This is a genomic window from Nocardiopsis sp. N85 (assembly GCF_028882275.1).
GTDB lineage: Bacteria > Actinomycetota > Actinomycetes > Streptosporangiales > Streptosporangiaceae > Nocardiopsis > Nocardiopsis lambiniae.
Genome location: NZ_JARBUT010000009.1, coordinates 57672 through 115342, shown reverse-complemented (window position 1 = coordinate 115342; position 57671 = coordinate 57672). Strand labels below are relative to the sequence as shown.

Genomic DNA, 57671 nt, shown 5'->3' with positions numbered 1-57671 from the left:
CCTTGGGGTGACGGCCCGCCAACCAGGCGGGCAGGAAACCCGCGATGAACGCGTCACCGGCGCCCACCGAGCCCGGAGACGGGTCCACCGGGGCGGCCGGGGCGGTCACCACGTCCTCACGGGTCTTGGAGGCCCACAGGCCGCCCTCCTCGCCCAGTTTGAGCACGACGTTCGGGTACCAGGCGGTGAGCACCTTGGCCGCCGCGTCCGCGTCCTCTCGGCCCGTCAGCACCTTGGCCTGGGCCATGTTCGCGAACAGCAGCCGAGAGCCCTGGGTCCAGTCCAGGAAGTTCTCCGCGCCCGCCCGTTCCAGGGGGGCGTGCGAACCGCCGTCGACCGAGATGGACATCCCGCTCTCCCGGGCCATCCGCAGTGCCACCCGGGCCGCCCGCCGCGAGTCCGCGTTGATGAGCGTGTACCCGGACACGTGCAGGTGCCCGTCCGGGCCGAACACGTCGCGGGGCAGGTCCTCCGGTTGCAACCGGGCGTTGGCACCCGGGTCGCTCAACATCGTCCGATCACCCCGGTGGGTGATCATCACCACGCAGGTCCCGGTCGGGCACTCCGGGTCCATCACCATCCGCGAGTCGAGCCCGTACCCCATCAGCTCCATCTCACGGGTGCGCCCCGTGATGTCGGAACCCCGGCGGCCCACGAACGTGGTGTCGGTGCCCTCCACGGCCAGCCAGGAGGCGATGTTGGCGCCGGAACCACCGCCGTACATCACCACCGAGGCCGGGGTATCGCTGCCGCGGGCCAACGGGTGGAACGCGCGCGCGACGGCATCGGTCATCAGGTCACCGATCACGACCACTCGTGTCATATCGCCAGCCACCACCGAGGGTTATGAGAATTCGTGCCCGCACGACGTTAACAGGTGAATCGTCAGCGGCGTGTAACGAAGTGACGGCACCCCGGACACGTGCCGGACCGGGCTTCCGTCGGGGACGGGAGTCCCCTCGTGACAAGGGTATCCGGACCCGGGGCGCTCCCCTGCGGATCTGACCCGCGATCCTCCGGCCCCGGGTGTCCCGGGGAGGTGTTTTCGCGCCGACCGCATCGACTTTCCCCGGATTCGACCGTTTGTCGTCTAGTCTCGCACTCGTGCAGTCCTACCCGAACCACTGGGAAGCCGACGTCGTTCTCACCGACGGAGGCACCGCGCACCTGCGCCCCATCACCCCTGAAGACGCCGACCTACTGCGCGAGTTCCACGCCAGGCTCTCCCCGGAGACCATCTACTACCGGTTCTTCGCGCCCTATCCGCGACTCTCCGCCCGTGACGTCAAACGCTTCACCACGGTCGACTACGAAGACCGGGTCGCCCTGGTCGCCACCATCTCCGACGCCCTCGTCGCGGTGGTGCGCTACGACAAGGTGGCCCCGGAGGAGGCCGAGGTCGCCTTCGTCGTGGAGGACGCCCACCAGGGCCGTGGCCTGGCCTCCGTCCTGTTGGAGCACATCGGTGCGGCCGCCCGTGAGCGCGGCGTCCGCCGGTTCATCGCCGACGTGCTCCCCGAGAACCGGCGGATGATCAACGTCTTCCGCGAGGCCGGGTACACCGCCCAGCAGACCTTCGACGAGGGCGTCATCCGGCTCACCCTCGACATCCAGCCCACCGACGACTCCACCGAGGTCATGCGGGCCCGCGAACAGCGCGCCGAATCGCGCTCCATCGCGCGCCTGCTCTTCCCCGGATCGGTCGCCGTCATCGGGGCCAGCCGCACGGCCCACACCATCGGCCAGACCGCCCTGCGCAACCTGCTCGACAGCGAGTTCCAAGGTCCCGTCTACCCGGTGCACCCCGAGGCCAGGGCCGTCGTGGGCGTGCGGGCCTACCCCTCCGTCCTGGACATCCCCGACCAGGTCGACCTCGCCGTGGTCGCCGTCCGCGCCGACATGGTCGTCGATGTCGTCGAACAGTGCGCGGAGAAGGGCGTGCACGGTCTGATCGTGGTCAGCTCCGGGTTCGGGGAGATCGGTCCCGAGGGCCGTGCCCGACAGGACGAACTCGTGCGCACCGCCCGCGCCGCCGGGATGCGCGTCGTGGGACCCAACTGCCTGGGCATCGCCAACACCGACCCCGCGGTGTCCCTCAACGCCACGCTCTCGCCCGACCTGCCGCGCAGCGGACCCATCGGGTTCTTCTCCCAGTCCGGAGCCCTGGGACGGGCCATCCTCCAACGCGTCGCCGAGCGGGGCATGGGGTTGTCCACGTTCGTCTCGGCGGGCAACCGGGCCGACGTCTCCGGCAACGACCTCATGCAGTACTGGCAGGAGGACCCCTCCACCGAGGTCGTCCTCCAGTACCTGGAGTCCCTCGGCAACCCGCGCAAGTTCACCCGACTGGCCCGCCGACTGGCCAAGCAGAAGCCCGTCGTGGCCGTGCGCAGCGGCGGATCCGCGCAGACCACCCCCACCGGCCACGCCGCCGGCGGCCTGGCCCTGCCCGACTACGCCGTCACCTCCCTGTTCCAGCAGGCCGGTGTGGTCCGGGTCGACGACATCACCCAGATGTTCGACGCCGCCCAGGTCTTCGCCTACCAGCCTCTGCCCAAGGGGCCCCGGGTCGGCGTCATCGGCAACTCCGATTCCCTGGAACTCCTGGTCAAAGACGCCGCCGTGCGTCAGGGCCTCAAGCCGCACGACCCCGTCAACCTGGGGCCGCAGGCCACCGCAGAGGACTTCGACCGTGCTCTGGAGACGGCTCTGGCCGCCGATGACGTGCACTCCATCGTCGTCGTGTTCGTCCCCGCCCTGCATCCCATCTCCGACGACGTCGCCCGGGTGCTGCGGGCCCGCTCCCTGGACGCGGACAAACCCATCGTCGCCACCTACCTCGCCCGCCAGGGCGTCCCCGAGGAACTGCGCCACGTCGGCGAACGCGGCGAGACCCTGCGCGGTTCGGTGCCCTCCTACCCCGCCCCCGAGGACGCCGTGCGGGCGCTGGCCTACGCGACCCGCTACACCCAGTGGCGCGACCGCAAACCCGGCCGGCACCCCGAACTCCCCGACATCGACGGGGCCCGGGCCCGCGCCACCATCACCCGCGCGCTCAAGAACGGATCCGGTGACGAGGTCGCCTGGTTCGGCGGCGAACGACGCTACGACGAGGACACCGCGATCTCCGCTCGGGACACCCGCGAACTCCTCGCCTGCTACGGCATCACCGTCTACCCCGACATCCCCGTCGCCTCCGTGGAGGAGGCGGTCGTGGCGGCCGGGGAACTCGGCTACCCCGCCGTGGTCAAGGCCGACTCGCCCGACCTGCGGGTGCGCTCCGGCGGCACCTTCGTCCGCGCCGACCTGCGAACCCCCGACGACGTGCGCAGCGCCTTCCTGTCGCTCCAGGACCGGTTCGGCGGCGACGCCGACCTGGTCGTGCAGCGCATGGTCGCTCCCGGGGTGCCCACCGTGGTGCGGGCCGGCGACAACCAGTCCTTCGGATCGGTGGTCTCCTTCGGCCTGGCCGACGTCACCGCCGAGCTCCTCGACGACCGTTCCTTCCGGTTGGCCCCGCTCACCGACATGGACGCCGCCGACCTCATCCACGCCGTGCGGGCCGCGCCCCTGCTGTTCGGGCTGCCCGCCGGGGCCACCTCGCTGGCCGAACAACCCAACGTGGAGGCCCTGGAGGAGCTCCTCATCCGGATCTCCCGGTTGGTGGAGGCCTTCCCCGAGATCGGTTACGTCGACCTGGACCCGGTACTGGTCAACGCCACCGGCGCACACGTGCTGGGCGCCCGCATGTGGTTGCGCGAGGCTCCCGACGTCCGTCCCGACGCCGGCCCCCGCCGTTTGCGGGGAGTCACCTTCTGATGGCGGAGGTGGCGTCCTGATCAGGCACTGGGCATCCCGTTTCGCCCAACGGTCGCGAAGTGTCACGGAGAGGAGGCAGGATAGGTACATGAGGAAAACACGCGCCGTGTCCACGGACTGGCGACTGGAGATCGAGCGCAGCGGTTACTACCCCGCGCTGGTGATCGACGCCGTCGCCACCGCCCTGGGCGACGAGAACGCCGACGCGTTCGTCGTGCACCACGAGGCGACCTTCGACCCGGCGATGGAGATGCGCCGGCACATCACCGTGATGCTGCTGACCGCCACCCGTCTCGTCGTCTGCCACACCGATGAGCACCCACCCACCGAACCGGGTGGCACCTCGCACGCGTCCACCACCACCGACAGCATTCAGCTCGGGAACATCCAGTCGGTCGCCCTCACCCGGGTCGTGCCCAATCCGGCCCAGTACACGCCCGGGAGCATGCCCAGCGAGCTGGTCCTCAGCGTCAACCTCTCGGTCAACTGGGGCGCGGTCGCGCACATCGACCTCGAACCGGCCTCCTGCGCCGACGAGACCTGCGAACTCGACCACGGCTACACCGGCGCCATCACCGCCGAGCCGCTCACCCTGCGGGTCAGCGAGGCCGCCGACGGGGCCGAGGCCGTCACCACCATGCTCCACTTCGCCAACACGCTGTCCGCGGCCACCCGCTGACACCGGAGTCCACAGGGCCGGGGACCGTCGCGGTCCCCGGCCCGTCGTGTCACGAGTTCGACCTCGGCCCGTGACAGGGACTTAACGAATACGGGACCCTCGGCCGTGGTGCCTTAACAATCCGTCCGTCTAGGGTGGGATCGAATTCGTGCATTCCGCCACAAGAGAGGCGCGTCGGGTCACAAACCAGACGCTTTCGCGCACGCCGTACCCCATCGGCGGGCGCGTTCTCACACGCTCCCCGCACCCGCGGAGATGGACCCGGAGAAAGGTCGGTCTGCGATGACGCAGCACTCGTCCCCGACGACCAAGGACGACACGCCACTGGTTCGCCTCGACGTGGACCGGGCGGTCGCCACGGTCACCCTCGATTCCCCCCGCAATCGCAACGCGCTGTCCGCGCGGCTGCGCTCGGAACTGTCCAAGGCACTGTCCGACGCCATGACCGACGACGAGGTGCGCGCCGTCGTCCTCACCGGTACCGGACCCGTGTTCTGTGCCGGGGCCGATCTGAAGGAGGTCGGTGCCGCGCTGGCCGGCGAACCCGTCGAACCGGCCCCCGAACTCCCCGAGATCTTCGAGCGGATCATGGGCGCCCCCAAGCCCGTCATCGCCGTCCTCAACGGCGCCGCCCGCGCCGGCGGTATCGGCCTGGTGGCCGCCGCCGACATCGCCCTGGCCCCCAAGAGCGCCACGTTCGCCTTCACCGAGGTGCGCATCGGGGTGGTGCCCGCGATCATCTCCGTGCCGGTGTCCGCGCGGATGCACTCGCGCCAGCTCAGCCGCTACTTCCTCACCGGGGAACTCTTCGACGCCTCCGCCGCCGCCAAGGCCGGTCTCATCACCCAGGCCGTCCCCGACCGCGACATGGCCCACGCCCTCGACGCGGTGCTCCAGGGCATCCGCGGTTCCGCCCCCAAGGCGCTGTCGCGCACCAAGGAACTGCTCGGCGAACTCGGCGCCGGGGCGCTCGCCGCCCCCGACCGCCGGGCCGAGGCGTTCGCCCGCATGGGCGAACTGTCCGCCGAGTTCTTCGCCGGGGACGACGCGGCCGAGGGCCGCGCGTCCTTCTTCGAGAAGCGCCCTCCGCGCTGGGCCAGGTGACGGACGCTCGTCCACGGACCTCGGACGCCCGGGTCACCGGGCGTCCGAACGTGCGGGGAGTCCGGTGCGTTCGCTCCTGTGAAGAGGTCACAATGGTCGGGTGAGCTACTCCGGAGATACCGGGGTCGGCGGTCCAGCCGACCTACGACGACTACCGCACCTGACCATCACCAAGATCACCGTCGGTTCCATGGAGAACAACGCCTACCTGCTGCGTTGTCGCTCCACCGGTGAGGCCGTCCTCATCGACGCGGCGGCCGAGCCCGACCGGATCCTCGAACTCATCGGCTCCGACGGGCTCGCCCGGGTGATCACCACCCACCGCCACCAGGACCACTGGCAGGCCCTCGCCGACGTCGTCGGCGAGACCGGCGCCCGCACCGTGGCCCACCCGGAGGACGGTGCCGAACTCCCCGTCTCCGTCGACGAACCCGTCGTGCACGGTTCGCGCGTTCCCGTCGGTGACCGCCACCTCACCGTGATCCACCTGCGTGGGCACACACCCGGGTCGATCGCGCTGCGCTATGACGATCCCCAGGGGCACGCCCACCTGTTCACCGGTGACAGCCTCTTTCCCGGCGGGGTCGGCCGCACCTGGTCCGACGAGGACTTCCGGACCCTGCTCGGCGACGTCGAGGAACGTGTCTTCGGCGCGCTGCCCGACGACACCTGGGTCTATCCGGGCCACGGGCGCGACACCACCCTGGGCGCCGAACGCCCCTTCCTGGGCACCTGGCGCGAACGGGGCTGGTGAGCCGTCAGGCCCCCAGACACACGAAACCGAGTCGCCCGAGGTGTTCGGCCACCGCCTCGGGCACCGCGACACCCGCCGTGAGCGCGCGGTGGAAGTCGGCCACCGCCCGCCCGGTCCCGGAATCGCGTACCGGGGCCGGGCTGGCCACCACCGCGCGGGTGCCCGCGGCCAGCAGCGCACTCGCGAAACCCCCCGCACGACAGGCCGTGATCACCACGACCGTCGGGGCCGGCCGCACCGACGCCAGATCGCAGGCGAGCAGCGGACCGTCGGCCAGGGTGACGGAGGAGAGCGACAGGGAACGTTCCGAGATCCGTCCGTGCCCCGACAGGTGTACCAGGTCGCTGCCGGCGGACCCGGCCACCACGTCCCGGACCCGGGCCCGTTCCCCGATCAACGACCGGGCGCCCGGGTGCACGGAGACCAGCTCCGCCGTCTCCCGCAGGGCCCCCGACGGATCCGGACCGGAGGCCAGCAGCACCCGCTCCCACCGGGGGAGCGGCCTTTCGGCGCGGTCGATCCACGCTCGGGCCGAGGGGACCAGGGAGAGCGGGCGACCGATCAGGTCCGGCAGCGCGCCCCAGAGGGGATCGCCCAACCGGGGATCGGCGGCGATGACCAACGGGAGGTCGCCCACCAGCGACAGGACCGGTGCCAGTGGCCGCAGGGAGGTCCGGTCCGGGGCGCCCAGGGCCCGCGCGACCGCGGTGACCGGCCCCAGGGGCCGGGTGTGCACCCCGCCCTTCACCACCACGAGCGCCACCACATCGCCGGCGACCCCCACCAGACGCACGAACGCCCGGTCCTCCGACAGCTCCGAGAGTCGGGCGCCGACCGGACCGTGCGCGGGAGGCCTCGGCACACCACGGGCGTAACGGGTCAGCTCCCAACGTCGGGCGTGCACCAGGCAATGCCGTTCCCGCCCCCGGGCCAGCGCCTCCCGGTACCGCTCCACCTGCGGTGACGCAGGGGGGACCGGCACGGTGGGCGGGTCGACCCGCTCGGCCCACTCCACGGCGGCGGGCAGATCCCCCCGGGACAGCGCCGCTTCGAGCCCGGCCCGGGAGACGTGCCGATCGTCGACGGCCGTCCACGGCGACTCCGTCAACCGGTCCAACGCCCGGTGGGCGGCCGTCACCCGGGGAGTCGGCAACGACGCGCTCAAGGGCCGGCGCAGCTCCAACGCCGTTCGCGCCCGGGAGAGCGGGGACGGGCAGGACCGCTCGGCGGCGCGCTCCACCCGGTCGGCCAACCGGTACCACAGCGAACCGGGGCCGTGGGAGCACCGGACCCGTCGGGCCAGCTCCGTCGCCCGGTACCGGTCGCCGCGCAACAGGCGCAGCTTCGCCTCCACCAACAGGGTGACCGGTTGCGAGGAACGTCCGTGCGACCAGGGGCCGTCCGCCAGGGTCCGGGCGGCCTCCTCCCACCGGCCCTCCGCGAGCAGGGCCTCCGCCAGATCCGCGCACAGGGCCTCCCGGCGATCCGCGGGGAGCCGGTGGGCCAGGTCCACGAACGTGGTGATCGCCGTGGCGGTGTCGCCGCGCCGCAGGGCCAGACAGCCCAGGTTCTGTCGGGTGACCAGTTCCAGCAGCCCCAGCCCGCGCTCGCGTGCCAGGGAACGGGCCTCCGACAGGTGGTCCTCGGCGGCGCCGAACCCGCCGCACAGGATTCGCGCCAATCCCAGGTTGGCGAGGAATCCGGGCAGTACCGGTTCCACCTCCTCGACCATCGGGTGACGGCGCAGCCGGGGGTGGGTGTCGTCGAGGATCTCCACGGTCCGGTCGAACAGGCCCTGTTCGGCCAGACCGACCCCGAGGACGACCCGTCGGAGGAGAACACGACCGGAGCGCTCCCAGCGCCCGGTCCGGTCCGGCCGCCGATCGGCGCCGGGTTCGGAGGCAGGGGGGTGATCCGGGGAACGGTGGGACACGTCCGACCGCCTTTCGCCAGGGGGGAGGAACGCTTCAAGGAATAGCAGCGGGGGTGCGCGTGTGAGGAGGGTGTGCCGCGAAATACCCTGGTCAGAGCCGATCATCGACCGCGCAAAAGGGGGCAAGGGAGGGTGAGGGCGACGATTCATCGCGGGTTACCCCCGGTGTGCAATGCCCATTCGGAACCGCCTGTTCTGTGACTCCTGGGACCGTGCCGACACGAGTCCCCCGGACCCGCCGCGCGGGTCCGGAGGACTCGTCGGATCATTCCGGGTCGCGATCACGAGGCCGCCTCTCGCCGGGCGTCTTGCGAGAGATCGCCTGGAGGCCGCTCGTGTCACTCGGCGCAAGCGCCGAACCACTCGAAAACATCCACCGAACACGGCCTAGAGGATGAACCACTCCGTGGTGATCGGCGGGGCGTCGTCCCTGCGGAGGGTGAGGCACAGGGGGCCGCGGCGCAGGTCCGGGATGACGAAGTCGCCGGTCTCCTCGATCGACACCACGTCCTCCCGGTGGCCGTCGGGCCGTCGGGCCTCCAGGAGGGCGTAGGCGAAGTCCCCGTGGACCGTTCCGGACACCGTGCGCACCCGTTCGCGAGCGTGCAGCCGCAGCTCGATGCGCACGTCCTCGAAGCCGAAGGACAACTCCGCGACCACCGGGTCCTCGGTCGAGCGCATCACCTCGGTCCGCGGGCCGCCCTCCCGGACCGGTTCGGCCAGCTCCGTCCCGTCCGCGCTCCGGTCGAAGGCGGCCAGGGCCGCATCCCTTCCTTCGAAGGCCCACGTCCCGCTCACACGTCCTCCAGGCTGTCGCGGAGCCGGCGGACCATGCGCCGCCGGTGGTTCGAGGCGACCCGAGGGTCCTCGGCGCGCGGTACCGACTCCGGTTCCAGGTAGCGCAGCGCGGCCCGGCGCTCGTCCGGGTCCCGCAGCCCGTCCACCGCGCGGCGCAGGGTCGCGTCGCGTTCCTTGCGCAGGTACTCGGTCTCCGGATCGGGGGCGGCCCCGCCGATGTGGGCGAACGCCTCCGGGTCGGTCGGGTACTGGCGGGCGTCCCGCTCCCGCTGGCGCAGGCATTTGTCCCGGGTGACCCGGGACAGCCAGGCCTTGAGGTGCCGGGGTTCGCGCAGACGGGGCAGATGCTGGTTCAGGGTGAGCCACACCGTCTGGACGACGTCCTCGCGGTCGGGGGTGGACAGACGGTAGGAACGGGCGATGGCGTTGACCATCGGCAGGTGGCGGTCGACGATGTCCCGCCAGGCCGGATACTCGCCGAGGAGGGCCCGCCGCACGAGCTCGGCGTCGTCGGCCCCGCGTCCGGTTGTGGCCAATGATCCGGGGGTTTCATGCCGGGGGCCGGTTGAAAGTACGGTTTCAGAGTCCTCGTGCGACTGGTCTGGCAAACCCGCCCCCACTATGATCGGACTCCCTCGCGCGTTCGGAGCCCACGTTACTCCGGACGGGTCGGGGTCACCGGGGAATCCCGGGAAGATCGCTGGTCCTCAGGGTGCCCTTGGGGCACAATGGGGCAAAGGCATTCAGGCGGGTATGCAACCTTCTCGTGGTACGAGGGCGTCGGGGAAGCGCACTCGTTCGTATCAGGAGGTTCGGTGTCCGCACGTGGCGTCTTGTACGTCCACTCCGCGCCCGCGGCGCTGTGCCCACACGTCGAGTGGGCGGTCGCGGGTGTCGTAGGAGTACCCGTGAAACTCGATTGGGTCGCCCAACCGGCGGCACCCGGCCACCACCGTGCCGAGCTCAACTGGCAGGGGAAACCGGGTACGGCGGGCGCGGTGGCCTCGGCGCTGAACACGTGGCAGCGCCTGCGGTTCGAGGTGACCGAGGAGGGGTCGCCCGGCTGTGACGGCGTGCGCTACAGCTACACGCCGTCCCTCGGCATGTTCACCGGACTCACCGGCTCTGCCGGAGAGATCCTGGTGCCCGAGGGACGCCTGCGTCTGGCGGTGGAGGAGGCGGCGGCCGGCGGCACCGACCTGGCCACCGCCATCGAACGGCTCACCGGCAGGGCCTGGGACGAGGAGCTGGAGCCGTTCCGGTACGCCGGCGACGGGGCCCCGGTCCGCTGGCTGCACGCGGTCGGTTAGGGCCCGTACCGCGGCCGCGCGCCGAGCCGGCCCGGGGCCGTTCGCCCTCGGCGGCGCGGACGCCCGTTCCCGTGGGCCCTCCTGAGGAAGCGGAGGGCTCAGAGCGGTTCGCCGCCCTCGGGCCAGATGATCGAGGCCAGCAGTACCGCCGCCCATATCCCGAGGGGGACCAGCGGCCAGTACGGCACGAGTGCGCCGTTCGCCAGGCTGACCGCGGCCCACACCCCGGTGAGGAGCACGGCGATGCCCAGCCACCAGCGCCATTCGTCGGCGTGGTCCCAGCGGGATTCGGACACCGGGGCGGCCCGGGGCGGTGTCGGGGAGGGCGCGGGCAGGTCGGCGGTCAGATCGTCGAGTTCGCCGACGAGCACCGCGCGCAGCGCCGACCCCACGCGACGTTCGTACTCGTCGAGGTCGATGCGGCCCTCCACGTAAGCCGAGGTGAGCCGCTCCACGGTGTGCTCGCGCTCGATGTCGGAGGCGCGTGCGCGGTGCCGGTTCTCCACTTCCCACCCCCCGGGGCGCGGTGCGGTGTCCACACGATACGCGCGCCCACGGGGCGGGGAAAGGGTCAACCGGCGGCCAGCCATCGGGCGACCGTGCGGCAGGTCGACGGATCGGCCCCGCCGACCAGACCGGTGTGCTCGTAGCCGCCCCGGTAATCGAACGGGGTCCCGTCCAGTCGGGTGAGCAGCCCTCCGGCCTCCTCCAGGACCAGGCCGGGGGCGGCCACGTCCCAGTCGCGCACCGGAACGTCCTTGACGAACAGGTGCGCGGCCCCCTCGGCGATGAGGCACAGCTTGAGGGAGATGCTGCCGCTCTCCAGGTAGGCGTCGTACCCGAAACGCCCACGGACCCGTGCCGCGATCCCGTGCGGTTCGGGGGTGTTGTCGGTGAGCACCCCGTATCCGGGCGGGGCGGCCGGCAGGGGCGGCAGCGGACGGCCGTCGCGCCGGGCCCCCCTGCCGCGCACGGCGGTGTAGAGGGCCCCCGTCTCGGGGGCGAACACCGCGGCGATCTCGGGCCGGTCGCCGATGACGAGCGCGGCCTGCGTGACGTAGCCGGGGAAACCGTGGACGTAGCTGGCGGTCCCGTCGATGGGGTCGATCAGCCAGTACCGGGACGGTCGCTCCCGCTTGAGCGACTCGGGGTCCTCCTCGCTGATCACGGGGATGTCCGCGTCGATGGCGGTGAGGCGCTCGGACAGCGCCCGGTGGGCTCGGGCGTCGGCCTCGGCCTTGAACTGGCTCCCCTCCCAGACGCCCCGCCGGGCCTCGGCGTCGTCGCGCCACACCCGCAACAGGCCGCCGACCTCGGTGACGGCGTCGGCCACCGCGTCGGTGAGCGGGTGGTCGCTCATCGGCCCGCCACCGGGGCGTGCGGGGTGTGCGGCAGGGTGAGCCCGACGGGTGCGGGCGTGATCCCGTGGGAGGTGAACCGCTCCTCGTCGATGAACTCGTCGGTCCACCGCCGCACCATCGCGACGCCCTCGCGCCACCGGTCGGTGAGCCGGGGCCCGGAGGAGAGGGCCTGGCGCAGCAGCCCGGTGATCTCGTCGACCCCGGCGGCGGCGGTGAGCGCGGCGGTGGAGGAGAAGCGCGGGTTGATCTCGAACACGCGCGGCACACCGGCCTCGTCCAGGCACAGCTGGACGTTGAAGGGGCCGTCGGCGCGCAGGGCGCCCTGGATCGCCCGACAGGTCTCGATCACCGCCTCATGGCGGCGGGTGATCGCGTACTTGGTGACGCCCTGCTTGAGGACGACCTCCTTGGGTACCACGGCCTGCACCTCACCGTCGCGCCAGGCCACCACGGACACGGTGTACTCCGGGCCGGTGACCCGTTCCTGGACGATGAGCTCGTCGGCGGCGTAGCCGCTCTCGGCGACGGTCCGGGCCAGGTCGGAGACCGAGTCGATGACGCTCACCCCCCGGCTGCCCCGTCCGCTCCGGGGCTTGACGACCAGGCCCCGGTCCGCGGCGGCGACGGCCTCGACGGACCATTCGGAGGCGAGCCAGGTCCGCGGGACCCCGATACCGGCGGCGTCGAGTTCGCCCATCAACCGGTACTTGTCCAGACAGGTGGCGACGAAGCCGGGCAGGGGCAGCAGCACCTCCACACCGTCCTCGGCGAGGCCGCCGACGTGGAGCAGTTCCTCGTCGACGAGGGGGATGACGGCGACGGCCTCCTCCTCCACGCACAGCGCCCGCATCCGGGGCAGGAACGCCTCGCTGTCGCCGGGTGGGACCAGGTACCCGCGGTCGGCCAGGTACAGGCCGGGCGCGGCGGGATCGACGTCCGTGGCCACCACGCGGAACCCTTGGGCGCGCAGGTGAAGGATGGTCCCGGGGGTGGGGGCCGACCCCGCGGTCGTCACTACGATGGTCGGTTTCCTCAAGGACTGCTCTGGCACCGGTCGAGCCCTTCCAGCCGTGTCGGTCGGATCGTGGGGGATGCAGCGGGGCGATGAACCGAGAGTAGTCCTCGTGGGCGCGCCGGAACCGGGAATGGCCGAATCCGGCTCTCGGGTGAACCGGATGCCCCTCCCGCGCGTGTACTCATCGGCCCCCGGGAGGAAGAAGGGCCGGGGGCGGGTGCGCTCAGGGGAGAGGACACCCGACCCCGACGGTCCGGGAACGGCCGTTTCCGCTCGTACACCGGAGTGACGACGGTGCGTCCGGTCGAGCGCGAGAACGGCGTGGACCCGGGGAACACCGGGCTCGCGGAGGCGTTCGGCGACGGCGCGGGGACGCCGACGGCGTACACCGCGAAGAGGCACCGGCGCGGCCCGTGCGGGGCGGCGCCGATGCGGCGGCGATCCCCCGAATCATCACACAGAGTGACGATCTGTGTGGGCGGGGCATCGTCCGCGCCGGAGTCGGAACCGGGACCGGAGGCCGGTTCGGTGACGCAGACGGGGACGTCGGCAACCGCCCGGTGCCGGAGGCCGCCGGCGGTGGACGCGCCGGGGCCGAAGCCGGTCGCGGCGCGTCCCTCCGGGTCCCCTCGGGGGACCCGCTCCAGGACGGATGCGGCCAGACGTCCCCCGTGCCCGGGGCGACCGCACGGCCGGGGCCGCCCGCAGACAACAGACCGACCGGGCGGTATGGTCAGTGGCCATCGGCACAGACGACCCGGACACCGCGTCCGGAGCACCGACAGGGAGCCACCATGACCACTCGCTGGGGCATGACCGTTCCGCTCGAAGGAGTCCCGCTCCTCGACCAGAGGGCGATCATCGAGCGCATGTCCGACCAGGGGTACACCGACCTGTGGTCGGCCGAGGCGAGCGCCACCGACGCCTTCACCCCGCTGGCCCTGGCCTCGGTCTGGGCACCGGACCTGCGGCTGGGCACCGCCATCGTGCCCGCCTACACGCGCGGCCCGGCGACCCTGGCGATGAGCGCGGCGACGATGGCCGCCGCCGCGCCGGGCCGGTTCTCCCTCGGCATCGGGACCTCCTCCAACGTCATCGTCGAACGGTGGAACTCCATCCCCTTCGAAGAGCCCTACAAGAAGGTCCGCGACACCGTGCGCTTCCTGCGCGAGGCCTTCACCGGCGCCCGGGTCAAGACCGACTACGACACCTTCTCCGTCAAGGGCTTCACACTCGGCGCCGTTCCGCCACAGGCCCCGCCGGTGTTCGTCGCGGCCCTGCGCCCGGGCATGCTGCGCCTGGCCGGACGTGAGGGCGACGGCGCCATCATCAACTGGCTCTCCGCGGGGGACGTGCGCACGGTCGTGCCCCACGTCCGCGAGTACGGCGAGGACAAGGAGATCGTCGCCCGTATCTTCGTCATCCCCGAGACCGACGCCGACACCGCCCGGGGGATCGGCCGCTGGGCGATCTCGGCCTACCTCAACGTCCCGGTGTACCGGGCGTTCCACGAGTGGCTGGGCCGCGAGGAACTGAACCCGATGTGGAAGGCCTGGGACGAGGGCGACCGGAAGGGGGCGCTGGCCGCCATCCCCGACTCGGTGGTGGACGAGTTGATCGTCCACGGTCCCGCCGAACAGTGCCGGGAGCGGATCCGCGCCTACGTCGACAACGGGGTGACCACCCCCGTCCTGGCCCCGATCGGCCCGCCGGGCGCCGACCCGGCGCGGGTCGTGCGGGCCCTGGCCCCGCAGGACTGACCCGGCCGGCGGCCTCAGTCCTCCTCGATCACCCCCGGCAGCCGGCGGGCGCGCAGTACCAGTTCGAGCTCGAAGCGTTCGCGGGGGTCGCGCAGCCGCGCCCCGAACAGCTCCTCCAACCGTCGCATCCGGTAGCGCACGGTCTGGGGGTGGACGCGCAGCCGTTCGGCCGCCTCGTTGGCGTTGAACCCCGACTCCAACCAGGCCAGGAGCGTCTCGGCCATCCGTTCCCGCTGGGGCGGGCGCAGTTCGGCCAGCGGCGCCAGCCGGGCCCGGGACATCGCGGAGACCAGCGCGGTGTCGCGGCGCAGCAACAGCGCGAGCAGATGGTCGTCCCAGCGCACCAGCCCTTCGCCGCGGACCACCCCGGCCCGCACGAGCCCGGCCAGCTCGCGGGCGCGCTCCAGGGACTCCGGAGCGCGCCCGAGGGGCACACTCGGACCGAGCACCGCGCAGGACCCCCGCAACGACCGTTCCAACGCCCGCAACCGGCCCGGCCCCTCGGGGTCGGGCACCAGCGCGCAGGGTTCGGGCCGGTCCGGGTCGACGAGGACGTCCGGGGGCAGGGCCGGGGGCCGGGTCGCCGTGTCGGCGCCCTTCGCGGGACCGGGGCAGGGCAGCGCCACCGCGACCCGCTCCGGCGGGCGCCACCGGGCGTCGCGGGCCAGCACCGCCACCGCGGCCGGATCCCGCCCCGCCCCTGCCAACAGGGCCTCCAACAGACGGGAGCGACGGCGCCGGAAGACGTCCGTCCCCGCGGAACCCGCCCGGGAGTGCCCCTCGGCGGCGGCCGCGCCGATCTCCTCCTGGAAGAGGAGGACGGCCTCGCCCAAGGGACCCAGGCACTCCCGGGCCAGGGAGGCGTCGTCCGACAGGCACCGCCAGGCGACGGCCGCGGTCACGCGCATCCCGGTGTGCAGCCGGTCCAGCCCGTACCCCCGCGCGGCCTCACGGGCACCGAACGCCCGGAACCGCGCGAGCAGCGCCTCGTCGGGAACGGACTCCCCGGCCTCCACACGGTCCAGGAACCCGCGTACACCGGCGTCGAGCATCCCCCGCGCGGCATCGGTCTCGGCGGGATCCGCGGAGCCGTCGCCCTTCCCGATCCTGCGGTGGATCCCCTCCAGCACCTCCTCCACCAGAGGCGGAACCAGGTGGCGCAGGCGGGCGCCCACCTCCGGGGGGATCTCCGAGAACGGATCCGTACGGTCGGTCTCCCGCAGCGGGTGCGTCATGCTCTCCTCCGGCGCGGACGCACGGCGGAGCCGTCCGTGGCACGCCCGCGCGTGCTCCGTGCGCCAGATCGGGGGTGCGCCCCGCCGGGGTGACGGGGGACACGTCCATATCATCAGAACCGTGTTCCGGGGACGATCCCGACCCCCGGACATCGGACCCGGCGGCGGGGCCCCGCCACCGGTCCCCGGTGTCGGCTCCGCGTCGCCGATAGGGGGGACGACCCGGGGCCGGCCGGGATGACCTTCCCGGCCTCACCGGAAACCGGAGGCCGGGGGCCGACATCGGCGGATCAGCCGAACAGGAGATAACCCAGGACCATCCCGGCCGCCACCACGAGAAAGGCCGCCGCCGACCACGACCGCTGGGCCCAGACGCCGGGACCGTCGGGGGCGGCGGCGCCACCCGACGGCGCCGACACCGCCTCGTCCCCGTCCCGGGCGACGCGCTTCTCCAGTCGGCGGGCGCAGCGGTCCATCAGACCGTCGGCGACCTCGCCGATCACGGACCGGTTCCAGCGGGTCAGCCCGCCGGTGAGCGTCAGTTCGGTCTCCACGGAGACGACGGTGTCGTCCCCACGCGCCCGCAGTACGGCCGTGACCACGGCTTCGGCGGTCCCCTCGCCGCGTCGCGCCCGGCCCGAGGCCTCGACGACGATCCGGCGCGCCTCCTCGTCCTTCTCCACGAGACGGACGGTCCCGGAGCAGGCGACCACGGCCGGACCGACCTTGATCCGCGCCTCGGCCAGGTGGCGCTCGCCGTCGGTCCCGATCAGCCGTACCCCGGGAACGCACGGCACGAGGGACTCCACATCGGTGAACACCTCCCACGACCGTTCGACGGGCGCGTGGACGACGCATGCGCTGCTGATCCTCATGGGGGCGGTCTCCGTTCGGGCCCTGGGGGAGAGGCGGACCCGGCGGGCCGTGGCCCGGGTCCGTTCGACGCCTCGACGTCAGTGTTCCGGTCGGGGGCGCTTCGCGCCAACGCGAAGGCGCGCAGAGACGCCGTCGCCGCGTCCCGTGGGCGCGCACGTCCTCCGTCGTAGGCGGTGCCGGCCCCTCCGAGGGCGACACCGGCCGGGCTGGGCGGGTTCTCGGGCGTGACCGGACTCAGCCGGGGGACGCGGCGATCCGTACGCGGTCGCCGGCCCCGTCGGACAGGAACGACGCCAATCGCTCCCCCTCCTCGGCGAGGGCCGCCCGGTCGCGCACGGAGAGGCGCACCAGCGGGGTGACGACGACGGTGTCCCCCTCGGTCGTCCAGGTCGCGGCCACGCGGCCGTCGACCAGTACCGCGCGGTCGCCGGCGACCGAGAGCCCCCGGTGGGCGTCGTCGATGATCCGATCGCGGTGCCGATAGCCCAGGATCGCGTTGTCGAACGCCGGCAGGAACCGCACCGGGGCGGGCGTCCCGGGGTCGGGGCGCGGCGCGTCGGGAAGGTCCAGCAGTTCCCGGCCGTGTTCGTCGCGGAAGGAGACCAGTTCCCCGCGCACCGCGGCCACCGCGGCCGGCAGCCCGGCGAGGCCGCACCAGGCGCGCAGATCGGTCGAGGTCGCAGGACCGTACGCGGCGAGATAGCGCCGTACCAGGGCCCGCCCGACCGGGTCGGAACCCTCCGGGGCGAGGGGGGCGACCGCACGGCCCAGCCAGGAGGAGAGCAGGACGTTGCGCACCCCGCCCTTGGCGCCCCACAACCCTCGCGGCGGGACCTGCGCGACGGGGAGCAGGGCGGGTATCAGCATCTCGCCCAACGCGCGCCTCTGCTGTGCCGGCCGGTCGCCGGCGACGGCCCGCACGAGTTCGCTCATGCTCCGGGGCTCACCGTCGGCCATCACCTCCCGTCCCTCGGCGGCGAGGCGATCGATGTCCACCCCCCGAAGCTCGCCCCGATAGGTGGCCAGGACCCGTTGGCGCAGCATGGCGTCGAAGCGCGACCGCCAGGCGAGGACGTCCTCGGCCGCCAGCAGGTGCACGGTGCGGCGCATGAGGTGGGTCCGCACGACCTGACGACCGGTCAGCAGATCCGACAGGGACGACGGCTCGAACGCCCGCAGCCGGGACCAGAGCCCGACGAACGGTTCCTGAGGCTCCTGCGCCTGGAGACCGCCGAGGTGGGCCACCAGGTCGAGGACCGGCGTGTCGGCCGGGGAGAGCAGCGCCTGCCGGGCGAGCGCGGCGCGGTTGAGCGCCCGGTCGTTCAGAACGGTCATGCCGATACCACCGTGTGCTCATCGGTCGTGCGTGCTCGCCTCTTCACGGACGGGTCCTCTCCTTCGTGACGGGTGTGTCCGACACCGCCGGACGGCGGCGCACGGCTCCGGGAACACGATGGCAGGAGAAGAGGACGGGTAGTGGCCTCCACCGCACGCGGAACGGGGACCTCGTCGCGGCCGGGTCACCCGTGGGGGTCCGTGAGGACCACTCCGCTCCGGCGGCACCCGACCCCGCTTCCTCCCCCGGTGCGCCTCCGGAGCCGAAGGACGAACGGCGGTCCCGTGCGGGCGTCGGCGTCCGCCCGACGAAGGCGTCACGCGTTCTCCACCCGGGCCCGGGCGCGTCGGACGAGCAGGGCGCCGACCGCACCGCTCGTCAGGCAGCCTCCGAGCAGGCACCACCAGGCGCTCAGCGGGCCGGGGTCGTAACCGGGCAGCGCCAGGGCCGACCACACCGGAGGGAGCACGACCAGGAGGAGGTTCCAGGGGGAGGGCAGGGACCAGGCGAGCACGGGGCACAGGACCAGGAACGCGCCGATGACCTTGACCGCGACCAGGGCCTCCACCTTGTTGCCCGTGAACGCGATCATCAACGCCACCAGGAGCGGCGCCTGGAGCGCGGCCACCAGAACGGCGGCCGCCGGAACGGGCGCCCCGCCGCCGAGCCCCGGGCCGCTCAGCGGCAGTGCCACGAGCAGTCCCACCAGGGACGCCAGCCCCGCCAGCCCCATGCGGTAGGCCAGGTACGCGGACACGGACACCGGGGAGACGCGCAGGACGAGCAGGGTGCCGTCGTCGCGTTCCTCGACGGCCCGCAGCCCCTGCACCACGCCGAACATCATGGGTACGTGCAACAGCACGAGCGCAGCCAGGACCGCCGGGGCGTGGGCGCGCAGGTCGAACCCGAAGGAGTCGAGCAGGAACCCCGCGACCGGCGCGAACAGCACCCGTAGGGTCAGGGCCAGCAGCACCGGCCCGCAGAGCAGGAGCAGCAGGAGGGGGTCGCGGCCGGTTCCGAAGAGGTCCGCGCGGGCCAGCCGGGCGATCGCGGGCACCCGCCCCCGACCGGCCGCCCGTACCGGGACGCCACCTCTCCGACGCCGCGCGCGCGGTCCTCCCGGTCGCTCTTCGGGGTCGGAGTCGGGGAGGGCGAGGAAGAGGCCGAGCACCGCCCACGCCAGTGCGTACATGACCCCGACCACCAGGTCCGGGGAGGCGGACGTCGGTTCCGCGGCCAGGCCGCGGTGGATGAGTTCGGCGCCCGCCGTGGTGGGGACCGCGTACATGAGCGGGTGCGCGAGGACCCCGGTGGTGTGCGCCAGGGGGACGACGACCAGCGGAGCGACCACCAGCGGCATCGCTAGGAGGAACCGGGGAGGGTCCGGGCGGCGCGCTCCCAGGGCCAGGCAGGCCGTGATCAGCAGGACCGACGTGAGCGCTACCCCTCCGAGCGCGACGGGCACGGACCACACCAGGTCGGCGGGCCGGTCGCGCAACGCCGCCGCCACCATGGGCAGGGCGACGCACGAGGCGAGGACGGTCAGCGTCCCCACCCGGGCGGTCACCCCCTCCACGGGGCGCAGCGGGGTCACCGCCAGTGCCCACCGTGTCCCCTCGACACGTTCGAAGAGGAGCAGGAAGGCGCCGAAGAGGGCACCGAACCCCGCGGTGTCCAGGAACAACAGCGGAGCGGCCACCGTGGCGGCGGCCCCGCCGGGCACGGCGAGCAGGACCAGGGTCCAGAGGACGCCCAGGGCGACCGCGACGGGGACGATCCCGTACCGGGCCTGGAGTCGGAGTTCCAGCGCGGTGGCGGCGGTCAGGCGTCTCACAGCCGCTCCCGGGTGACCTCGGTGAAGACGTCGGCCAGGGAGGCCTCCCTGGTGTGCAGCGTCTCCACCGCGCCCCTCCCGATCAGGTCCAGGAGTTCGGTGTCCTCGGCCAGGGACTCCACGGGGACCTCCCGGACGCCCCCTCCCCGGAGTTCGGCGACCAGCCCGGGGCGTCCGTACCGGATCTTGAAGTCGCGCGGGGCGTCGACGGCGGCGATCCGCCCCCGGACGACGAAGGCGACCCTGTCGCACAGCAGGTCGGCGGTGGTCATGTCGTGCGTGGTGAGGAAGACCGCGCACCCCCGCTCCGCGGCCCCGCGGACGACGTCGCGCACCAGGGCCGCGCGCACCGGGTCCTGTCCGGAGGTGGGCTCGTCCAGGAAGAGGACGTCGGGCCGGTTGACCAGTGCGCGGGCCAGGTTGAGGCGCATGCGCATCCCCTTGGACAGGTCCGACAGGCGGCGGTCGGCGGCCTCGGCCAGGTCCACCTCGGCCAGGAGCGCGTCCACGTCCTCGATCGGCCCCCGGTACAGGGACGCGAACGCGGCGAGGTTCTCGCGGGCGGTGAGCCGACCGAACCCGGCGGGGAGTTCGAAACCCACCCCGATCCTCTCGAAGTAGTCCCGGCCCCACGAGGCCGGCGGGCGCCCCAGGACGCGCACCTCGCCCCGATAGCGGCGCAGCAGCCGCGTCAGCACCTTCTGCGCGGTCGACTTGCCCGCCCCGCTGGGGCCCAGCAGGCCGAACACCTCGCCCCGGCCGACGGTGAAGTCCATCCGGTCGACGGCCGGGGCCTCGGCGCCCGGGTAGCGGACCGCGAGTCCTTCGACGGTGATGGCGGGTGTGGTCATGGGCGGACCTCGGGAGACAGGGGTTCCGGGGCGGGCAGGCCGCGCAGGGCGTGGAACACCCGGTCGATCAGGTCGGGCAGGTCGGCCTCCCCGCCCGTTTCGGACCAGGCGATGACGGCCGTGGACAGGGCCGCCGCGCACGCGGCCGCGACGGCCCGGGTCTCCACCCCGGGCTCCTCGCCCTCGGGTGTCAGCCCGCGCTCGAAGGCGGTGCGGGCCGAGGCGAGGTTCTCACCGATGCGGGCGCGCAGGCCGGGGATCGACAACAGGAGTTCCGTCCTGCGCAGCAGGGTCTCCCTCGCGTGTTCGTAGACCTGTCCGAGGCCGGTCATCGTGGCCCGGTGGATCCGCTCCACGGGCTCCTCGGTCACGGGCCTGGACCGGATCAGCTCCTCCAGCATGGGGTCGTAGTCGTCGTCGAGCACGACGGCCTCCTTGGACGGGAAGCAGCGGAAGAACGTCATGTGGGAGACCCCCGCCTCGCGGGCGATCTGCGCGACGGTGGTGGCCTCGTACCCCTGCTCGGCGAACAGCCGCAGCGCGACCTCCTGCACGGCGGCCCTGTTGCGTTCTCGGGTGCGCGCCTTGTCGTTCACACGGTCACCGTCCGGTCGGTCTCGGGAAGTGTTACTCACTAACATATGGTGTCCGGGGGCGGACCGCCACCCTCGGGGCCGGGTCGGGAGGGGCATGTCCCGGCGGGTGCGCCTCCGTGTTCGACGAAGGCCTCCGGGGCCGCGTCGCGAGCGCGAACCCGGCGGGGGTGCGGCGCCAAGGGTGCGTCAGGGGCCTTGAAAACAAATAAATAATCTGTTCTTATGTTTTCAAAGCCCCGAGTGACGGAGCGAGACCCCCATGGACCTGCTCGACGACTTCCCGGCCCGGGCCCGGCCTCGCCGCCTCGACCCGCTGAGCCGGTACCTCCGCCCGCTCTTCTTCCCGCCCATCGCGTACTTCCGCTGGACTCGCGGCCAAGATCGCCTGGACCACCGCCAACTCCGGCGCGGACGGTCTGGCCACCCTCCTGCCGCCGGGATCGGGCATGGTGGTCATGACCGTCGCCGTCGTCCTGGTGGCCCGCCGCCGCGGCCCGCCCCTGTCCCTCACGGGAGGCCGTGCGGACGACCGGCGGTCCGAGACGGCCGCCCGATGACCGGGCACATCGCTCTGGAGGAGAGGACTCACATGCCACCGGCGTTCTCGGAACGGGAACGGGCCCGCATCACCGACCTGCTGCTGGAGTCGGGGCGGACCCTGTTCACCACGCGGGGCCTGCGCAGGGCCTCCCTGGAGGAACTGGTCGCGCCGGCGGGTATCGCCAAGAGCAGCTTCTACGCCTTCTTCGACTCCAAGGAGGCCCTCTACCTGGAGTTGATGCTCCGCCGCATGTCCGCGGTCAAGCGGCGCGTCATCGACGAGGCCCTGACCTCGGTCGATGACACCGAGGAGGCCCTACGGCGCTTCCTGCGCGCCACCCTGGAGGTGCTGGACACCGACCCGCTCTACCGACGTCTCATGACCCACCCCGAGGAGATGGACGCGGTCCTGCGCCGGGCCGACCCCGAGGTCATCGCGGGGCTCCCCGACAACCCGGTCAACGCGCTGAACACGTTCGTCGCCGCCGGACTGGCCAAGGGCGACCTGGTGTCCGCCGACCCCGCCGCCATCGTCGGAGTGCTCCAGTCGGTCATGCTGCTGCCCATGAACGCCGACCGGTTGGCGGACCCCTCGGCCTACGACCGGACCGTCGACCTGATGATCGACGTCGTCGCGCGCGGCCTCGCCGCACGGAGGGAGTAGACGTGCACGCCCTACTGCTCACCCACGGCACCCGGGGGGACGTCCAGCCGTTCCTGGCCCTGGCCCTCGCCCTGTCCGCCGCCGGGCACACCGCGACGGTCGCCGGCCCCGAGTCCTACGCGCCGCTCGCCGACGCGTTCGGCGTTCCCTACCACCCGGTCGACGACGGCCCCAACGCGCTCATGGACGACCCCGCCATGGCGGGGGTGGGGGAGACCGGGCTGCACGGACTGCGCGGAGCCGTCCACACCGTCACCCTGCTGCGCGAGATCACCCCGCGCCTGCGCCCGGTCTACACCGACATGGCCGCGACCGTCGACCTCGGCGCCGACATCGTCGTGCACATCCCCGGCATGCCGGGCGCGCACATCGCCGAGCGACTGGGGGTGCCCGCGGTGCCCGTGGCACTGCAACCCTCCTGGGTGCCCACCGGCGCCTTCCCCGCCCCCGGGGTGCCCTGGCCGAGATGGGTCCCCGCCCGGTTCGACCGGCTGAGCTACCGGCTGGCGGAGACGGCCCTGCGCGGCCAGCGCAAGGTCGCCGACGACCTGCGCCGGGACCTGGGGCTCACGCCCCGGCCCGGCGCCCACGACCCGCTGGTGCGCCCGGACGGGACCCCGGCCACCGTGATCCACGCCTTCAGCCGCCACCTGGTGCCCGCCGACACCGGCTACCCCTCCTGGGTGCGCACCACCGGCTTCTGGTCCGCCCCCGAGGACGGCGCGTGGGATCCCCCGAAGGCGCTGGAGGGGTTCCTGTCCGCCGGGGACCCCCCGGTGTTCATCGGGTTCGGCAGCCTGCCCGACCCCGATCCCGACGCCACCGGGCGCATGGTCGCCGCGGCCGTTCGGCGGGCCGGGGTCCGAGCGGTACTCGCCTCCGGCCGGGGAGGTGTCACCACCGTGGACGGTGAGGACGTCCTGGTCATCGACCAGGCTCCGCACGGGTCGCTGTTCCCGCGCTGCTCGGCCGTCGTCCACCATGCCGGGGCCGGGACCACGGGGGCCGCCCTGGCCTCGGGGCGCCCCCAGGTCGTCTGTCCCTTCTGGGGCGACCAGCCGTTCTGGGCCGGGCGCGTCCACGTCGCCGGGGCCGCCCCCGCGCCGCTGAACGGCCGCCGCCTGACGGAGGACGCCCTGGCGGGCGCTTTGACCCAGGTGCTCACCGGAGGGGAGATCGCCGCGTGCGCCGCCGACCTGGGCGAGCGGGTCCGGGCCGAGGGCGGTACCGCGGAGGCGGTGCGGATCCTGGAAGAGGTCCTGGCGAGCGAGGGCGTCGGCTGACGGGGGCTCCTCACTCGGAGGGCGGGCCGTCCCCGGTGGTCGTGCGCAGCACCAGCCGCATGGTCAGCCCGCCCCCGGGTGTGGAGTGGGGGGTGAGGGAGCCGCCCATGGCCTCCGCGAACCCCTGGGAGAGGGCCAGGCCCAGCCCCAGGCCGGCCTCGTTGTCGGTGTCCCCGAACCGCTGGAAGGGGGCGAACATCCTCTCGCGCTCCTCCTCCGGCACCCCCGGCCCGTGGTCGACGACCAGCACCTCCACGGTGTCCCCGTCCCAGGTCGCCGACACGGTGGGCGGCCTGTCCCCGGGACTGAACCTCAGGGCGTTGCCGACGACGTTGGCCAGCACCCGGTCCAGCAGCCCCGGGTCGGCCAGCACGTCGGGGAGCCGCTCCGACACGTCCACTCGGACCGCGCCGCCGACCTCGCCGAACTGTTCCAGGGCGGCGAACACCGACCCACGCGCGGACAGGGCCTCCAGGGTCACCCCCAGCACCCCCGCCTGGAGGCGGCTCATGTCCAACAGGTCGGCCACCAGCCGTGTCAGGTGGTCCAGGGACTCGTCGGCCACGGCCAGCAGGTGGGCGCGGTCCTCCTCGCCGAAGCTCACCTCCTCGCTGCGCAGGCTGGTGACGGACGCCTTCGCCGAGGCCAGGGGGGCGCGCAGGTCGTGGCTGACGGCCGACAGCAGGGCCGTGCGCATCCGGTCCGCCTCGGCCAGGGGCTTGACGGTGGCGACCTCCTCGGCCAAACGTTCTTGACGCAGCGCGACGGCGGCCTGGGCGGCGAAGGCCTCGATGACGCGGCGGTCCGACGCCGCGGGTTCGCGGCCCCGCAGGACCAGGGTGAGACGGTCGTCCACGGGAACGTCGATGTCGCCCTCGGCCGGAGCCCGGCACGACCCCTTCCCGTTCCTCCCCGCGAAGGCGACCACCGACCAGGACGCGGGGTCGCGCCGGTGATCCGGGCCGACGGGGGTGTCCGCCCGGCGCTCCAACAAAGTGACCGAGGTGAGGGAGAAGGTCTCCAGCAGTCGGTCCATGAGCGCCTCCAGCGGACGCGACCCGCGCAGCACGTTCCCGGCCACCGTGGCGAGGATCTGCGCCTCGGCGCCGGCCCGCGCGGCCTCCCGGGTGCGCCGGGCGGCCTGGTCCACCACCACGCTCACCGAGAGGGCCACGACCACGAAACCCGCCAGGGCCAGCAGGCTCTGCGGGTGGGCCACCGCGAAGGTGAGGTAGGGCCGCGTGTACAGGAGGTTGAGCAGGAGGAAACCGCACACCGCCGCCAGCAGGGCGGGCCACAGGCCGCCGACGAGGGCCACCACGGTCACCGTGGCGAAGACCAGGACGACACCGCTGGCGAGGTTGTCCTCGTCCACGGGCAGTCCCAGACCGAAACCCACGGCCACCAGGGCCATGAGGGCCAGGGCGCAGGCGGCCAGCCGACGGCGCCGCGAGACCGGGTTCACCGCGTGCCCGCGCGCCCCCGCCCCGCCCTGTTCGTGGGTGACCAGGTGGACGTCGATCGCACCGGCCAGCGCGGTGACGGCGGTCCCGGTCCCGGGTCGGAGCACGCGGGCGATCCGGCTCCGGCGGCCGGTGCCGAGGACGAGCCGGGTGGCGTTGACACCGCGCGCGAAGGCGATGAGGGCGTGCGGTACGTCCTCGCCCAGAACCTGGTGGTAGGTGCCTCCCAGACTCTCCATCAGCAGGCGCTGGCGGGCCAGCAGGGCCGGGTCGGCCCCGGTGAGTCCGTCGCTTCGGGCCACGTGCACGGCCAACAGGTCGGCGCCCTTGCCGTGCTGGGCGATCCGGGCGGCCCGGCGGATCAGCGTCTCGCCCTCGGGGCCACCGCCGAGGGCGATCACGACCCGTTCACGGGCTTTCCAGGCGTCGGTGACCCCCTCTTCGGAGCGATACCGCTCCAACTCGGCGTCCACCCGCCCGGCCAACCACAGCAGCGCCAACTCGCGCAGGGCCGACAGGTTGCCGGGTCGGAAGTAGCCGCCCAGGGAGGTGTCGATCCTCTCCGGGGCGTAGACGTTGCCGTGCGCCAGACGACGGCGCAGCGCCTCGGGGGTCATGTCGACGAGTTCGATCTGGTCGGCCCTTCGGACCCAGGAGTCCGGGACGGTCTCGCGTTGACGGATGCCGGTGATCTGCTCGACGACGTCGCCGAGCGATTCCAGGTGCTGGATGTTGAGGGTGGACAGCACCGTGATGCCCGCCTTCAGCAGGACCTCGATGTCCTGCCGGCGCTGGGCGTTGCCGCTGCCCGGGGCGTTGGTGTGGGCGAGTTCGTCGACCAGGACGACCTGCGGGGCGCGCCGCAGGACGGCCTCCAGGTCCATCTCCTCGATGACGCCCCCCCGGTGGGAGACCGCACGGCACGGGACGACCTCCAGGTCGTCGACCATCGCCTCGGTCAGGACCCGGCCGTGGCATTCCACCAGGCCGATGACGACGTCCGCGCCCCGGTCCCGGCGCCGGTGGGCCTCGTCCAACATCCGGTAGGTCTTGCCCACACCGGGGGCCGCACCCAGATACACCCGCAACTCGCCACGCGTCACCGCCACGCCTCCTTCGCAGCCATTGTGGCCGGTCGGAGGGCGTTCTGTTCCGCTCAAGCGCTAATTGTCCGCTAAATCCACCGGTCGGGGCGCTAAGGAAGCGCTATCCCGTCGGCACCGCCCTCGGCCCGGGCCTCACGATCGTCTCGAAGCTCCGCGGCGGCGGGGCGTGCCGGCCGGGTCGACCGGGCGGCACGCCCCCGAGCCCGAGTGGGTCGACGCCCCTCACCGGCGCGCCACGCTCCGACCACGGAGACCCCGCGTGGGCCCGGGGCGGACCTCCTCGCCCTCACCCCGGATGTTCCCGCGGCCTGACACCACGCGGCGCGGCGGCCGAGGCCACCGCGCCCTGCCTACCATCGGTGCGGTGGGCTCGCGTCCCACCGCACCGAACGCACGAAGAACGGACCGACCATGAGCGATGGGAACGAGGCGCCACCCACGGTGCTCGTCGTCGACGACGACCCTCGCCTGCGCAAGACGCTGGAGCTCAACCTGCGGGCCCGCGGCTACACCGCCTACCTCTCCGACAGCGGTGAGCACGCGCTCAGGATCATCGCCCACCACCACCCGGGGCTGGTCCTGCTCGACCTCGGCCTGCCCGGGATGAGCGGACTGGACGTCCTGCGGGGGCTGCGCGGCTGGACGCGGGTCCCGGTCGTGGTCCTGTCCGGACGCGACACCGAGGCGATGAAGGTCCAGGCCCTGGACCTGGGCGCCGACGACTACGTGGTCAAGCCGTTCGGCATGGACGAGCTGTTCGCCCGGGTGCGGGCCGCCATGCGCCGCACCGCCGACACCGCCGCGCCCGAGGCGACCGTGGCCACCGAGCACTTCACCGTCGACCTGGCCGCCAAGCAGGTCACCCGGGGCGGAGAGCCGGTCCGGCTGACACCCCGTCAGTGGCACATCGTCGAGGTGCTGGTGCGCAACCGCGGGCGCCTGGTGACCCAGCGCGAGCTGCTGCACGAGGTGTGGGGGCCCGAGTACGAGAGGGAGAGCAACTACCTGCGCGTGTTCATGACCAAGATCCGCCAGCGCCTGGAACCCGACCCGCCGCGTCCCCGGTACTTCCTCACCGACCCGGGACTGGGGTACCGCTTCCAGAACGGCGAAGGGGAATGAGGCCGGTGGGGGCTCCGCTCCCGTGGAGGCGGGTGAAGGGGGGCCCGCCGGGGGCGCGTGGCCGGGGCGGGCCGCACGGGTCGGGGATGTGGAGGCGGCCCCCGCTGGTGACGGTCACGGCCTTCGGCACCCTCATCCTGGTCGGCACCCTGCTCCTGTGCCTGCCCGTCGCCGACGACGGCTCCGCCACCCCGTTCCTCACCGCGCTCTTCACCGCGACCTCGGCGGCCAGCGTGACCGGGCTGGTGGTGGTGGACACCGCGGACCACTGGTCCCCCTTCGGAGAGGCCGTGATCCTCGCCCTGATCCAGGTGGGCGGGTTCGGGGTCATGGCCATGGCCACCGTCCTCACCCTGGTGGTGAGCCGGCGCATGGGACTGCGCATGGCCGTCACCACCGGCTCCGAGACCAGGAGCGTGTCCTTGGGCGAGGTGCGTCAGCTGGTGCTGGGGGTGCTGTGGGTGACCCTCGTGTTCGAGGGCGTCCTGGCCCTCCTGCTCACCCTGCGCTGGTGGGTCGCCTACGACCTGTCCTTCGTCGGCGCCCTGCACACGGGCGTGTTCCACTCGATCTCCGCGTTCAACAACGCCGGGTTCTCGCTGTACTCCGACAGCCTGACGGGTTACGCCACCGATCCCTGGATCACGGTGCCCGTCGCCCTGGGGGTCATCGCGGGAGGGCTCGGTTTTCCCGTGTGGGTGGAGCTGTGGCGGTTCTCCCGCCGTCGACGGGAACGGCGGCACTGGACGCTGCACGCCAAGCTCACCCTGGGGACGACGGCGGCCCTCCTGCTCATCGGGTTCGCCGCCTTCCTGGCCCTGGAGTGGACGAACCCCGCGACCATGGGCCCCCTGAGCGCGCCGGACAAGGCCCTCACCGCGTTCTTCCAGTCGGTGATGCCGCGCACGGCGGGGTTCAACAGCCTGGACTTCGGCGCGATGCGGACCCAGACGCTGCTGGTCACCGACATGCTGATGTTCATCGGCGGCGGAAGCGCGGGCACCGCGGGCGGCATCAAGGTCACCACGTTCGCCGTGCTGATCCTGGTGGCCTACGCCAACGTGCGCGGCGAACCGACGGTGCACGCGGCGGGCCGCCGACTGACCGCCGGCACGGCCTCGCAGGCGACCACGGTGGTGATGTCGGCCTTGGGGCTGGTGCTGGGGGCGACCCTGATCCTGATGACGGTCAGCCCGTTCACCCTGGATCAGATCCTCTTCGAGACGACGTCGGCGTTCGCGACGGTGGGGCTGTCCACGGGCATCACCGCCGATCTTCCCCCCGTGGGACAGGGAGTGCTGATCTTCCTGATGTTCGTCGGCCGTATCGGACCCGTCACCCTGGCGTCGGCCCTGGCGCTGCGTCGGCACGGGCGGCTCTACGAGCTTCCGGAGGAGCGTCCGATCGTCGGTTGACCGGCAGGGCGCGGAACGTGATCCCGGGGGGTGCCCTTTTCGTGAAAGCCGCCACCTGATAAGGTTGAACTGGCCTTATGACGATTTGTACGCGGGGAGGTGCGTTGATGGTCCGCAACACGACCTCGCCAATCGAACCCGCGCACACCCGGCCCTTCTCCGATGAGTCGACCTTCAGGCGACTCCCGGTCTTCTCTTCCGTCGGCCGACACCGTTTCGCCGAACGCCACGAGATCCCGGTCCGCAATCCCCGTCCGCTGGGCACCAACGGCTACTCCAACTCGTGGGGCACCAACGCCCACGGTGAGCTCAGCGCCTGCCCGCCCGGACGCCGCTGATCCGCCCTCTCGGGCACTTCTTCCTTTCGCGCGATCCTTGTTCCGCGCGCACGCCGGCAACGCACCGGTGACCCCGGTGTGCCTTCGTCCGTGACGGACGGGACGGGAGTCTTCCGTCCCGGTCGTGCGCACGGCACCCTTCGCGTGCCCTTCCGCATTCTCGTGCACTGATCGCCGACCGTGCCGTGTCCGACGCCACGGCCTTCCTCGGCGTGCCCGCGCACGCCCGAGGAGTCGGCGGGAGACGTGAAAGGCCGACGGCTTGCTGCTGTTGCTGCTCCTTGCCCTGCTCACAGTGATCACTGTGTTCTCTTTCGTGATCGCCCGTTTCGCGGGACGCGCCACCGGATGGCCTCTCGCCGCGATGCTCGCCCTGCTCACCCTGCTGGTCCTGGTACGGGGCCCCGACCTCTGGAACGGGGGACCGGCCCTGGAGGCCTCCGTCCCCTGGATGCCCTCCCTGGGGGTGGGTCTGAACCTGCGCATGGACGGCCTCGCCTGGCTGTTCTGCGTGCTCGTCCTGGGGGTGGGCGCCCTCGTGATGGCCTACTCCGCCCGCTATTTCCCTCCCGGGCGACGTACCGGCTTCTACACGCTGATGAGCGCCTTCGCCCTGGCGATGACGGGACTGGTCCTGGCCGACGACCTCGTCCTGCTCTTCGTCTTCTGGGAACTGACCACCATCTGCTCCTTCTACCTGATCGGCCTGTCCGGGCCCGCGGCCGCGCGGCCCGCGGTGCGCACCTTCCTGCTCACCGCCCTGGGCGGGTTGGCCCTGCTCGCCGCGGTGGTGTTGCTGTGGGTGCGCACGGGCACCACACGGATCAGCGTCATCCTGGACGATCCCACCTGGACCCAGGACACCGGTTTCGCCACCCTCGTGGCGGCGCTGGTCGTCGTCGCGGTCTTCACCAAGTCGGCCCAGTTCCCCTTCCACTACTGGCTGCCCGACGCCATGGCCGCGAGCACCCCGGTCAGCGCCTACCTGCACGCGGCGGCCATGGTCAAGGCCGGCGTCTACCTCGCCATGCGGTTCTCCCCGGCCTTCGCGGACAACGCGTTCTGGGGGACCACGCTGATCGTGTTCGGTCTGACCACCGCCCTCATCGGCGCGCTGTTCGCCCTACGACGTCACGACCTCAAAGAGCTGACCGCCTACTCCACGGTCAGCCAACTGGGGTTCCTCATCGCCGTCATCGGTGTGGGGACCCCGCAGGCGCTCATCGCCGCGGCCGCGCACACCCTGGCCCACGCCCTGTTCAAGGTGACGCTGTTCATGGCGGTCGGCGTGATCGACAACCGGACCGGCACCCGGGACCTGCGCCGCCTGGGCGGCCTCGCCCGCACGATGCCCGTCACCGCCGCCGTGACCGCACTGGCCGCGCTGTCCATGGCCGGAGTGCCCCCGCTGCTCGGTTTCGTCAGCAAGGAGAACGTGTTCGAGGCCCTGCTGCACACCACGCACCAACCGTGGATCGGCCCGTTCGCGGCCATCGCGGCGGTGCTGGCCGCGGCGCTGACCGTCGCCTACTCCTTCCGCTTCGTGTACGGAACCTTCTGGGGGGCACAGAGACGGGACCCCGCCACGGAACGACCCCGCGAAGCGGGCGCCCTCCTCCTGTTCGCCCCGGTCGTCACCGCCTCGGCCGGCCTGATCCTCGGCCTCTCCGTGCCCCTGCTCGATCCCATGATCGAGCGGGCGGCCGCCGACGCCACCCATGCCGACGCCGAGGCCCACTTGGCGCTCTGGCACGGCCTGAACCCGGCACTGGGCATGTCGGCGCTCGCGCTGATCCTCGGCGCCCTGCTGATCCGTGTCTCCTCCGCCGGTGAGCGCCTCGCCGAACGCCGCTTCCCGCCGGTGCGCGGTACCGCGGTCTTCGAGCGGATCCACTCCGTCGTCATCGCGCTGGGCGTGCGCGTGGGCGACCCCACCCGGACCGACGCACCCACCCGGCACCTGGCCGTCCCCTTCGTACTGATCATCGTGTTCGCATCGGTGATGGCCGTCGTGGGTCCGGGCCACGGGCCGCCCGCTGGGCCGACCTCCCGTGCCCTGGACTGGTTGCCGCTCGTGCTGATCACGGCCGCCGTGCTCACGGCCGTGGTGACCCGGTCGCGGATGGCCGCCCTCGCGCTCATCGGGCTCTCCGGGTTCGCCACCGCCGTGTGGTTCGTGTTCCTGGGGGCCATCGACGTGGCACTCACCCAGCTCCTCGTGGAGATCCTGACCGTGGTGGTGGCGGTGCTGGTACTGCGCAGGCTCCCCACCGAGTTCCACCGGGCCCGTCCCTCGCGGGCGGTCGCCACCGCCGCCATCGCCATCCCGGCCGGTGTCGCCGCGGGCGCGGGGGCCTACTTCCTCACCGGCCGCAGGGAACCCTCGGCGGTGAGCGAACACCTGCTGGAGAACGCGGTCCAGGACACCGGCGGGACCAACGTCGTCAACACCGTCCTCGTCGACTACCGGGCCCTGGACACCCTGGGAGAGCTCACCGTCCTGGGGGTGGCCGGACTCATCATCATCGCCGTCCTGCACTCGGCGGGGCTCACCGCGATGGGCGGCACCCGACCTTCGGCGTCGCACACCAATCCGATCTGGGACGCCGACGACAACACCGTCATCATGCGCACCGTCGCCCGCGTGCTCATCCCGCTGCTGATGGTGTGGTCGGTCTACCTGCTCATGCGGGGGCACAACGCCCCCGGCGGCGGGTTCATCGCCGGACTCGTCGGCGGCTCCGCCTTCGCCCTGGCCTACCTGTCCGCGTCCAGCGCCTCGGTGGCCCGCATTCGCCTGGCCTATCCGGCCATCATCGCCGCGGGGATCCTCGTCGCGCTCGTCTGCGGCCTTCTCGGCTTCGCCGACGGCTCCTTCCTGCGGCCCCTGCACGCCGACATCGCCCTGCCCTGGGGCGGCCACTACCACTTCACCACCGCGCTCGTCTTCGACGTCGGCGTCTACCTGACCGTGGTCGGCGTGATGCTGACCGCGCTCAACCAGCTGGGCCTGCCCAAGGGACCCGGACCCGAGGCCGACGAACAGGACGTTCCCGAGTCGATCCGGCACGAATCGGCCACCGGAGGTACCCGATGACCCTGGCCATCACGATCGGCGTGCTGACCGCCGGTGCCGTCTACCTGATCCTGCAACGCGGCATGGTCCGCATCGTCCTGGGTTTCGTCCTGCTCAGCCACGCCGTCAACCTCCTGCTGATGTCGGCGGGCGGAGTCTTCCACCGTGGTGAGCCCCTGCTGGACCGGGGGGTCGGCGAGCCCCTGGCCGACCCGCTGCCCCAGGCGTTCGTGCTCACCGCGATCGTCATCGCCTTCTCCATCACCATCTACATGCTCACCCTCGCCGCCACCGGCAAGGGAGACGACACGGAGGACGACTCATGACCTCTGCGCTCCTGCCGCTCCTGGTCGCCGCCCCCCTCGTCAGCGCCGCGTTGTCGACCCTGTTCACCTCGCGTGCCGTGACCCGACCCCTCCTGACGGGCACCGCCGCCCTCGCGCTGCTCGGAGGGCTGGTCCTGCTCCGGACCACCGCCGACGGCCGGGTCCTCGCCCACCAGGTGGGCCTGTGGCCGGCCGGGGTGTCCATCCCCTTCGTGGCCGACACCTTCAGCGCCCTGATGGTGACCACCACCGCCCTGCTGGTCCTGGTGTGCTCCTTCTTCGCCATCGCCACCGGCGAGGCCGACCGCCGCTACTTCGCGCCCCTCGTCCTGGTCCTCTCGGCGGGTGTGTACGGCGCGCTGCTCACCGGGGACCTGTTCAACCTGTTCGTGTTCGTCGAGGTGATGCTGCTGCCCTCCTACGGGCTGATGGCCATCGCCGGGACCCTGCGCGGTCTGCGGGCCGGGCGCACCTACGTCGCCGTCAACCTGCTCACCTCCACGATCTTCCTCGCCGGAGTGGCCCTGGTGTACGGGACCGCAGGGACCGTGCACCTGGGGGAACTGGCCGGCGCCGCGAGCGAGTCGCCGACGATCGCCGTCGCCATGGGCGTGGTCCTGCTGGCCATGGCGATCAAGTCGGCGGTGGTGCCCGTGCACGGATGGCTCGTGCGCGCCTACACCGCGCCCTCGCCCGCCGTCACCGCCCTGTTCTCCGGCCTGCACACCAAGGTCGCCATCTACGCGATCTATCGCCTGTACGCGGTCACCTTCGAGGGGCAGGCGTCGCTGCTGTGGGTCGGACTGGTCATTTTCACCGCGACCATGGCCATCGGTGTCCTCGGTGCCGTGGGTGAGACCACCACCCGGTCGATCCTGGCGTTCCACATGGTCAGCCAGATCGGCTACATCCTGCTCGGCGTCGCCCTGTTCACCGAACTCGGCCTCATGGCCGGCATCTTCTACCTGGTCCACCACATGGTGGTCAAGGCGTCGCTCTTCCTCTCCACCGGCGCGGTGGAGCACGTCCACGGCACCGGTGACCTGGAACGACTGCGCGGGCTGGCCCGCGGCGAACCGCTGCTGGCCCTCGCCTTCCTGGGGGCCGCGCTGTCCCTGGCCGGGCTACCGCCCTTCTCGGGTTTCGTCGCCAAACTCACCCTGGTCGCCGCGGCCTTCGAGGCGGGGCACTGGACCGTCGCCGCGGTGGCCATCGCCGTCAGCCTCATCACGCTGATGTCGATGCTCAAGATCTGGGGCTCGGTCTTCTGGGGCCGTCCTCCGAGCCCGGAACCCGGAGTGGGAGGTCCGGGTGGTGGAACGGCGACGGCCACCGCCCCCGCCGCGGTGCGGATCCGCCCCGCCCTGGTCCTGCCCGCCGTCGCGCTGACGGGCGTCACCCTGTGCGTCGGCCTGGGTGCCCAGGTCCTGCTCGATCTGAGCGCCCAGGCGGCGGCCCATCTCCTGGACACCTCTGCCTACGTCGAGGCGGTGACGAACCGATGACCGATCTTCTCCGCAGAACCGCGCTGATCGTGTGGTTCCCCTTCTTCTACGGCTTCCGGGTGGTGGTCTCCTCGCTCCGTGTGGCCTGGGACATCCTCACCCCCGGCAGCGCCGCGGCGCCCGCCTTCGTCGAAGTGCCCCTGAACGCCCGGACCGACCTGGAGGTCACCGCCATCGCCAACATGATCTCCCTGACACCCGGGACGTTCACGATGGCCACCCGCCTGGATCCGCCGACCCTGTGGATCCACGGCCTGTACACCGCCCACGAGCAGGACTTCCTCCACGAGATCCATCAGATGGAGGACTACCTGTTGGGCATCACCCGCCCCCACGGCGCGCCCGCACGCACGGACACGGAGGTGCCCCGATGAACCCCGTCGATCTCGCCCTGCTGCTCCTGGGGGTCTCGATGGTCGTGGCCGTCCACCGGATCCTCATCGGTCCCTCCAAGGCCGACCGGGGAGTCGGATCCGACATGGTCTTCTTCGGGTTCGTCGGCATCGTCGCGGTCCTGGGGTTGCGCCTGGACTCCGCCCTGGTGGTCGACATCGTGCTCGTGTGCACCCTCGTCGGCTTCCTGGCGGCCCTCTCCCTGGCCCGACTCGTCTCCGGAGGCAAGCGATGACCCCGAACGAAGTCCTCGCCGTCGTCTGCGCGATCACCGGGGCGTTCATCTTCGCCGTGGGCGCCTTCGGCCTGCTCCGTCTGCCCGACTTCTACGGGCGTCTGCAAGGGATCTCGATCTCCGCCGGCCTGGGGACGGCCCTGCTCCTGCTCGGACTCCTGTTGTGGTTCCCCACACCGGAGAACGTCCTCAAGATCGGTCTTGCCCTGCTCGTGCAACTCGCCACCGTCGCGGTGGGCGGCAACGCCCTCGCCAGGGCCGGTTATCTGGTCGGCACCCCGGCCGCGCCGAACACCCGGCACGACGCGCTCGCCGCGGCCGACCCGAACGACCCCATGCACGAGGACTGACGTGTTCCCGTGCCTCGGCGGCCGTTTCCGCCGGGCCCGGGAAGGAGGCGAAGATCATGGATGACGTGTTCGTAGGTGAGGCCCGCACCGCGTTCCAGCTTCTCGCGTTACTGGCCACGGTGCTCAGCGGGTTCCTGCTCCGCCGGGCCCTCCGAGCGCACGCGTGGCTCAAGGACCTGCGCCGGGCGGCCTCCCCACCCCTGCGCGACCTGCCCGAGGCCGGTACACCCGTCCTGGTGAGCGGGGTCGCCGAGGCCGGCCCCGCCGGATGGCTGACCGCTCCCTACTCCGGCACCAGGTGCGTGTGGTACCGCGTCGAGGTGTGGGAGCGTCGGCCCGAGCCGGGCACCCGTTACGAGAGCCCGCGCCTGAAGATGCTCTCCTCGGAGCAGAGCGGCGCCCCTTTCGTGCTGCGCGATCGCACGGGGGCGGCGCGGTGTTATCCCCGAGAGGTCACCATGGACCGCATCGCCCTGACCCACAGCTCCCGGGTCGCCGCCCGGGAGGAGCGGGCCCCCGCCGACGCCGGAACGGAGGCGGACACCGAACCGGTGCCCACGGCGCTCGAACACTCCTACCAGGAATGGTCCATCGCGCCGGGGACCCCCCTGGTGGTCCACGGCACCGTGTACCCCTGGGACGGGGCTGCCGTGATCGCGGCCTCTCCGGAGGGGCGGCTGTTGTTCTCCACCAGGACCGCACCGCAGTTGCGCGACGCCTACCGGACGATGGAGTTCATCGGTTCGGCGGTGTTCCTCCTGTGCTCGGCGTCTTTGGTGTGGCTGATCCTCACCTGATCGCCCGGCCCCGGCCTCAGCCCCCGCCGCTCCGGGACCGGTCCCGGAGCGGCGGGGGCGCCGTGTTCCGGGGCGGGCCGCAGTGATCGGGCGCTCCGGGGCGAGGCGCCCGGCCGGCACGTCCACGTGGGCTGTCGCGCGGCGGCGCCGGTCGGCCGTTCCCGCGAGTCGGGAACGAGGGCGCGCCGGCCTCCCGACAGAGGCGTTCCCGGTGGCGGCCGGGTGGCTCGCCTCGGCGTGTGCGCGCGGGAGGAGCGGGGTCGGGGTCCGGGAACGACGGCCTCCCCGCGAGGAGGAGGCCCCGGGGCCATGCGGCGGAGTGGGCCGATGGGATATCATCAGCCAATGCTGATATCAGTCGATGCTGACCTCATGAAGGTGCTGGCGGATCCCCTGCGGATGCGCATCGTGACCCTTCTGGCCGATGAGACCCTGTGCACCACCCACCTCATGGAGGAGACGGGCGCGAAGCAGACGAACCTGTCCAACCATCTGCGGGTCCTGCGTGAGGCCGGTGTGGTGGAGACCGAGCCCTGTGGCCGGTTCACCTACTACCGGCTGCGCCCCGAGGCCTTGGAGGATCTCGCCGGAGCCCTGGGAGACCTCGCCGCCACCGCGCGCGCCGCCGGTGCCGTGAACAGGAGGGCCTGCTGATGGTCTCGGCCGAGGAGGTCACGAAGGGCCCGGACGGGTCCGTCGTCGCCAGGCTCTCCACCCTGGACCGGTTCCTGGCGGTGTGGATCCTACTGGCGATGGTCGTCGGTCTGGGGTTGGGCCGTCTGATCCCGGGACTGAACGGGGTCCTGGCCTCGATGGAGGTGGGCGGGATCTCCCTGCCCATCGCCCTGGGCCTGTTGATCATGATGTACCCGGTCCTGGCCAAGGTGCGCTATGACCGGTTGGACACCGTCACCCGCGACACCCGTCTGCTCGTCTCCTCCCTGGTGGTCAACTGGGTGCTCGGTCCGGCGGTGATGTTCGCGCTGGCCTGGATCTTCCTGGCCGACCTGCCCGAGTACCGGACCGGCCTGATCATCGTCGGCCTGGCCCGGTGCATCGCCATGGTGATCATCTGGAACGACCTGGCCTGCGGGAACCGTGAGGCCGCCGCGGTGCTGGTCGCGCTCAACTCGATCTTCCAGGTACTGGTCTTCGGCCTACTGGGCTGGTTCTACCTGGACCTGCTCCCGGGCTGGCTGGGGCTGGACACCGGCGGTTTGGACGTGTCCCCGTGGCTGATCGCGCTCAACGTGGTGATCTTCCTCGGGATCCCGCTGGCGGCCGGGTTCCTCACCCGGACCCTGGGTGAGAAGAGGATGGGCCGGGAGCGCTACGAGTCGGCGTTCCTGCCCCGGATCGGTCCGTGGGCGCTGTACGGATTGTTGTTCACCATCGTGCTGCTGTTCGCCCTTCAGGGCGACACCATCATCGGCCGTCCCCTGGACGTGGTGCGCATCGCGATCCCGCTGTTGGTCTACTTCGCCCTGATGTGGTTCGGTACCTTCGCGTTGGGCAAGGCGCTGGGGATGGACTACGGGCGCACCACCACGCTGGCGTTCACCGCGGCGGGCAACAACTTCGAGTTGGCCATCGCGGTGGCCATCGCGACCTTCGGGGTCACCTCGGGGCAGGCCCTGGCGGGGGTCGTGGGCCCGCTGATCGAGGTGCCCGTGCTGGTGGGGCTGGTGTACGTGTCGCTGGCCTGGCGCAAACGCTTCGCCCCCGCGCTCCGCTGAGGATCGCGTCCGAGGACGGGGGCCGCCCGTGCGCGGCCCCCGCTCCGTCGCCTCGGCGCCTCCCACCGGACGCGGCCATCGTTCATCCCCGAAGGAACGGACATGCACACCGAGCACACGGTCGACGTCGCCGTCATCGGCGGTGGTCAGGCCGGCCTGGCCACCGGATACTTCCTGCGCCGGGCCAAGACGGACTTCGTCATCCTGGACGCCGGGAACGGGTCGGGAGGCTCCTGGCCCGAGTACTGGGACTCCCTGCGCCTGTTCTCCCCGGCCGCGCACAGCATGCTCCCCGGCTGGTGGATGCCCGAGGAGGAGGGGAGAGAGTACCCCTCGGCCGCCCACGTGGCCTGGTACCTGGGCGAATACGAGCGCCGCTACGACCTGCCCGTCCGCCGGCCGGTCCGGGTGCGCCGGGTCGAGCGGGCCGGTGACCGGTTGCGGCTGACCACCGACGGGGACACCTGGTCGGCGCGGCACGTCATCAGCGCCACCGGGACCTGGCGGTCGCCGCACATCCCCGACCTCCCCGGCCGGGACGTCTTCGAGGGCGGGCAACTCCACACCGTGGACTACCACCGGCCCGACGGGTTCGCCGGTCGGCGCGTCGTGGTGGTGGGCGGCGGCAACTCGGCCGCCCAGATCCTCGCCGAACTCTCCGAGGTCGCCGACACCACCTGGGTCACCGCCCGACGGCCCCGGTTCCTGCCCGACGACGTCGACGGGCGGGCGCTCTTCGCCATCGCCACCGGCGCCCGGAAGGCGGCCGACCGGGGTGAGCCGAGTCCCGCCGGCATCGCGGACCTGGGGGACATCGTGGTCGTCCCGAGCGTGCGCGGGGCCCGTGAGCGCGGCGCCCTCAAGGCCGAGCCGATGTTCGACCACCTCACCCGTACCGGGGTGGCCTGGGCGGACGGGACCACGATGGACTGCGACGTGATCCTGTGGTGCACGGGCTTTCGCCCGGTGCTGGACCACCTGGCCCCACTGGGGCTCGTCGACGAGCGGGGGCGGGTCCCCGTGGTGGGCACCCGCTCCCGCGCCGAACCCCGACTGCACCTGGTGGGCTACGGGGACTGGACCGGTCCCGCCTCGGCCACCCTCATCGGGGCGGGCCGCACGGCCAAGGCCGCCGTCGCGGAGGTCGTCGGTTCCCTCCGCGAGGGGTGAGGACCGAGCGTCATCGGCGCGCCTCGCGCAGAAGCCGGCGTACGACGTGGCGGGCGTCGCGGCCGACTCCGCGCAGGGTGGCCGAGGAGAAGCTCCGCTGGAATTCCAGCCCCACGTATCCCAGCCCGGGGACCGTGGTGGACACCCCGCCGCGATGCCGCGGGCGTCCCTCGGCGTCCAGGGCCCCGGTCGGGGCGAGGTGGTCCAGGGCGGGTCGGTAGCCGGTGGCGAGCAGGAGGGTGTCCACCTTCTCCACGGTGCCGTCGGGCCAGGTCACCTTGTCGCCCTCCACCCGGGTGAACATCTCCCTCCGATCGGGGTTCCCGGTGGCGAACGCGGCCCGGTAACGGCCGTCGTCGTTGACCAGGACCGGGATCCTCCGCCAGAGCCGGCTCAGGGGCGCGACGTCCAGGCCGCTGCGGACGAACCACCAGTGGACGTCCCTCCCCAGGGGGCGCTGCTCCGTCCAGGCCACCGGGGACCGGGTGGCCAGGCTGACCCTGGCCGTCCCGGCCAGCTCCGCGGCGATCTGGACCCCGGAGTTGCCACCGCCGACCACCACGACCCGCCGGCCGGCGAAGGGCCCGGGGGAGCGGTACTCCGCGGCGTGCAGCACGGTTCCGGTGAAGTCCGTCGGTCCGGGCAGATCCGGCCGGTGGGGGCGGCCGAAGCCGCCGGTCGCGTTGACCACCGCCGAGGAGCGCGCACGCGACCCGTCGGAGAGGGTCAGGACCAATCCGCTCCCGTCGCGTTCGGCCCTCTCCACCCGCCGCCCGCAGCGCAGGTCCATCTCCGAGCGGGCGGCGTAGTCGCGCAGGTAGTCCACCACCTCGTCGCGACGCGGATACCGGTCGGGGTCGCCCGGCATCGGCAGGCCGGGCAGGGAGGAGAAACGCGCGGGGGAGAAGAGGGTCAGGCTGTCGTAGTAGTGCGGCCAGGATCCGCCCGGCCGGTCGGAGGCCTCCAGGACCAGGGCCCGCACGCCCGCGCGATGCGCGGCCCGCGCCGTGGCCAGGCCCGCCTGGCCGGCTCCGATGACGATGAGGGGGGAGTCTTCCATGGGGTGTGTTCCTTCGATGTCGGAATCGCCCTACCGTGAGGGCTCCGGAGAGGAGGTCGGGAGGGGGAAGGGGGGCGGCCGCCCCCGGACCCTGGTGGCCGAGGCGATCAGCGCCCCCGCGGCCGCCAGACCCCCCAGGAGCACGAACATCGCCGGATACCCGCCCAAGGGGCCGGCGAGGGCGGCACCCGCCCAGGGCGCCACCGCGATGGCCAGCATGAGCGGGGTGTGCATGATGCCGTTGAGGACCGCGTAGTGTTCCGTCCCCCACCGATCGGCGACGGCCGTGGCCTGGAGGAGGGTCAGGATGCCGCGCGCCATACCGGCGAGTACGGCGATGGCCAGAACGGGGATCAGGGGACCGGGCACCAGGGCCAACAGGACGGTGGTCACCGAGCAGGCGCCCAGCACGGCCACGGCGCGTGACACCGGACCGGTCCACCGCTCCAGGGGCGCGTAGACCAGTCGGCCGAGCACCTGACCCACTCCGCCCACTCCCAGGGCCCAGGCCGCCTCCGTCGTACCGAACCCCCGCCCTTCCAGGAGGGGGACCAGGTTGACCACGACCGCGTAGACGGCGAAGGAACCCAGGGCCAGGGCCGCCGTCAGGGCCCAGAACGCCCGGCCGCGCACCACCGCGCGCACGCCCTCGCGCCCGCCTCCGCGCCCGTCGTCCGTGGCCGTCCACTCCCGGGGCAGGGCGAAGGCGTGCAAGGGCACCACCACGACGAGCAGAACGGCGGCCAGGACCAGATAGGCGCCCCGCCATCCCCAGATCCCCTCCAGCACGGCGGTCATCGGGGCGAAGACGGTACTGGCCAGTCCTGCGGCCAGGGTCAGGGCGGTCAACGCCCGCACCTTGCCCCGCCCGTACCAGTGGGTCAGCGCGGCGAAGGCCGGAGGGTAGAACAACCCGGCCATCGCCGCCCCCGCCACCAGCCAGGCGGCGGCGAAGGTCCACAGGTCCGGGGCCAGCGCGATGGCCGCCACGGCGGGAACGGAGACCAGGGCCGCCGCCGTCATCGCCGGCCGCGGCCCCCGGGCCTGCACCCAGCGGCCCACGAGGATCCCCACCGCTCCCGCCACGAGCTGGGAGGCCGAGAACCAGGCGGTCACCGAGACCGGCGACCAGCCGGTATCGGCGACGATGCTCGGAACCAGAACGGGGAACGCGTAGAACAGCACCCCGTAACCGGTGGTGACGGTGACGCACAGGGCCGCCAGGCCCCGACGCGCGCCGACCACGGGGGCGGGCGCGCCGGGGACCCGGCCGTGCACGGCCGTCACGAGACCCGTTCCGGCTCACCGGCCTCGGACACGCCGCCACAGCAGCCGTCCTCGGAGACGGAGACCGTCGGGGCGACGGTGCCGTGGCCGGCGGAGATCGAGAGCGATTCGGAGAGGAGCGGGCCACCCCGGCGGGTCCCCTCCTCGGCGGCGGGGTCCTCGAACAGGCCCGCGCCACCGCACACCCCGGTCTCGGGCAGGGTCAGCTCCACCCGCGCGGCGGACCCGTGGTCGCCGGCCAGATGGGCGGCGATGCTCCGGACCTGCTCGAACCCGGTCAGCGCCAGGAACGTGGGGGCGCGTCCGTAGGACTTCATCCCCGCCAGGAAGAACCCCTTCTCCGGGTGGGACAGCTCGGCGACGCCGTGCGGGTAGACGGTGCCGCAGGAGTGCGTGTTGGGGTCGATGAGCGGGGCCAGCCCCACCGGGGCCTGGAGGGTGGCGTCCAGGCCGAGACGGATCTCGGACAGGGGCCCCAGGTCGGGGCGGAACCCGGTCAGGGCCACCACCTCGTCGACCGGCTCCGTCTCCCGGCCGTCGTCGTCCACCAGGACCAGCCGGTCCTCGACCGGGCGCACCTCGGCTGTGCGGAACCCGGTCACCACCTCGATGTGCCCGGCCTCCACCGCCGCCTTGGCCCGCAGCCCCAGGGCGCCGCGTTCGACCAGCCGGTCGGCGGCCCCTCCGCCGAAGGCGTCGCCCACGGCACCGCGCCGCAGTACCCACACCGCGCGGGTGCCGGGCTCCCGCTCGGCGAGCGCGGCCAGGGCCACCAACGCCGTCAGGGCCGAGTGCCCCTTGCCGACGACGGCCGTGGTCCGTCCCGCGTACCGTGCCCGCGTCGCGGGGTCGGCGGTGTCGGGGATCCTGTGGGAGACGCGCTCCACGGCGTCCGCCTCCCCGAGGGCGGGAAGGCCGTCGCCGCCCAGGGGGTTGGGAGAGTCCCAGGTGCCGGAGGCGTCCACGACCGCGCGGGCGAGCAGACGCTCCTCACCGTCGCGGGTGCGCACACGCACGGTGAAGGGCCGCTCCTCGCGTTCGGCGTCCACCACCCGGTCCCGGCCCAGGCGGCTCACGCCGGTCACCTCGGCTCCGAAGCGCACCCGGTCGCCCAGCACGGTGGCCAGCGGGGTCAGGTAGGAGTCGACCCACTCGGCGCCGGTGGGATGGCCGCCGTCGTCCGGGCGCCGCCAGTCGGTGGCGGCGAGCAACTTCTCGGCCGCGGGGGCGACGAGGTCGCGCCACATCGAGAACAACCGCACATGCCCCCACGCGGCCACCGCCGACCCGGCCCGGTCGCCCCGTTCCAGCACCACGACCGGCAGGTCGCGGCCGACCAGCTCGGCGGCCGCGGCCAGCCCCACCGGGCCCGCTCCGATCACCACGACGGGAAGTCCCTCGCTCATGACACGTCCTTTCATCGACGGATGTCTATGGAAGGGGACTTTATCGATACTCGTCTATGGACGCAACCATAGATCGTGGTCGATAATGTGGAGCATGACCGCGACACGACCCGAACACGCAGAACCCGCGCTCCTCGCCTCCGAGGCCGAGACCTACGCCTCGTGGTTCGCCTCCCTGGCCGAACCCATGCGGGTGCGCCTGCTGCACGCCGTCGCCGCGCGTCCCGGCTCGATCGGCGTGGGGGATCTGGCGGACGCCGTGGGTGTCAGCCAACCCACCGTCTCCCACCACCTGCGCAAACTCGCCGACGTCGGGTTCGTGACCCTCACGAAGGTGGGCACCTCCACCCGGGTCTCCGTGAACCCCGCCTGCTGCACCGGCCTGCCGCACGCCGCCGACGCGGTCATGGGCCTGCTCGCCGCCCGCCCGTGCTGCCCCACCGACCTGCCCGCCGACGTCACCACCCGCCCCATGGTCGACGCGGACCTCGAACGGGTCCGGGAGATCTACGCCGAGGGCATCGCCACCGGCGACGCCACCTTCGAGACCGAGGCGCCCGAGGTCGAGGCGCTCAAGGGCCGTTGGCTCCCCGATCACCGTTGGGTCGCCGAACTCGACGGGGTCGTGGTGGGCTGGGCCGCGGCCTCGCCGGTCTCCACCCGCGAGGCCTACGCCGGGGTCGCCGAGACCTCGGTGTACGTCGCCGAGGACGCACGTGGCCGGGGTGTGGGCAAGGCCCTGCTGTACCGACAGGTCACCGAGGCGGACCGGGGCGGCCTCTGGACCCTCCAGACCTCGGTCTTCCCCGAGAACCGGGCCTCCCTCGCCCTGCACCACCAGGCCGGTTTCCGCACCGTCGGGGTGCGCGAGCGCGTCGCCCGCCACCACGACCGCTGGCGCGACACCGTCCTGCTGGAACGCCGCGGGGAGGAGTTCGGCCCCGGCGCCGCGGCCTGCGCGGACGACCCGGCCTGCACGACCTGCTGACCCGAACGCCGCGCAACGCGGCGCCCCCGCACGGGGGTCGAGGACCGTGGGCGCCGGCGGTTCGAGCCGAGCCCGTACCCGGTGCGCACTCGCCGTGCGCATCGGAGCCCACCGCACGCGTTCTCCACGGTGGACCCCCGGGCGGGCAAAGGCGGTGTTGGGACGCGGACGCCGCCGACCGGTGCGGAGCAAGGACGACCGGTCCGGGCGCACAGGTTCGGAACAGTTTCCGGCAACGAACCGCCAAAGCGTGCTGATCGGCACCGCTCTTCCGTCCTACGCTGCGAGAAGGGGCCGAAACGGTGCCTCCCGCTCCGACGGCACCGTCACCCCTCCCGGTCCGGAAGGACCCCCTGTCACCGAGGGAGACAGCGATGGCCCAGCTCAAGGTACAACCCGTATCCGACACCGCCCTGGCGCGCCTGAGGTCCGGCTTCGAGGGCCGGGTGTACTCCGCCACCGACGACGGGTACGAGGAGGCACGCGCCCTCTTCAACGCGATGATCGACCTCCGACCCGGCGTGATCGCCCAGTGCCAGGGCACCGACGACGTGCGCCGCTGCATCGAGTGCGCCCGTGAGGAGGGCCTGGAGGTCGCCGTACGCGGGGGCGGGCACAGCGTCGCCGGGATGTCCCTCACCCATGGGGGCCTGGTCATCGACCTGCGCCGGATGCACACCGTGGTGGTCGACCCCGAGGGGATGCGGGTCGGCGTCGGCGGCGGCGCGGTGATGGGCCAGATGGACGAGGCGACCGCGCGGCACGGCCTGGTCACGACCGGGGGCCGGGTGTCGTCCACCGGGGTCGGCGGTTTCGTGCTCGGTGGCGGATCGGGGTGGATCGAGCGCAAGTTCGGCCTGGCCTGCGACAACCTGCTGGGCGCCGACCTGGTCACCGCCGAGGGCGATCTCGTGCACGCCTCCGCCGACGAGAACCCCGAACTGTTCTGGGCCTTGCACGGCGGCGGCGGGAACTTCGGCGTCGCCACCCGCCTGGACCTGCGGCTGTACCCACTGCCGGAGTTCTCGCTGGGCCTGCTGCTGTTCCTGCCCGAGGCGGGACCCGAGGTCGTGCGCACCTGGCGGAACCTCATGGCGCAGGCACCCGACGAGATCGGCGGCGGCCTGATCTACCTCGTCGCACAGCCGGAGCCGTTCATCCCCGAGGAACTGGTCGGCCGGATGGTGTGCGGGGTGGTGATCACCTGTGTGGGCGGGGAGGCGATGCTGCGCGACCTGGCCGCGCCGCTGCTCCGCCTGGGGCCGGCGGCGGAGATGGTCACCGACATGCCCTACGCCGAGATGCAGAAGGCACTCGACGACCCGCCCGGGTACCGCAACCACTGGTCGGTGGAGCACCTGGAGTCGCTGCCCGACACGGCGATCGACGTGTTCTGCGCACGGGCCGACGGCATGGTGGTCCCCTCCCCGACGGCCCACGCCATGTGGCGGCTCGGCGGCGCCGTCGGGCGGGCCCCGACCGACTACCCGTTGCCCTGGCGATCCGCCCAGTGGGCCGTGCACCCGCTCGCGATGTGGGAGGACCCCGCAGACGACGCCCGCGCCGTCCAGTGGGTGAAGGACGTCCGCGCGGACATGCGTCCGTGGGCCACGGGAGACGTGTACCTCAACTTCACCGGTGACGAGGGTGAGGACCGTGTGGTCCGCGGCTTCGGCGAGGACAACTACGCACGGCTCAGCGCGGTCAAGACCGCGTACGACCCGGACAACGTCTTCCATCGCAACCACAACATCCGTCCCGCCCGCGCGATGCCCGCGGCCGTGGCCCCGCCGCCGCGCCGGGGCTGATCCGTCCGGACGCGATCCGGGGCGGTCGGCTTCACGGACGGACGGTGGGCCCTGACATCGTGCCCCCTGAGTGCGGCCTCCGACGCGGGCGGGCGTTCTCGGGTCGATGCCACCGAGGCTCTGGAGTCCGGAGCCGGGGTCGCCCGGTCCGTTCGCTTCTCCTCGACGCGGTGGACGCGGGGCGGCGACCGGTGCGACGGCCAGGCGACGGTCGGACACAGCGAGGGGCATGTGCCGGATCTCTCCGGAACATGCCCTGAGCTTGTCGTGCCGGTGGACCTGACGGGACGTCACTCGAACCCGCGAGGCGAGCCCCGCGCCGGGGGTCTGGGGGCGTCCCCCAGAGGAAACGACGAAACGACCGGGCGATCGCGGTTACGCGAGAGCCGGGTCGTTTCGTCTTCGAGTGGGCGATACAGGATTCGAACCTGTGACCTCTACCGTGTCAAGGTAGCGCTCTAACCAACTGAGCTAACCGCCCTCATGGGAAATGAGGTGCATGGAGGCGGAGACGGGAATCGAACCCGTGTGCAGGGATTTGCAGTCCCTTGCCTCAACCACTCGGCCACTCCGCCAGGAACTGCATGGGGGAATCGCCTCGTGGACACCCATGCGGGCCTCTCCGAGCGGACGACGGGATTCGAACCCGCGACCCTCACCTTGGCAAGGTGATGCTCTACCAGCTGAGCCACGTCCGCTTGCTGCTCGGCGCCGACCTCGTTTCCTTGGTCGTCGCCCTGCCGCTGGTAAGAACTTTAGCGGAAAGTCGGCAGACGGCAAATCGAATCGGAACGGGACCCCGCACACACCGAGAGGAAGAGGTAACGCCGCCGTCACGTACCCGGGTGGACAATGGGGCGAGGGTGTCGGATCAGGGGAGGCGACGGCATGGCCGGGTGCGGGTCGGGCCACGAGGGGCAGCGGAGTTGGCCGTCGGCCCGGGACCTGGCACGACGTGCGGGTGAACGGGTGTCCGTCGCCGTACGCGAACTGCCGTCGGAGGAGGCGTCCGGTGCCGTTCTGGGCACCGACGTGCGCGCCCTGACCGGGCTTCCGGCGTTCGACGCCGCCGCCATGGACGGTTTCGCGGTGTCCGGTCCCGGCCCCTGGCTACCGGTGGGCGTGGGGCTGGCCGGCGCGCCCGTCGCGTGCCCCGGGCTGGCCCCGGGCGAGGCGGTGGAGATCGCCACCGGCGCGCGGGTGCCCAAGGGGACCGAGGCGGTCCTGCCCTACGAACTGGCCGAACGCTCGGAGGGTCGGGTCACCGGCCCGGTCGAGGCGGGGCGGCACGTGCGCTGGGCCGGTGAGGAGATCACCCCCGGCGAGACGGTGCTCACCCGGGGCGCGATCGTGGGCCCGGCCGTCCTGGGCCTGGCCGCAGCCCTGGGCCACGAGACCCTGCCGGTCCTGCTGCCCCGGGTGGCGGTGATCGTCACCGGTGAGGAGGTCACCACGTCGGGGCTGTCGGGAGAGGGCTACGTGCGCGACGCCATCGGCCCGATGCTGCCCGGCCTGGTGGCGTGGGCGGGCGGCCGGGTTGAGGGGATCCGCCACATGGGCGATGACCGGGACGCGCTGGTGACGGCGATCACCGGGGCCCGCGCCGACGTGGTCGTGGTGTGCGGTTCCTCCTCCAGGGGCCCCGCCGATCATCTGCGCGCGGCGTTGGCCGAGGTGGGCGCGGAGGTCCTCGTGGACGGGGTGTCCTGCCGTCCCGGACACCCGCAGGTGCTGGCCCGGAGCGGGGACACCCTCTTCGTGGGGCTGCCGGGCAACCCCGGGGCCGCGCTCGTGGCCGCCCTCACCCTGCTGGTCCCCCTGCTGTCCGCGATGTCCGGGCGACCCGATCCGAGCCGGCAGCCGGTGTCGGTCCCCGTGGTCGGCGAGGTGGCCGCCCACCCCCGGGACACCCGGCTGGTCGCCGTCCGGCTGGAGGGGGAGCGGGCCCTGCCCGTGGGGCACGACCGGCCCGCCAATCTGCGCGGCGCCGCCCTGGCCGACGCCTACGCCGTGATCCCGCCCGGGTGGCGCGGTGGCGCGGTGGAACTCGTCCGCCTGCCCTGACACGCGCGGCGGCCCCGGAGGGGTCGTCCCTCCGGGGCCGTACGCGAGCTAGCCGATCCGCTGTTCCTCGCGGGTGGCGAGCACGGGCGGCTCCGGCGGTTCCACCGCCGGGTTGCCCCGGCCGCGCAGCAGCAGCCACGCCTGGAGGGCCGCCGCCGTGACGATGACCACGGCGATGACGCTGGTCAGGTGCATACCGCTGGTGAACGCCGCGCGCGCGGCGTCCATCAGTGCCGTGCCGGTCGTCCCGCCCAGGTCGGCGGCGCTGTTGGCGGCACCGCCCAGCGTCTCTCGGGCGGCGTCCACCGCACCGGGGGGTACGTCCTCGACCCCGGTCAGGTGCGAACGGTAGGACGCCGTCAGCACACTGCCCAGCAGGGCGACGCCCAGGGCCGCGCCCAGCTCGTAGGCGGTCTCGGAGATCGCCGAGGCCGCGCCGGCGCGCTCGGGCGGGGCCGCCGCCATGATGGCGCCGTTGGTGAGCGTCTCGGCGAACCCGGCGCCGGTCGCGATGAGCGCGAAGCCGGTCGCCACCACCGTCACGCCGAGGGTGACGTCGTTCACCGGGGCGATGATCAGCACCGCGAACCCCGAGGCGGTGACCAGCAGGGAACCGCCGACCACGGTGGCCAGGCTCAGATGGCGGGCCAGGCGCACCGCCACCAGGCCGGCCAGGACCGACAGCACCAGCCCGGGGATCAGGACGAACCCGGCCCGCATCGGCGAGATGCCCAGCACCAGCTGGAGGTACTGCGTCAGGAAGAACAGCGAGGACACCAGCGAGAAGACGATCATCAGGTTGGTGGCCACCGCCACGCTGAAGACACGGTGACGGAACAGGCTCACGTCGATGAGCGGTTCGTCCAGCTTCTTCTGCCTGCGCACGAACAGGTACCCGAGGGTGAGACCGATCGCCAGTGAGGCGATGGGGACCGGTGACAGACCCTCGGTGGCGAGCTTCTTGACCCCGTACACGGCGGGCAGCATCGCGGTCAGCGACAGCACCACGCTGAGCAGGTCCAGTCGCCCCGGCTCGGGGTTGCGGGACTCGCGCACCAGCAGCGGCACCAGGATCAGGATGAGGGCCATCACGGGCAGGTTGATGAGGAACACCGACCCCCAGAAGAAGTGCTCCAGGAGCCAGCCGCCCAGGATGGGACCCAACGCCGCGCCGCCGGAGAACCCGGACGCCCACAGGGCGATGGCCAGCAGGCGCTGACGCGGGTCCAGGAAGATGTTGCGCAGCAGGGACAGGGTCGAGGGCATCAGGGACGCGCCCGCGACGGCGAGCAGGGCCCGCGCCAGGATGAGCGTCTCGGCGTTCGGTGAGAACGCGGCCAGCAGCGAGGCGACGCCGAACGCGGCCGAACCGATCATGAGCAGGCGTCGTCGCCCGATGCGGTCGCCGAGCGAGCCCATGGTGATCAACAGACCGGCCAGGACGAAGCCGTAGACGTCGACGATCCACAGCAGTTGGCCGGCGGTGGGCCGGAGCCGCTCGCTCAGTTCGGGCACGGCGAAGCCGAGCACGGTCGAGTCGACCGAGATCAGGATCACCGGCAGCACCAGGACGGCGAGCGCGGCCCATTCGCGGGGACCGGCGAGGGTCGGGGCGGGTCGCGCGTGGTCGTGGCCGTTTCCGGCCGTGGCGGAAGTCATCTCTCCTCGTTCGTTTCGCTGTTCTCGTGCCCTGCGGGCACGGGCCCGGCGGGAGGGCGGGCTCCGGGCCGGGACTTTCACATCGGGACGGGAAGCGTGGTCGACCGGCAGACGCGCTGCGGGACTCTTCAACCGTCCAGCCGGTACAGTACCGTCCAGCCGGTACAGTGTCAATCGTGAACGCTTCCAAGACCCGTGACCGCATTCTCGACGCCCTCCAGGGGATCCTCATCCGGGAGGGCTACTCGTCCGTGACACTGGGGGCGGTCGCCCGTGACGCCTCGGTGTCCAAGGGCGGCCTGCTCTACCACTTCCCCTCCAAGGCCGCCATGTTGACCGGCCTCATCGAGCGCCTGTCCGTCCTGGCGGAGGAGGAGTTCCGCGAGGCGGCGGAGGGCGAGGAGGGCGTGGTCCGCGTCTTCCTGCGGACCTCGCTGCCCCAGAGTTCGGAGGAGCGCGAACTCTACTGGGCGATCATCGCCGCGCTGCGCGGTCAGGAGGACATGCCCGAGGAGGCCTTCGCGCACGTGCAGGACCTATTCGACCGGTGGCGGCGGCTGCTGCACGAGGAACTGGAGGACCCGATCCTGGCCGAGATCATCCTGCGCACGGGCGACGGGCTGTACCTGTCGGACCTCGCCGGCCTCCCGCCCGCCGACCCCGAACTCCGGCAGGGGATGATCGACCGTCTGGTGGCCGAGTCCGACCGGGTCCGCCGAAAGCGGTGAGCCCGGATCCGGGGGAGGGGTCGGGACCCTCCGGCGACCACCGGCCGGGCGCCGGCCGGGGAACGGCCCGCGGTGCTGACAATGTGTCCCGGGTCATGATTTACTTCCCGGTAACTTCGTAGCCGCCACCAGGCCCCGAGGCTGTCGGGTGCCTGCCCACCTCGTGAGGTGAAGTGTGCACCACCTGGGGACGTGGAGCGTGCCGGGTCGACGGGGAACGGTCGGTTCGCAAGACTGTTCCCACCTCGCCGGAGCCTCCACGGGGTGAGAACACGCAGACGGGAAAGCGGGGAGCGGATGCACAGGCTCACCAACCAGGTCCGACCCTATGCCTGGGGCGCCCGCACGGCCATCCCCCGGCTGCTGGGCCTGGAGCCGGACGGCACCCCGCAGGCCGAGCTGTGGCTCGGCGCCCACCACGGTGCCCCCAGCACCGCCCACTGCGAGGAAGGCCCCCTTCCCCTGCCCGAGCTCATCGCCGGTGACCCCGCCCGGGTGCTCGGCGAGGAGGTCGCCGACCGTTTCGGCGACCGGCTCCCCTTCCTCCTGAAGGTCCTGGCGGCCGACGAGCCGCTCTCCCTCCAGGTGCACCCGGACGCCGAACGGGCCCGGGTCGGGTTCGCCGCCGAGGAACGCCTGGGCATCCCGATCGACGCGCCCCACCGCAACTACCGTGACCCCCACCACAAGCCGGAACTGCTGCTGGCCCTGGAACCCTGCGAGGCCCTGTGCGGGTTCCGCGAGCCCGCCGCCGCCCACCGCGACCTGCTGGACCTGTCCTGTGAGCTGGCCGAACTGCTGCGCGAGGACCTGTCGCACCACGACGACGGCGTCGCGCTGAGAGCGGCGCTCACCCGCCTGCTCACCCTCTCCGGTGAGGAACGCGAACGGCTCATCGGAGAATTCGTGGTCGACTGGGCCCGGGTCCGCCCCCTGTGCGCGCACGCCGACATCGTCGGCGAGCTGGCCGCCCGCTACCCCGGCGACCCGGGTGCGGTGGCGTCCCTGCTGCTCAACAGGGTGACCCTCTGGCCCGGTCAGGCACTGTTCCTGCCGGCCGGCAACCTGCACGCCTACCTCCGGGGCACGGCCGTGGAGGTGATGGCGGGCTCCGACAACGTGCTGCGGGCCGGACTGACCCGCAAGCACGTGGACCCGGCCGAACTGCTCGACGTCGTCGACTTCGCGGTCCTGCCGGTCCCCTACTCCCAGCCGTCCTTCCAGAACGGGCGCCGGGAGTTCCGTCCGGGGGCGCCGGAGTTCGCCCTCCACGAGATCGGCCCGGGGCGGGTCACCGCCCACCTGCCGGGGGAGGGTCCCGCGGTGGTGCTGGCCCTGAACGGCCGGGTGGAACTGATCCCCGAGGTCGGCCACCGGATCGAGCTCCAGCGCGGCGAGTCGGTGTTCGTCCAGGCCGACAGCGGTCCGATCAAGGTCGAGGGGCAGGGACACGTCGTCGCCGCCACTGTCGGCGCCCCGACCGCGGACTGAGCGAGGGCCGAGGGCGGCCGGTCGCCCCCGTGTTCGGGGCGTCCGCGCCGAGTCGCTTTCCGACGCCGATACGCTGGGCCCCTCTGTTCCCACGTGTCACAGGAGAGGTACCACCATGGCTCTGGAGCGTCCGGAGATCGACTTCGTCGAGGGCCCGCCGCCGGCGGACCTGGAGATCACCGACCTCGTCGTCGGCGAGGGTGAGCAGGCCGGGCACGGCAACACCGTCGACGTGCACTACGTCGGCGTGGCCTTCTCCAACGGCGAGGAGTTCGACGCCAGCTGGAACCGCGGCGCGCCGCTGGGCTTCCGCCTCGGCGCGAGTCAGGTCATCCCGGGCTGGGACCAGGGTGTCCTGGGCATGCGCGTGGGCGGCCGGCGCAAGCTGGTCATCCCGCCGCACCTGGCCTACGGTGCCCGTGGCGCGGGCGACGCGATCGGCCCGAACGAGACCCTGATCTTCGTCTGCGACCTGGTCGCCGTCCGCTAGGGGATCCGCGGATCCCACGGAGAAGGGGCCCGTGCCGCGTCCGACCGGCACGGGCCCCTTCCCCTATTCCCACCATCAGCTCAAGGTTGCGCCCACCTTCACGTGGCCCTTGAGCAGATCGCGGGCGATCGTGCGGCGCTGGATCTCGTCGGTGCCCTCGAAGATGCGCAGCAGGCGCAGGTCACGGTAGAACCGCTCGATGGGCAGCTCCCGCGTGTACCCCATGCCGCCGTGGATCTGGAGCACGCGGTCGACGATCTCGTTGGCCTTGACGCCGCCGAAGAGCTTGGCGATGGACTGCGCGTGACGCGAGTCGAGGCCCGCGCCGACCTGCCACGCGGCGTGCAGGACGAGCAGGCGCAGTGCCTCGATCTCCACCTGGGAGTCGGCGATCATCCACTGGATGGCCTGACGGTCGGCGATCGGCGCGCCGAAGGTCTCCCGGGTCTTGGCGTACTCGATGGCCATGTCCAGCAGCCGCTCGCAGCTGCCGATGGCGCGGGCGGGCAGCAGATAGCGGCCCTTGCCGATCCACTGCATGGCCAGGGCGAAGCCCTTGCCCTCCTCGCCGAGGATGTTCGCGTGCGGCACGCGCACGTCCTGGAAGATCAGGGCGGCCGGACGGCGCTCGCCCATGGTGTCGATGGGCTCGGAGGTCCAGCCCATGTCGCGGTCGACGAGGAAGCAGGTCACGCCGCCGTTGGCGCCCTTCTCCGGGTCGGTGATGGCGAAGACCATGGTGAAGTCGGCCTCGTGGCCGCCGGTGATGAAGGTCTTCTCACCGTTGATGACCCACTCGTCGCCCTCGCGCACGGCGCGGGCCCGGATGGCCTTGGCGTCCGAACCGGCGCCCGGCTCGGTGATGGCGAAGCAGGAGCGCTTCTCACCGTTGATGGTGGGCAGCAGGTAGCGCTCCTTCTGCTCCTCGTTGCAGTGGTAGAGGATGTTGTCGGCCTCGCCGCCGAACTTGAAGGTCAGGAACGTCCGGCCCAGCTCGATCTCGATGATCGCGGCGGTGATCGGGTCCAGACCCATGCCGCCGTACTCCGTGGGGGTCTCCACACCCCAGAAGTCGGACTTGCGGGCGAGGTCGCGCAGCCGGATGCGCTCCTCCCTGTTCAGGCCCGGGGGGTGTCCTTCGCGCTCACGCCGCAGTACCTCGTTCTCCAGCGGCATCAGCTCCCGCTCGACGAAGGTCCGCACCCAGTCGCGGACGGCGCGCTGCTCTTCGTTCAACGAGAAATCGATCACGGCCTGCTCCCAAGTAACCTAACAGTGTTCGGTTATGTGAGGGTACGATGACCACCGCCGCCGATGCAAGGGGAGGGCCCGAAGTCCCGAGAAGGGCACGTCGGACCCGACACCGTGCGATGATCGGGCCGGACGCCGGAGGGCCCGGTGCCCGACGCATCGGAGAGGGGACCCCATCCGTGGCCCGACCCAAGACGCCGATCCTGAGCCGACCGGCCATCCGCCGCGCCGCGCTCTCGCTCATCGACCGGGACGGGCTGGACGGGTTGTCCATGCGCAAACTCGCCCAGGAACTCGACGTGCGGGCCGCCTCCCTGTACAGCCACTACCGGACCAAGGAGGAACTGCTCATCGAGGTGGCCGACGAGGTCACCGAGGGCATCGACGTCTCCGGTTTCGGGGGTGGCGACTGGCGCGGGGGACTCACCGCCTGGGCGCGCTCCTACCGCGACGCGATCACCGCCCACCCCAACCTGCTGCCGGTGATCGCCGCCGGTCCCGGCCGCCGCGAGGAGGCGCTGCGCCGGGCCGACGCCATCCACGGCGGGCTCGTGGGCGCCGGCTGGCCGCCCCGCTACGCCACGATGATCGGGGCCTCCACCAAGTACCTGATCCTGGGGTCGGCCACCAGTTCCTTCGCCCGCGGCTTCGACGACGACGTGCGCGTGTACCGCGACCGCTACCCCAACCTGTCGCAGGCCCACCGGCTCGCCGAGCACGCCGCCGAGATCGACGAGGACAGCTTCGAGCTGGCCCTGTCCGCCTTCCTCGACGGCCTCACCGGCGTCTACGAGAAGGTCCGGAGCACCCCCGAGGACTGAGAGGGCCGGGACCCGTCCGCGTCCCGACCCCGACCCCGACCTTCGGGTCACGAACCCGTCGGCCTGGTCTCCCCGTTGCCCGTGATGGCCGTGCGCTCCAACCGGTCCAGCAGCGAGCCCCGTTCCGGCACCGCCTGGAGCGCGATCTCCTTCCCGTAACGGATGCGGGTGAACGTCTCCGGGAGCCGGCCCGCCAACCTGCGTTGCGCGATCCACCCCAGCCACAACGCCACCAGAAGACCGTTGGCCACGCCCACCGGGAGCGCCGCCCAGGGCGTCCCGGCCATACCGAGGAACACCGCGGCCAGGACCGTCGGGACGCACAACAACGGCAGGGCGGCCAGGGACAGCCACACCTGGACCTGATTGTCACCGCTGTCGTTGGCGTCCACCCGCGACCGCGGGTCCACACCGGGGGACAGGGCGACCACCGACAACAACAGGGACAGCCCCGCACCCGCCCCGAACACCGCGAACAGGCCGGTCAGGACGTACGGCCAGGCCCAGTGCGCACCGGTGAGCCCGACGAACAGCGCGCTCAGCGCCAGCGCGCCCGGCACGCCCAGCGCCAGGATCGCGATCTGGCGGCCGCGCACGTCCGCCCGCGCCGTGTCGGGCCTCTGACCCACCACCGTCAACCACAGCGCCGTCCCGTCGTGGCCGTACATGTTCGCGGTCGACAACGCCATCATGAACGCGCAGGTCACCCCGGCGAACGGCGCGAAGGACGAGTACAGGTCGCTCGACCACGTCAGCAGACCGATGAACAGTCCCGCCCACAACGAGGCACGCACCTCCAGACCCCGCCACGGATCGCGCCACCACTGACGCAGTTCCTTGCCGATCACCGCGCCCAACGGTGTGTCCGGCAGCAGGGACCGGGCCGGACGGGAGAGCGGTCGCGCACCCAGGGGGCGCCGACGCCGACGCATCCCGCGCGCCGTCACCCGGGGCGCCAACAGCGCCGACGTGACCACCACCAGCACCGACGCCAGCAGTATCGAGGCGGCCAGCCACCCCAGCGCCGGTCCCCACGCGCCCGCGGCCGTCGCCGTCACCGCGTGCACCGGCCACGACGTGGGCAGGGCCGCCAGGACCGCGCCCGTCGTCCCCTCGCCCAGACCGTTCGCGCGCAGTGCGAGCGTCGCCGCCAGCGCGGGCTGCACCGCCATCCACCCGAAGAAGAGCAGCGCCATGATCAACCCCCACTGCACCGAGGCGATCTCCACGCCCAGCCGCGAGAGCATGGCCGCGCCCAGCGCGCGGAACACCAACCGGGACAGGGCGATGACCGAGATCCACAACGCCAGTACGGCCGGCACCGCCACCAGCGCGGCCGCCACCGAGAACGCGGCGCCGTGCCACACCAGCGCGGCCGCCGCGACCAGGGTCAGGGCCGGACCGATGTCGACGAACATGGTCGCCAGCAACAGCGCGCCCACCCTGCGGCGGTCCAACGGCAACAGGGAGAAGTACTGCGAACGCAGCACGCCGGTGCCGTTGGCGATCGTGGGGCCCAGCGCCCAGGACGCGGCCCACACCGCGAAGGCCAGGCACAGCAGTTCGGACCGGACCTCGTCGTTCGCGGCGGACACGGCGAAGTACCAGGTCAGGCCGGTTCCCAGCAGAATGAGGGCCAGCCCCAGCACGCGCATCCCGGTGAAGGAGTGGCGCATCAGCGCGAACTTCAACCGGATCAGGACGACAGCCATGCCAGCTCCCCCTCCCCGACCTCGCGCGCGCCGACCAGTCGCACGAAGGTGTCCTCCAAGGTGACGTCGGATCCGCGCACCTCCTCCAGGGAACCGTCGGCCAGCACCCGGCCCCGGGCGATGATGGCCACCCGGTCGGCGAGCTGCTCCACCAGGGCCATCACGTGGCTGGAGATGATCACGGTGCCGCCGCCGTCGGTGAACCGGCGCAGGATCGCGGTGAGGACCCGCGCGGACACCGGGTCGACCGCCTCGTAGGGTTCGTCCAGCACCAGCACCCGGGGCGCGTGCAGCAGGGCCGTGGCCAGGCCGATCTTCTTGCGCATGCCGGTGGAGTACTCCGCGACCAGGACGCCCTTGTCGTCGGCCTCGTCCAACTCCAGCACCCGCAACAGCTCCCGTGCCCGCTCCCGGACCAGGTCCCGGCCGAGGCCGCGCAGCCCGCCCCAGTAGGTCAGCAGTTCGCCGCCGGTCAGTCGCTCGGGCAGGGACAACCCGTCGGGCAGCACCCCGAGCAGGCGCTTGGCCGCCACCGGGTCCGACCACACGTCCACGCCCAGGACCCGGGCGGTACCCGAGTCGGGGCGCAGCAGACCGACGGTCATGGACAACGAGGTCGTCTTGCCGGCGCCGTTGGGACCCACCAGGCCGAGCATGGATCCGCGCGGCACGGACAGGCTCACGCCGTCGGCCGCCCTCGTCTCGTTGAAGGTCTTGGTCAGCCCGTCCAACTCCAGGGCGGGCACGTCGTCGCTCGTCATGTTCCGATCGTCACGCCCACGACCGTCCCGGCGCATCGGCCGATCGGTCGCGATCGCCCGGAGGAGGGTCGTCCGATCGGACGACCCCGGGATCCCGTGCCCCGGAACCCCGACCCCGGACCCGACCCCGATCCCGGAACCCCCGATTCCGGACCCGGCCCCAGCACCCCCGGGCCCCGGACCCGGAACCCCCGGACTTCGGACCCGACCCCGATCCCGGAACCCCGGGCCCGGATCCGCTCCGGACGCCCCGGGGCCGCCGTCCCCGGGAGAAGATCGTCCTTTCGGCCGAGGCGCCGCCCCGGTGACCGCCCTAGGCTGAAAGTGGCCGGACCAGGCCGAGAACCAGCCGGGGAACGCCAGGAGGAGGCGGGATGACCGACACCGACGTCCACCCCTCCGGCTCCACGTCCCCGCCCCCGGACCGGAGGACACCCCCTCCCGAGGCCATGGCCCGACCCACCGCTCCGGGGTCGGCGGAGGCCGTCGTCCCCGAGGCACCTCCGCGGGGGACGCCCGAGGGTGATGGGCCGGTGCGGAGCCCCGCCGTGGGTGTGCGTGCGTCGGGGCCTGTCGAGGAGAGGTTCAGGGGGGAGGGCCCCCGGAAGTGGTGGCGGGTGTTGACGCGCACCGTCCTGCCGCTCGTGGCGGCGCTGGCCTTCGCGGCCTACTACGCCCTCGCCTACCGGAACGGCCTGTACTCCTACGTTCCCGGACCGCTGGCCGTGGTCGACGTGGCCCTGGGGCTGACCTTCTCCTGGGCGCTCCTCTGGCGCACCCGCCACCCGCTGGGGGTGGCCGCGGCCATCGGACTGGCCTCGGCGGTCTCCAGCTCCGTACTGGTCGCGTTGATCATCGCCCTGGTGGGACTCGCGGCCCTGCGCCCCTGGTGGCAGGCGGCCGCGGTCTCCGTGGGCACGCTGGCGGCGGGGCTGCCCTGGTTCCTCCTCGTCCCGCCCGAGTCCCAGCGGTACTCGGCGATCGTGGTGGCCGTGCTCCTGTTGCTGGGCTGCGTGGGCTGGGGACTGGCCATCGGTTCCCGGCGCCGATTGGTCGACCGGCTGCGCGAGGACGTGCTGCGCGCCCGCGCCGACCGGGACCGCAGATCGGCCGAGGCCCGGGCCGACGAACGCCGTCGTATCGCCCGTGAGATGCACGACGTCCTCGCCCACCGGATGTCCCTGCTGTCGGTGCACGCCGGCGCTTTGGCCTACCGGGTCCGCAGGGCCGAGCAGGGGCAGGCGCCCCCGCCGACCGGCCAGGAACTCGGAGACGCACTCGGAGTCATCCGGGAGAACGCCCACCGGGCGTTGGACGAACTCGGCGGCATCCTGGAGGTTCTGCGCTCCACCGACACCGACCCGG

50 protein-coding genes and 3 tRNA genes (2 of these 53 cut by a window edge) are annotated in these 57671 nt (G+C 72.4%); 29 read left to right on the top strand and 24 right to left on the bottom strand.

The genetic code is table 11. The annotated features are described in order from the left end of the window. Positions 1-814: the 5' portion of a carbohydrate kinase family protein gene (locus tag PWG71_RS14720; protein WP_274810396.1), read on the bottom strand. It extends 122 nt beyond the left edge of the window; only the first 814 of its 936 coding nucleotides appear in the window; its start codon is at positions 812-814; its stop codon lies off the left edge, out of view. 290 nt (positions 815-1104) lie between these two features. On the opposite strand from PWG71_RS14720, the gene PWG71_RS14715 reads away from it, so the two are divergent. The 4 genes from PWG71_RS14715 to PWG71_RS14700 all read left to right on the top strand — a co-directional run bounded on the left by PWG71_RS14715 (position 1105) and on the right by PWG71_RS14700 (position 6356). Further along, positions 1105-3819: a bifunctional acetate--CoA ligase family protein/GNAT family N-acetyltransferase gene (locus tag PWG71_RS14715; protein WP_274810274.1), complete on the top strand. Its 2715-nt coding sequence runs from the start codon at positions 1105-1107 to the stop codon at positions 3817-3819. 106 nt (positions 3820-3925) lie between these two features. Further along, entirely contained in the window at positions 3926-4498 is a 573-nt protein-coding gene (locus PWG71_RS14710; RefSeq protein ID WP_274810395.1) for a DUF5998 family protein, read from the top strand. Positions 4499-4780: 282 nt separating this feature from the next. Next, the gene (locus tag PWG71_RS14705) at positions 4781-5602 is read left to right on the top strand and encodes an enoyl-CoA hydratase-related protein (RefSeq protein WP_274810273.1); all 822 of its coding nucleotides are present in this window, start codon (positions 4781-4783) and stop codon (positions 5600-5602) included. A 100-nt stretch (positions 5603-5702) separates the two neighbouring features. Then, entirely contained in the window at positions 5703-6356 is a 654-nt protein-coding gene (locus tag PWG71_RS14700; RefSeq protein ID WP_274810272.1) for an MBL fold metallo-hydrolase, read from the top strand. Positions 6357-6360: 4 nt separating this feature from the next. On the opposite strand, the gene PWG71_RS14695 is transcribed toward PWG71_RS14700, so the two are convergent. The 3 genes from PWG71_RS14695 to PWG71_RS14685 all read right to left on the bottom strand — a co-directional run bounded on the left by PWG71_RS14695 (position 6361) and on the right by PWG71_RS14685 (position 9623). Continuing rightward, positions 6361-8289, bottom strand: coding sequence for a CHAT domain-containing protein (locus tag PWG71_RS14695; protein ID WP_274810271.1), 1929 nt, complete (start codon positions 8287-8289; stop codon positions 6361-6363). A gap of 387 nt (positions 8290-8676) precedes the next feature. Next, on the bottom strand, positions 8677-9087 hold the full coding sequence (locus PWG71_RS14690) for a hypothetical protein (RefSeq protein WP_274810270.1): 411 nt from the start codon (positions 9085-9087) through the stop codon (positions 8677-8679). Continuing rightward, positions 9084-9623, bottom strand: coding sequence for an RNA polymerase sigma factor (locus tag PWG71_RS14685; RefSeq protein WP_274810269.1), 540 nt, complete (start codon positions 9621-9623; stop codon positions 9084-9086). The genes PWG71_RS14690 and PWG71_RS14685 overlap by 4 nt, the downstream gene beginning before the upstream one ends. 279 nt (positions 9624-9902) lie before the next feature. On the opposite strand from PWG71_RS14685, the gene PWG71_RS14680 reads away from it, so the two are divergent. After that, positions 9903-10397 carry a DUF3145 domain-containing protein gene (locus PWG71_RS14680; protein WP_274810268.1) on the top strand — a complete coding sequence of 165 codons (495 nt, stop codon included), beginning with the start codon at positions 9903-9905 and terminating at the stop codon, positions 10395-10397. Between the two features lie 98 nt (positions 10398-10495). Here PWG71_RS14680 and PWG71_RS14675 read toward each other — a convergent pair whose 3' ends face one another. The 3 genes from PWG71_RS14675 to PWG71_RS14665 form a co-directional block, all read right to left on the bottom strand. Next, the gene (locus PWG71_RS14675) at positions 10496-10903 is read right to left on the bottom strand and encodes a DUF1707 SHOCT-like domain-containing protein (RefSeq protein WP_274810267.1); all 408 of its coding nucleotides are present in this window, start codon (positions 10901-10903) and stop codon (positions 10496-10498) included. 65 nt (positions 10904-10968) lie between these two features. After that, positions 10969-11757, bottom strand: a complete 789-nt coding sequence (locus tag PWG71_RS14670; RefSeq protein WP_274810266.1) for a 3'(2'),5'-bisphosphate nucleotidase CysQ family protein — start codon at positions 11755-11757, stop codon at positions 10969-10971. Then, on the bottom strand, positions 11754-12779 hold the full coding sequence (locus PWG71_RS14665) for an ATP-grasp domain-containing protein (protein ID WP_274810394.1): 1026 nt from the start codon (positions 12777-12779) through the stop codon (positions 11754-11756). Before PWG71_RS14665 ends, PWG71_RS14670 begins: the two co-directional genes overlap by 4 nt. Before the next feature lie 788 nt (positions 12780-13567). On the opposite strand from PWG71_RS14665, the gene PWG71_RS14660 reads away from it, so the two are divergent. Next, positions 13568-14533 carry an LLM class F420-dependent oxidoreductase gene (locus PWG71_RS14660; protein WP_274810265.1) on the top strand — a complete coding sequence of 322 codons (966 nt, stop codon included), beginning with the start codon at positions 13568-13570 and terminating at the stop codon, positions 14531-14533. Positions 14534-14547: 14 nt separating this feature from the next. Here the strand turns inward: PWG71_RS14660 and PWG71_RS14655 are convergent, their stop codons facing one another. The 6 genes from PWG71_RS14655 to PWG71_RS14630 all read right to left on the bottom strand — a co-directional run bounded on the left by PWG71_RS14655 (position 14548) and on the right by PWG71_RS14630 (position 21261). Beyond that, complete coding sequence (locus PWG71_RS14655; protein ID WP_274810264.1) at positions 14548-15768, bottom strand: PucR family transcriptional regulator; 1221 nt, start codon at positions 15766-15768, stop codon at positions 14548-14550. Between the two features lie 290 nt (positions 15769-16058). Beyond that, positions 16059-16643 carry an SRPBCC family protein gene (locus PWG71_RS14650; RefSeq protein ID WP_274810263.1) on the bottom strand — a complete coding sequence of 195 codons (585 nt, stop codon included), beginning with the start codon at positions 16641-16643 and terminating at the stop codon, positions 16059-16061. A 235-nt stretch (positions 16644-16878) separates the two neighbouring features. Beyond that, on the bottom strand, positions 16879-17979 hold the full coding sequence (locus PWG71_RS14645) for a winged helix DNA-binding domain-containing protein (RefSeq protein ID WP_274810262.1): 1101 nt from the start codon (positions 17977-17979) through the stop codon (positions 16879-16881). A 317-nt stretch (positions 17980-18296) separates the two neighbouring features. Continuing rightward, on the bottom strand, positions 18297-19814 hold the full coding sequence (locus PWG71_RS14640; RefSeq protein ID WP_274810261.1) for a fluoroquinolone export ABC transporter permease subunit: 1518 nt from the start codon (positions 19812-19814) through the stop codon (positions 18297-18299). Further along, a complete protein-coding gene (locus PWG71_RS14635) occupies positions 19811-20665 on the bottom strand; it encodes an ABC transporter ATP-binding protein (RefSeq protein ID WP_274810260.1) in 855 nt (284 codons plus the stop codon). The genes PWG71_RS14640 and PWG71_RS14635 overlap by 4 nt, the downstream gene beginning before the upstream one ends. Next, positions 20662-21261: a TetR/AcrR family transcriptional regulator gene (locus PWG71_RS14630; protein ID WP_274810259.1), complete on the bottom strand. Its 600-nt coding sequence runs from the start codon at positions 21259-21261 to the stop codon at positions 20662-20664. The genes PWG71_RS14635 and PWG71_RS14630 overlap by 4 nt, the downstream gene beginning before the upstream one ends. A 589-nt stretch (positions 21262-21850) precedes the next feature. Between PWG71_RS14630 and PWG71_RS14625 the strand changes: the two genes are divergently transcribed. Together PWG71_RS14625 and PWG71_RS14620 are read left to right on the top strand one after the other, a co-directional pair. Further along, on the top strand, positions 21851-22465 hold the full coding sequence (locus tag PWG71_RS14625; protein WP_274810258.1) for a TetR/AcrR family transcriptional regulator: 615 nt from the start codon (positions 21851-21853) through the stop codon (positions 22463-22465). Positions 22466-22467: 2 nt separating this feature from the next. Next, on the top strand, positions 22468-23748 hold the full coding sequence (locus PWG71_RS14620; protein ID WP_274810257.1) for a glycosyltransferase: 1281 nt from the start codon (positions 22468-22470) through the stop codon (positions 23746-23748). A 10-nt stretch (positions 23749-23758) separates the two neighbouring features. Here the strand turns inward: PWG71_RS14620 and PWG71_RS14615 are convergent, their stop codons facing one another. Beyond that, a complete protein-coding gene (locus PWG71_RS14615; protein WP_274810393.1) occupies positions 23759-26314 on the bottom strand; it encodes a sensor histidine kinase in 2556 nt (851 codons plus the stop codon). Between the two features lie 414 nt (positions 26315-26728). On the opposite strand from PWG71_RS14615, the gene PWG71_RS14610 reads away from it, so the two are divergent. The 13 genes from PWG71_RS14610 to PWG71_RS14550 all read left to right on the top strand — a co-directional run bounded on the left by PWG71_RS14610 (position 26729) and on the right by PWG71_RS14550 (position 38780). Beyond that, entirely contained in the window at positions 26729-27439 is a 711-nt protein-coding gene (locus PWG71_RS14610; protein WP_274810256.1) for a response regulator, read from the top strand. A gap of 86 nt (positions 27440-27525) precedes the next feature. After that, the gene (locus PWG71_RS14605) at positions 27526-28854 is read left to right on the top strand and encodes a TrkH family potassium uptake protein (RefSeq protein ID WP_274810255.1); all 1329 of its coding nucleotides are present in this window, start codon (positions 27526-27528) and stop codon (positions 28852-28854) included. Positions 28855-28961: 107 nt separating this feature from the next. After that, positions 28962-29192: a hypothetical protein gene (locus PWG71_RS14600; protein ID WP_274810254.1), complete on the top strand. Its 231-nt coding sequence runs from the start codon at positions 28962-28964 to the stop codon at positions 29190-29192. A 262-nt stretch (positions 29193-29454) separates the two neighbouring features. Then, positions 29455-32289: a DUF4040 family protein gene (locus PWG71_RS14595; protein WP_274810253.1), complete on the top strand. Its 2835-nt coding sequence runs from the start codon at positions 29455-29457 to the stop codon at positions 32287-32289. Then, complete coding sequence (locus PWG71_RS14590) at positions 32286-32594, top strand: sodium:proton antiporter (RefSeq protein WP_274810252.1); 309 nt, start codon at positions 32286-32288, stop codon at positions 32592-32594. Before PWG71_RS14595 ends, PWG71_RS14590 begins: the two co-directional genes overlap by 4 nt. Further along, positions 32591-34099, top strand: a complete 1509-nt coding sequence (locus PWG71_RS14585; protein ID WP_274810251.1) for a monovalent cation/H+ antiporter subunit D family protein — start codon at positions 32591-32593, stop codon at positions 34097-34099. Before PWG71_RS14590 ends, PWG71_RS14585 begins: the two co-directional genes overlap by 4 nt. Further along, the gene (locus PWG71_RS14580) at positions 34096-34473 is read left to right on the top strand and encodes a Na+/H+ antiporter subunit E (protein WP_274810250.1); all 378 of its coding nucleotides are present in this window, start codon (positions 34096-34098) and stop codon (positions 34471-34473) included. The genes PWG71_RS14585 and PWG71_RS14580 overlap by 4 nt, the downstream gene beginning before the upstream one ends. Then, positions 34470-34727, top strand: a complete 258-nt coding sequence (locus PWG71_RS14575) for a monovalent cation/H+ antiporter complex subunit F (RefSeq protein ID WP_274810249.1) — start codon at positions 34470-34472, stop codon at positions 34725-34727. Before PWG71_RS14580 ends, PWG71_RS14575 begins: the two co-directional genes overlap by 4 nt. Then, complete coding sequence (locus tag PWG71_RS14570) at positions 34724-35077, top strand: cation:proton antiporter (protein ID WP_274810248.1); 354 nt, start codon at positions 34724-34726, stop codon at positions 35075-35077. Before PWG71_RS14575 ends, PWG71_RS14570 begins: the two co-directional genes overlap by 4 nt. A gap of 56 nt (positions 35078-35133) precedes the next feature. Further along, a complete protein-coding gene (locus PWG71_RS14565) occupies positions 35134-35874 on the top strand; it encodes a GIDE domain-containing protein (RefSeq protein WP_274810247.1) in 741 nt (246 codons plus the stop codon). A gap of 345 nt (positions 35875-36219) precedes the next feature. Continuing rightward, positions 36220-36528: an ArsR/SmtB family transcription factor gene (locus PWG71_RS14560; RefSeq protein WP_274810246.1), complete on the top strand. Its 309-nt coding sequence runs from the start codon at positions 36220-36222 to the stop codon at positions 36526-36528. Continuing rightward, on the top strand, positions 36528-37610 hold the full coding sequence (gene arsB / locus PWG71_RS14555; RefSeq protein WP_274810245.1) for an ACR3 family arsenite efflux transporter: 1083 nt from the start codon (positions 36528-36530) through the stop codon (positions 37608-37610). The genes PWG71_RS14560 and arsB overlap by 1 nt, the downstream gene beginning before the upstream one ends. A 102-nt stretch (positions 37611-37712) precedes the next feature. Next, complete coding sequence (locus PWG71_RS14550; protein WP_274810244.1) at positions 37713-38780, top strand: ArsO family NAD(P)H-dependent flavin-containing monooxygenase; 1068 nt, start codon at positions 37713-37715, stop codon at positions 38778-38780. A 10-nt stretch (positions 38781-38790) separates the two neighbouring features. On the opposite strand, the gene PWG71_RS14545 is transcribed toward PWG71_RS14550, so the two are convergent. Genes PWG71_RS14545 through PWG71_RS14535 form a run of 3 tightly spaced genes read right to left on the bottom strand, consistent with a single transcriptional unit; the run spans position 38791 to position 42533 of the window. Continuing rightward, entirely contained in the window at positions 38791-39840 is a 1050-nt protein-coding gene (locus PWG71_RS14545; RefSeq protein ID WP_274810243.1) for a flavin-containing monooxygenase, read from the bottom strand. Between the two features lie 30 nt (positions 39841-39870). Continuing rightward, entirely contained in the window at positions 39871-41127 is a 1257-nt protein-coding gene (locus PWG71_RS14540; RefSeq protein WP_274810242.1) for an MFS transporter, read from the bottom strand. Beyond that, positions 41124-42533: an FAD-dependent oxidoreductase gene (locus PWG71_RS14535; protein WP_274810241.1), complete on the bottom strand. Its 1410-nt coding sequence runs from the start codon at positions 42531-42533 to the stop codon at positions 41124-41126. The genes PWG71_RS14540 and PWG71_RS14535 overlap by 4 nt, the downstream gene beginning before the upstream one ends. A 94-nt stretch (positions 42534-42627) precedes the next feature. On the opposite strand from PWG71_RS14535, the gene PWG71_RS14530 reads away from it, so the two are divergent. Both PWG71_RS14530 and PWG71_RS14525 read left to right on the top strand, forming a co-directional pair. Beyond that, a complete protein-coding gene (locus tag PWG71_RS14530) occupies positions 42628-43521 on the top strand; it encodes a helix-turn-helix domain-containing GNAT family N-acetyltransferase (RefSeq protein ID WP_274810240.1) in 894 nt (297 codons plus the stop codon). Positions 43522-43895: 374 nt separating this feature from the next. Next, a complete protein-coding gene (locus PWG71_RS14525) occupies positions 43896-45329 on the top strand; it encodes an FAD-binding oxidoreductase (protein ID WP_274810239.1) in 1434 nt (477 codons plus the stop codon). A gap of 407 nt (positions 45330-45736) precedes the next feature. On the opposite strand, the gene PWG71_RS14520 is transcribed toward PWG71_RS14525, so the two are convergent. The 3 genes from PWG71_RS14520 to PWG71_RS14510 all read right to left on the bottom strand — a co-directional run bounded on the left by PWG71_RS14520 (position 45737) and on the right by PWG71_RS14510 (position 46027). Next, positions 45737-45810: transfer RNA gene (locus PWG71_RS14520), tRNA-Val, on the bottom strand. 19 nt (positions 45811-45829) lie between these two features. After that, positions 45830-45904, bottom strand: a tRNA-Cys gene (locus PWG71_RS14515). Between the two features lie 50 nt (positions 45905-45954). Further along, positions 45955-46027: transfer RNA gene (locus PWG71_RS14510), tRNA-Gly, on the bottom strand. Positions 46028-46181: 154 nt separating this feature from the next. Between PWG71_RS14510 and PWG71_RS14505 the strand changes: the two genes are divergently transcribed. Then, complete coding sequence (locus PWG71_RS14505) at positions 46182-47393, top strand: molybdopterin molybdotransferase MoeA (RefSeq protein ID WP_446725030.1); 1212 nt, start codon at positions 46182-46184, stop codon at positions 47391-47393. 48 nt (positions 47394-47441) lie between these two features. Here PWG71_RS14505 and PWG71_RS14500 read toward each other — a convergent pair whose 3' ends face one another. After that, positions 47442-49052, bottom strand: coding sequence for an MFS transporter (locus PWG71_RS14500; RefSeq protein ID WP_274810237.1), 1611 nt, complete (start codon positions 49050-49052; stop codon positions 47442-47444). A gap of 176 nt (positions 49053-49228) precedes the next feature. Here PWG71_RS14500 and PWG71_RS14495 point away from each other — a divergent pair, with 176 nt between their 5' ends. The 3 genes from PWG71_RS14495 (at position 49229) to PWG71_RS14485 (ending at position 51761) form a co-directional block, all read left to right on the top strand. Further along, on the top strand, positions 49229-49780 hold the full coding sequence (locus PWG71_RS14495; protein WP_274810236.1) for a TetR/AcrR family transcriptional regulator: 552 nt from the start codon (positions 49229-49231) through the stop codon (positions 49778-49780). A gap of 297 nt (positions 49781-50077) precedes the next feature. Beyond that, complete coding sequence (gene manA / locus PWG71_RS14490; protein WP_274810235.1) at positions 50078-51271, top strand: mannose-6-phosphate isomerase, class I; 1194 nt, start codon at positions 50078-50080, stop codon at positions 51269-51271. 115 nt (positions 51272-51386) lie between these two features. Then, positions 51387-51761, top strand: coding sequence for an FKBP-type peptidyl-prolyl cis-trans isomerase (locus PWG71_RS14485; protein WP_274810234.1), 375 nt, complete (start codon positions 51387-51389; stop codon positions 51759-51761). A 75-nt stretch (positions 51762-51836) separates the two neighbouring features. Here the strand turns inward: PWG71_RS14485 and PWG71_RS14480 are convergent, their stop codons facing one another. Beyond that, a complete protein-coding gene (locus PWG71_RS14480) occupies positions 51837-53012 on the bottom strand; it encodes an acyl-CoA dehydrogenase family protein (RefSeq protein WP_274810233.1) in 1176 nt (391 codons plus the stop codon). A 179-nt stretch (positions 53013-53191) separates the two neighbouring features. On the opposite strand from PWG71_RS14480, the gene PWG71_RS14475 reads away from it, so the two are divergent. After that, a complete protein-coding gene (locus PWG71_RS14475; protein ID WP_274810232.1) occupies positions 53192-53833 on the top strand; it encodes a TetR/AcrR family transcriptional regulator in 642 nt (213 codons plus the stop codon). A gap of 47 nt (positions 53834-53880) precedes the next feature. On the opposite strand, the gene PWG71_RS14470 is transcribed toward PWG71_RS14475, so the two are convergent. Further along, on the bottom strand, positions 53881-55545 hold the full coding sequence (locus PWG71_RS14470) for a hypothetical protein (protein ID WP_274810231.1): 1665 nt from the start codon (positions 55543-55545) through the stop codon (positions 53881-53883). Further along, positions 55530-56306: an ABC transporter ATP-binding protein gene (locus PWG71_RS14465; protein WP_274810230.1), complete on the bottom strand. Its 777-nt coding sequence runs from the start codon at positions 56304-56306 to the stop codon at positions 55530-55532. Before PWG71_RS14465 ends, PWG71_RS14470 begins: the two co-directional genes overlap by 16 nt. A 617-nt stretch (positions 56307-56923) precedes the next feature. Between PWG71_RS14465 and PWG71_RS14460 the strand changes: the two genes are divergently transcribed. After that, positions 56924-57671: the 5' portion of a histidine kinase gene (locus tag PWG71_RS14460; protein ID WP_446725029.1), read on the top strand. 467 nt of this gene lie beyond the right edge of the window; only the first 748 of its 1215 coding nucleotides appear in the window; the start codon lies at positions 56924-56926; the stop codon falls past the right edge of the window.

Bases quoted from the DNA above. Each gene is read 5' to 3' on its own strand.
- PWG71_RS14705 (WP_274810273.1), top strand. From the start codon at position 4,781: ATGACGCAGCACTCGTCCCCGACGACCAAGGACGACACGCCACTGGTT.
- PWG71_RS14670 (WP_274810266.1), bottom strand. From the start codon at position 11,757: ATGAGCGACCACCCGCTCACCGACGCGGTGGCCGACGCCGTCACCGAG.
- PWG71_RS14660 (WP_274810265.1), top strand. From the start codon at position 13,568: ATGACCACTCGCTGGGGCATGACCGTTCCGCTCGAAGGAGTCCCGCTC.
- PWG71_RS14655 (WP_274810264.1), bottom strand. From the start codon at position 15,768: ATGACGCACCCGCTGCGGGAGACCGACCGTACGGATCCGTTCTCGGAG.
- PWG71_RS14650 (WP_274810263.1), bottom strand. From the start codon at position 16,643: ATGAGGATCAGCAGCGCATGCGTCGTCCACGCGCCCGTCGAACGGTCG.
- PWG71_RS14645 (WP_274810262.1), bottom strand. From the start codon at position 17,979: ATGACCGTTCTGAACGACCGGGCGCTCAACCGCGCCGCGCTCGCCCGG.
- PWG71_RS14635 (WP_274810260.1), bottom strand. From the start codon at position 20,665: ATGACCACACCCGCCATCACCGTCGAAGGACTCGCGGTCCGCTACCCG.
- PWG71_RS14625 (WP_274810258.1), top strand. From the start codon at position 21,851: ATGCCACCGGCGTTCTCGGAACGGGAACGGGCCCGCATCACCGACCTG.
- PWG71_RS14610 (WP_274810256.1), top strand. From the start codon at position 26,729: ATGAGCGATGGGAACGAGGCGCCACCCACGGTGCTCGTCGTCGACGAC.
- PWG71_RS14605 (WP_274810255.1), top strand. From the start codon at position 27,526: ATGTGGAGGCGGCCCCCGCTGGTGACGGTCACGGCCTTCGGCACCCTC.
- PWG71_RS14600 (WP_274810254.1), top strand. From the start codon at position 28,962: ATGGTCCGCAACACGACCTCGCCAATCGAACCCGCGCACACCCGGCCC.
- PWG71_RS14590 (WP_274810252.1), top strand. From the start codon at position 32,286: ATGACCCTGGCCATCACGATCGGCGTGCTGACCGCCGGTGCCGTCTAC.
- PWG71_RS14585 (WP_274810251.1), top strand. From the start codon at position 32,591: ATGACCTCTGCGCTCCTGCCGCTCCTGGTCGCCGCCCCCCTCGTCAGC.
- PWG71_RS14580 (WP_274810250.1), top strand. From the start codon at position 34,096: ATGACCGATCTTCTCCGCAGAACCGCGCTGATCGTGTGGTTCCCCTTC.
- PWG71_RS14575 (WP_274810249.1), top strand. From the start codon at position 34,470: ATGAACCCCGTCGATCTCGCCCTGCTGCTCCTGGGGGTCTCGATGGTC.
- PWG71_RS14570 (WP_274810248.1), top strand. From the start codon at position 34,724: ATGACCCCGAACGAAGTCCTCGCCGTCGTCTGCGCGATCACCGGGGCG.
- PWG71_RS14565 (WP_274810247.1), top strand. From the start codon at position 35,134: ATGGATGACGTGTTCGTAGGTGAGGCCCGCACCGCGTTCCAGCTTCTC.
- PWG71_RS14560 (WP_274810246.1), top strand. From the start codon at position 36,220: ATGCTGATATCAGTCGATGCTGACCTCATGAAGGTGCTGGCGGATCCC.
- arsB (WP_274810245.1), top strand. From the start codon at position 36,528: ATGGTCTCGGCCGAGGAGGTCACGAAGGGCCCGGACGGGTCCGTCGTC.
- PWG71_RS14550 (WP_274810244.1), top strand. From the start codon at position 37,713: ATGCACACCGAGCACACGGTCGACGTCGCCGTCATCGGCGGTGGTCAG.
- PWG71_RS14545 (WP_274810243.1), bottom strand. From the start codon at position 39,840: ATGGAAGACTCCCCCCTCATCGTCATCGGAGCCGGCCAGGCGGGCCTG.
- PWG71_RS14535 (WP_274810241.1), bottom strand. From the start codon at position 42,533: ATGAGCGAGGGACTTCCCGTCGTGGTGATCGGAGCGGGCCCGGTGGGG.
- PWG71_RS14530 (WP_274810240.1), top strand. From the start codon at position 42,628: ATGACCGCGACACGACCCGAACACGCAGAACCCGCGCTCCTCGCCTCC.
- PWG71_RS14525 (WP_274810239.1), top strand. From the start codon at position 43,896: ATGGCCCAGCTCAAGGTACAACCCGTATCCGACACCGCCCTGGCGCGC.
- PWG71_RS14505 (WP_446725030.1), top strand. From the start codon at position 46,182: ATGGGGCGAGGGTGTCGGATCAGGGGAGGCGACGGCATGGCCGGGTGC.
- PWG71_RS14500 (WP_274810237.1), bottom strand. From the start codon at position 49,052: ATGACTTCCGCCACGGCCGGAAACGGCCACGACCACGCGCGACCCGCC.
- manA (WP_274810235.1), top strand. From the start codon at position 50,078: ATGCACAGGCTCACCAACCAGGTCCGACCCTATGCCTGGGGCGCCCGC.
- PWG71_RS14485 (WP_274810234.1), top strand. From the start codon at position 51,387: ATGGCTCTGGAGCGTCCGGAGATCGACTTCGTCGAGGGCCCGCCGCCG.
- PWG71_RS14470 (WP_274810231.1), bottom strand. From the start codon at position 55,545: ATGGCTGTCGTCCTGATCCGGTTGAAGTTCGCGCTGATGCGCCACTCC.
- PWG71_RS14465 (WP_274810230.1), bottom strand. From the start codon at position 56,306: ATGACGAGCGACGACGTGCCCGCCCTGGAGTTGGACGGGCTGACCAAG.